Here is a 56939-nt window from a genome sequence, read left to right on the forward strand (position 1 = left end):
AGGAGCGGGCCATCGCCGAGAACGAGCTCCAGAACAAGATCGAGCTGGCCCGCCGCGAGCAGCAGCTCGTGGAGCAGAAGGGCGCCAACGACCGGCGCCGCGCCGAGCTCACCGCCGCCGCCGAACTCGCCTCGGCCCAAGGCGAAGCGGAGAAGGCCCGCACCCTCGCCGCGGCCCAGGCCGACCGGGTCCGCGAGGTCGGCGCCGCCGAAGCCGACGCCGAGGCCGCCCGCATGGCGATCTACCGCGACCTGCCCACCGGCGTCCTCCACGCCCTCGCGATGCGCGACCTCGCCGGGCAGCTCCCCGCGATCGGCCAGCTGACCGTCACGCCCGACCTGCTCACCGGCGCCATCGCCCGGCTCGCGGACGGTCGGCAGTGAGCGCCACGCTCGCGCCGCGCGTGGTCGTCGTCAGCCGCCGCAGCGAACTCGACGAGCTCCTGGCCCGCCACGGCACCCGCGCCGCCGCCGACCACTTCCTGCGCCAGCGCGGCCGCGACCTCCAGGAGGCCACCGCCCGCCACGAGGCCCTGCAAACCGCGCTCACCACAGTGGACGCGGCGGTCCCGGCCGACTGGCGGCGCGGCCGCGTCGACCGCGACGACCTGCCGCGGTTCCTGTTCGCGCCCGAGGACATCGTGGTCGCGGTCGGCCAGGACGGCCTCGTCGCGAACGTCGCGAAGTACCTGTCCGGCCAGCCCGTGATCGGCGTCGACCCCGAGCCGGGACGCAACCGCGGCGTCCTCGTCCAGTTCCGGGCCGCGTCGGTCGCCAAGGCGCTCCAGGCGGTCGCCGCCGGGACGGCGGCGTCCCGCAGGCTCACGATGGTCGCCGCCCGGCTCGACGACGGCCAGCAGCTCGCGGGCCTCAACGAGGTCTACGCCGGGCACGCCGCCCACCAGTCCGCGCGCTACCGCCTCGTGGACGCGGCGGGGCGCGGCGAGCGCCAGTCCTCCTCGGGCGTGCTCGTCGGGACCGGCACCGGCGCCACCGGCTGGACTGCTTCCGTTGCGGCCGAACGGGACCGGCGCGAGATCCTGCCCGGCCCGGAGGCGCCGTCCCTGTCCTGGTTCGTGCGGGAGGCGTGGCCCTCGCCCGCCACCGGCACCGCGCTCACCGCGGGCGTCCTGGGCACGGGGGAGGAGCTGCGGCTCGTGTGCGAGAGCGAGCGGCTCGTGGTCTTCGCCGACGGCGTCGAGTCCGACCACCTCACCGTGGCCTGGGGCCAGCAGATCACGATCGGCCTCGCCGACCGCCGCCTGCACCTGGTCGTGCCCGGATAGCGACGGGATCGTCGCATCAGGTTACGGCCCAGTGGATTCGGACGCTACCGTATGCCGATGAACCGATTCGAAGGCAAAGTCGCCGTCATCACCGGTGGAGCGAAGGGGATCGGGGCGGCCTGCGCGGCGCGCCTCGCGGCCGAAGGCGCGGCGGTCTACGTCGCCGACGTGGACGAGGAGGCGGGGGAGCGGATCGCCCGCGAGACGAGCGGGGTCCGCTTCCACCGCGCCGACGCCTCCAGCGCCGCCGACTGGACCGCCCTGCACGACAAGGTGATCAGCGCCCACGGCCGCCTCGACGTGCTCGTCTCGAACGCCTTCGCGAGCGTCAACGGAGCGCCCCACGAGCTGTCCGAGCCGGACTGGGACCGCACGCACGACGTCACCCTCAAGGCCGCCTACCTCGGCGTCAAAGCCTGCATCGGGCCGCTGCGGGAGGCCCGCGGCGCGGTCGTGGCGGTCTCCTCGGTCCACGCCCACCGGTCGCTCAAGGGCTACACCGCCTACGCCGCGGCCAAAGGCGGGCTCAACGCCCTCGTCAGGCAGCTCGCCGTCGAGTACGCCCCGCACGTCAGGTGCAACTCGGTCTCGCCCGGCCCGATCCGCACCACCCACTGGGCCGACACTTCGGAGGAGGACATCGTCCGGGCCGGCGACGCGACGCTCGTCGGCCGGGTCGGCCGCGCCGACGAGGTCGCCACCGCCGTCGCCTACCTCGCCTCCGACGAGGCCGGCTACATCACCGGCGTCGACCTGCCCGTCGACGGCGGCTGGCTCACCCTCAAGCACGCGCTCTGACCCGGCGGACGGGACCGCCATCCAAGGCGGTCCCGTTCCGGTCCGCGCGTTGACATCGATCAGTTAGTTAGTTAACCTGACTATTTATGACGGCCCTTCATGTCCGTCGCTGATCGAGAGGACCTTGATGAAGATCGCCGTGGTCGGTGGCGGATCCACCTACACCCCCGAGCTCGCCGAAGGCTTCGGCGCCAACGCCGTCGCGCTCGGCATCGACGAAGTGGCGCTGGTGGACCCGGCCGCGGACAAGCTGGAGGTCATCGGCCCGCTGGTGCGGCGCATCATGCGCCGGCACGGGTCCGGCGCGAAGGTCGAGTGGACGACCGACCTCGACCGCGGCGTCGAGGGCGCCGCGATCGTGCTGCTCCAGCTGCGCGTCGGCGGTCAGCGGGCCCGGATCGAGGACGAGGCGTTCCCGCTCGAATGCGGCTGCGTCGGCCAGGAGACCACCGGCGCGGGCGGCCTCGCGAAGGCCCTGCGCACCATCCCCGTCGCGCTCGGGATCGCCGACCGCGTCCGCGAACTCGCCGCCCCCGGCGCGTGGATCGTCGACTTCACCAACCCCGTCGGCATGGTCACCCGCGCGCTCCTCGACGCGGGCCACCGCGCGATCGGCCTGTGCAACGTCGCGATCGGCTTCCAGCGCCGCTTCGCCGGGCTCCTCGGCCGCGCCCCCGAGGACGTCGTCCTCGACCACGTCGGCCTCAACCACCTCACCTGGGAGACCGGCGTCCGCGTCGACGGCCGCGACGTCCTCCCCGGCCTCCTCGACGAGCACCGAGACGAGATCGCCGACGAAGTGGACCTCCCGGCCGCGGTCTTCGCCGACGGTCGCGTGCCCTCCTACTACCTGCACTACTTCTACGCCCACGACACGGAAGTGGAGCGGCTGCGCACCGCCCCCTCGCGCGGGCGGGAGGTCGCCCGCATCGAGGCCGAACTCTGGAAGATCTACGAGGACGACACCCTCGACCGCAAGCCCGACCTGCTCTCGCAGCGCGGCGGCGCCTACTACTCCGAGGCCGCCGTGGCGCTCATGCGCTCGCTGCTCACCCGGGACGGCGGCGTCCACGCGGTGAACGTCCGCAACCGCGGATTCCTGCCGTACCTGCCCGACGAGGCCGTCATCGAGGTCTCGGCCCGCGTCGGCGCCGACATCGCGCCCGTCGACGCGGCCCCGCTCGGGCCGCGCCAGCGCGGCCTCGTCGCGGCCGTCGCCGCCTACGAGGAACTGGGCGTCCAGGCCGCGGTCCGCGGCGGCGAGCGCCGCGTCTACGAAGCGCTGCTCGCGCACCCCCTCGTCGGCCAGCACGACCTCGCGGAGGGCCTGACGGCCCGCCTCATCGCCACCGGGCGGGACCACCTCCCTTGGGCCTGAACGCGGACCGCGCCTTCATCGCGGTGGACGGCGGGAACTCCAAGACCGACGCGGTCGCCGCGACCGCAGACGGCCGCGTCCACGCCTACGTGCGCACCGGCACCTCCTCGCCGCACCGGCTCGGCTACCGGGAGGCTGTGGACCTGCTGGGCAAGCTCATCGACACCGTCCGCGCCGAAGCCCGGTGGGGGAGTGAAGTACCGCTCGCGCGGGTCGACGCCCTCCTTGCGGGCGTGGACCTCCCGGTAGAGGTCGAGCGGCTGAACGCCGACGCCCGCTCGCGCGGCTGGGCCGACGAGGTGGTGCTCGACAACGACGTGTTCGCGCTGCTGCGGGCCGGGACGAGCGACCGGAACGCCGTCGCCGTCATCTGCGGGGCGGGCATGAACAGCGTGGGGCGCAACGCGTCCGACGAGTGGTCGCGGTTCCCGGCGCTCGGGCCGACCACGGGCGACTGGGGCGGCGGCGAGGACCTCGGGGACGCCGTGCTCTTCCACGCCGCCCGCGCCGAGGACGGCCGCGGCCCCGCCACGGCCCTGTGCGCGGCCGTGCGCGCGCACTTCGGGACCGGCACCGCCGAGGACGCCGCGATCGGCCTGCACTTCGGCCGCTTTCCCCGGGACATGGTCCACGGGCTCGTACCGCGCCTGTTCGCGGCCGCCGACGCCGGGGACGCCGTCGCAGAGTCCGTCGTGGAGCGCCAGGCGGCCGAGATCACCGCGATGGTCCGCGTCGCGGCCCGCAGGCTCGGACTCGGCAAGGGGCCGTTCACGATCGTGGGCGGCGGCGGGGTCCTCGCGGCCGCGCCCGCGGCTCTGCACCGGCACTTGGCGCCGATCCTGGAGGCGGAGTTCCCGCTCGCGTCCTACACCGGCCTCGACCGCCCGCCGGTGCTCGGCGCCGCGTGGACCGCGCTCGACGCGCTCACCGGCGCGACCGACACCGCGGCCCACCGCAGGCTCGCCGCCGGCATCGCCGCGATGGAGCCCGTCCGCGTCGCCTACTGAGCCTCCGGGAGGGCCGCGTCGAGCACGCGGCCCTTCAGGTCGGCGTACGCCAGGTCCAGGACCCCGATCGCGACGGCGTCGCCGTACACCGCCGACGGCAGGATCCGCTCGGCCAGCGAGGCGTTCGCGCGCCGCACCGACTCCACGAAGGTCTCGCCGCCCGCCCGCGCGATCTCGCCGCCGAGGACCAGGCTCGGCGGGTCGAACAGGCACGTGAGCAGGTGCAGCGCCCCGGCGACCCGCTTGGCGTAGGCGTCCATGAACGCCTGGGCGCCCACCTTGACGGCCGCGGTCATGACCGAGGCGGCGTCGGCGCCCGCGACGCCGTGCTCGCGGCCCAGGGCGAGGACGGCGGGGGCGCCGATCCAGTCCTGGTAGGTCGGGTCGTCGGGGCCGGTCCGGTCGGGGAAGACGGGCACGTACCCGAGTTCGCCCGCGGCGCCGCGGGCGCCGACGACGAGGCCGTGCGCCAGGTCGATCCCGGTGCCGATGCCCTCGCGGCCCAGCCACAGCAGGACCAGGCCGCCGGAGACGGCCGGGTTGCGGCGCTCGGCGACGGTGGCGGCGTTGACGTCGTTGTGGATCGTCACCGGGCAGTCCATGAACGACTCCAGGGACGCGCCGAGCCGCACGTCGGGGGCGCCGGGGAGGTCGGCGTACCCGATGGTGTCGGTGACGGCGTCGTAGGCGCCGGGGACGGCGAGGTGGACGACGGCGACGCGGTCCAGGGCGATCCCCGCGTCGTCGGCGGTGCGGCGCAGCATGCGCTGGACCGCGGTGTCGACGGGGACCTCGTTGAAGTCGAAGGTGCGGGTCGACGAGGTCCGTTCGCGCCCTTTGAGGTCGCGGATCGCGACGGTGACGCCGTCGGGCTCGTGGAGGGTCGCGGCCGCGGCGAACGCGTGGTCGGCGTTCACGGAGTACACCTCGGCCCGGGGCCCGACCTGCCTGGCGGTGGTGCGCCCCTGGGTGACCGCGAGCCCGGACTCGGCCAGCCGCAGCATCACCTGCGAGGCCGTGGGCTTGGCCAGGCCGGTGAGCTTGCGCAGCTCCACGCGGGTGAGCGTGTCGTTCTCAAGCAGGTGGTAGAGCGCGGCGCGCTCGTTGATGGTGCGCAGCAGGTGGGAGGAGCCGGAGGGGACGGGCGGGTCCGTGTTCGTTCGCATGGGCGTCCTTCGTCGCTGATGGCCGGCCGCGGGAAGTTCTGTTCGCGTCGATGTTGACCCCGGGGCCCGCTGAGTATACTATCGGCGCTTATAAGTTAGTAACCTTATCTAACTATTAAGCTCGATGCACCCCCGAGACTCCTCACCGTCACCCCGAGCAAGGGACACCGCCATGACGCACCGCCCCGGCCGCCCGAGCCGCCGCACCGTCCTCCAGACCTCCGCCGCCCTCGGCGCGGCCGCCGCCCTCGCCGCCTGCACCGGGACCGGCGGCGGCGACGCCCGCGCGACCACCCTCTACACCGCCGGGCTCCAGGACGGCGCCCCCACCAACTTCAACCCCCTCGGCTGGACCGCCTCCTGGCCCGTCGGCAACTACGCCGTCCACCTCTACGAGACGCTCTTCAACTTCAACCTCCTCACCGGCGAGTCCGAACCGCTCCTCGCCTCCGGCATCGCCTGGGACGGCGACACCGGCGCCGTGACCCTCCACGAGGGCACGACCTGGCACGACGGCAAGCCGCTCACCAGCGCCGACGTGATCGCCACCTTCGGCCTCGCCGACCGCAACGAGGGCATCGCCTACGGCGACATCTGGTCCTACGTGGACGCCATCGAGGCGCCCGACGACCGCACCGTCGTGTTCACCCTCAACGCCGAACGCCCCCAGCGCCTCCGGCTCATGGACCTGCTCTGCTTCACGTACATCCTCCCCGCGCACGTGTGGGCCGAGGTCCCCGACGCCGAGCTCACCGAGCACCCCAACACCGAGCCCGTCGGCTCCGGCCCCTACACCCTCGACTCCTACTCCCACCAGGACGTCACCCTCGCCCTCCACCCCGACTACTGGGGCGCCGAGATCCACGGCAGACCCGTCCCGCAGCAGGTCGTCCACGCGATCTACGAAGGCAACGACGCCGCCAACCTGTCCTTCCAGAACGGCGACATCGACCTCTCCGCGTACTTCCTGCCCCGCGTCAACGAGCTCTGGGAGGACCGCGGCCTGCCCGTCAAGACCTGGCAGAGCGACGCCCCCTACCACCTGCCCGGCTCCATCCCGATGCTCATCATCAACACCACGACCGGCCCCCTCGCCGACGCCCGCGTCCGCCGCGCGCTCGCCCACGCCATCGACTACGCCAAGATCGCCGAGTCCGCCATGGCCGGGATGAGCGACCCCGCACAGGCCAGCGTCATCCTCCCCGAAGGCGCCGAGAGCGTCCACTTCAACGCCGAGGCCGCCGCCGCGGGCTGGTCCTACGACCCCGACGAGGCCGCCCGCATCCTCGAACAGGAGGTCGGCGCGGCCAAAGGAGACGACGGGATCTACGTCCTCCCCGACGGGACCCGCCTCGGCCCGTTCAAGGCCGCCACCCCGCAGGGCTGGACCGACTGGAACGCCGCCCTCGACATCGTCGCCACCACCGCCACCGCCGCCGGGATCGACGTCGCCACCGAGTTCAGCGACTTCACCGAGGTCAACGACAACCTCGGCAACGGCGCCTTCGACATGGTCCTGTGGTACGTCTCCGACGTCGCCCCCTCCAGCCCCTGGTCGCGCATCCGCGACCTCATCGACGACCGCGACGTCCCGCCCGTCGGCGAGATGGCCTTCTGGAACTTCGGGCGCTTCCACCACGACGCCGTCCCCGCGCTCCTCGACGAGGCCGCCACCGCCGCCGACGCCGCGGCCGCCACCGCCGCCTATACCCAGCTCGACGACATCATCCGCGCCGAGGCCCCCGCCATCCCGCTCATGTACCGCCCCTTGGAGTTCTACCAGTTCAGCGAGAAGAACTGGACCGGCTTCCCCACGAAGGACGACCCGTACTGCGCGCCCATGCAGGGCATGACCGGCATCCAGATCCTCTCCAAGATCAAGCCCGCCGAGTCCTAGGACATGACCCTCCTCCGCCACATCCTCGCCAAGCTGGGCTGGTACGCCGCGGCCTTCGCCGCGGCGCTGGCGCTCAACTTCTTCCTGCCGCGCCTGCTCCCCGGCAACCCCGTCGACACGCTCATCGGCCAGGCCCTGCGCGGCCACGCCTCCTCCGAGACCAAGCAGCGCGTCTACGAGACCTACATCGCCGAGTTCGGGCTCGACCAGAACCTGTGGACGCAGTTCCTCACGTACATCGGGAAGACCGTGCAAGGGGACTTCGGGACCTCGTTCAGCCGCTACCCGGCCGACGTGGCCGCGATGGTCGCCGACGCCCTGCCGTGGACCATCGCACTCCAGCTCCCCGCGGTCCTCCTCGGCTGGCTCATCGGCAACCTCGTCGGCGCCGTCGCCGCCTACCGGCGCGGCGGCTTCGACCGGAGCGTCTACCTCTCCAGCCTGTTCCTCACCGCCGCGCCCTACTACTGCCTCGCGGTCCTGCTGCTCTACGGCCTCGCCGTGGCGCTCCCGCTGTTCCCCGCCGGCGGCGGCTGGTCCTTCGGCCTCAAGCCCGAGTGGACCGGCCTGTTCGCGGCCGACGCGGTCTCGCACTGGTTCCTGCCGTTCCTGTCCCTGCTGCTGGTGTTCATCGGCGGGCAGGCCATCGGCATGCGGTCCATGGCCGTGTACGAAGTGGACGCCGACTACGTGCGGTTCGCCGAGAGCTTCGGCCTCGCCGACCGCAAGATCATCGGCTACATCTTCCGCAACGGGATGCTCCCGCAGGTCACCGGCCTCGCGCTCGCCATCGGCACGCTCGTCGGCGGCGCGCTCCTCACCGAGATCGTGTTCTCCTACCCGGGGATCGGAACGCTCCTGTACGAAGCGATCCTCAACAAGGACTACCCGGTCATCCAGGCCGTGACGCTCCTCGTCCTCGTCGTCGTGCTCGTCGCGAACTTCCTCGTCGACGTCCTCTACGGCCTCATCGACCCGCGCATCCGCGCCGCTGAAAGGGGCGAACGGTGAAGGCGCTCAAGGCACTCCCGCCGCGGTTCCACGCCGCCGCCGCGGTCTTCCTGCTCATCGCCGCCGCCGGCCTCATCGGGCCCCTCGCGGCCCCGGCCGGGCCCGGCGACCTCCTCGGCCCGTCCTTCCAGCCGCCCGGCGCCGACTTCCTCCTCGGCACCGACCACCTCGGCCGGTCCGTGGGGATCCAGCTCGTCCACGGCATCCGCACGTCCCTCTACATCGGGCTCCTCGCGGGGATCGCCGGGACCGTCCTCGGCGTCCTCATCGGCACCCTCGCGGGATACCGCGGCGGCCTCGCCGACGAGATCCTCATGGGGCTCACCAACATCATGATCACCGTCCCCGCGATCATCGTGCTCCTGCTGCTCTCCATCAGCCTCGACACCCGCTCGGTCACCGTCATGGGCGCCTGCATCGGCGCGGTCTCCTGGCCCTGGACCGCCCGCGCCGTCCGCTCCCAGATCGCCAGCCTCCGGCAGCGCGAACACGTCGACATCGCGCGCCTCTCCGGCTCGCGCACCTGGCGGATCATCGCCGTCGAGCTCCTGCCGTACATGATGTCCTACATCGTCATGGCCTTCGTCATCCAGCTCTACGGCGCGATCCTCGCCGAAGCGGCCCTGAGCCTCCTCGGCCTCGGCCCCTCCGGCACCGCCTCCCTCGGCGTCATGCTCCACTGGGCCATCGCCTGGGAGTCCATCCGCGGCGGCCAGTGGTGGGTCTTCCTCACCCCCACCGTGTTCATCACCGCGATCACCTTCTCCCTCCTGCTCGTCCAGTCCAGCCTCGACACGGTCTTCAACCCGCGGCTGCGCGCCGGAAAGGCGGCCCGATGACCCTCGCGAGCCTCACCAACCTCACCGCCCACTACGACGCCGGCGAAGGGAGGTTCCACGCCCTCGACGACGTCGGCCTCGACGTCGAGTCGGGCCGGATCCTCGGCGTCGTCGGCGAATCCGGGTGCGGCAAGTCCACGATGGCCTCCGTGCTCTCCCTCAACCCCGCCCCGTCCCTGCGCGTCACCTCCGGGACCCTCGCCGTCGGCGGGAAGGACGTCGACCTCACCGACCCCGCCTCCCACCGGCCCCTGCGCGGCGGCACCGTCGCCCTCCTGCCGCAGGGCGCCCTCAACGCCCTCAACCCGACCCGCCGCGTCGGGGCCCTCGCACACGACATCCTCGCCGCGGGGGACCGGCGCATCAAGCGCTCGGAATCGCTGCGGCGCACCGCCGCCCGCCTCGAAGCCCTCGAACTCCCGCCGCGCGTCCTGCGCGCCTACCCGCACCAGCTCTCCGGCGGGATGCGCCAGCGGGTCGTGACCGCGCTGGCGACGCTGCGGAACCCGCGGCTGCTCGTCGCCGACGAGCCGTCGTCGGCGCTCGACGTGTCCTCGCAGCGGCTCCTGGTGGACCTGTTGCGGCGCCTGGTATCCGACGGCCTCGTGGAGGGCATCGTGTTCATCACCCACGACGTGGCGCTCCTGTCGGAGCTGGCCGACCGGATCGCCGTCATGTACGCGGGCCGCGTCGTGGAGGAGGCCCCCGCGCGGGACCTCGTGGCGTCGCCGCGCCACCCGTACTCGCAGGCGCTGCTCGCGTCGGTCCTGGTGCCCGAGCCGGGGACGCGGGGCCGGCGCCTCGCGGGGATCCCCGGTTCGCCGCCGGACCTGCGGGCGCCGATCGCGGGCTGCCCGTTCGCGCCCCGCTGCGAGCACGCCATGGACAAGTGCACCGCCGAGCGTCCGCCGCGGCTCGTGACCGGGCCGCGCGACGACTCCTGCTGGCGCAATGCCGAATCGGAGGAGGCGGTCGATGCCGCATGACGAGCTGCTGCGCACCGAGGGCCTGGCGAAGGTCTTCGGGCGCGGGAAGGACGAGGTCCGGGCCGTCGACGGCGTGGACCTGCGCCTCGCCGCGGGCGAGGTCACGGCCCTGGTGGGTCAGAGCGGCTCGGGGAAGAGCACGCTCGGGCGGCTGCTGCTGTGCCTGACGGACCCGAGCGCGGGCCGGGTCGTCTTCGACGACCGGGACGTGACGGCGGTGCGCGGCGCCGGGCGCCGCGACTACTGGCGCGAGGTCCAGGCGGTGTTCCAGGACCCGTTCGCGGCGTTCCACCAGTACCGGCGGGTGGAGGCGACGCTCGCGACCGCGTTGCAGCTCTTGCCCTCCGGGACCGACGGCCGGTCGCTCATGGAGGCGTCGCTCGCCTCGGTGGGCCTCGACGCGGCCGAGACGCTCGCGAAGCGCCCGCACGAGCTGTCGGGCGGCCAGCGCCAGCGGGTCATGCTGGCGCGGGCGCTCATGCTGCGCCCGCGGCTGCTCATCGCCGACGAGGCGACGTCCATGCTGGACGCGTCGGTCCGCGTCACGGTCCTCAACCTCCTCGCGGACCTGCGCGACGAGCGGGGGATGACGGTGCTGTTCGTGACGCACGACCTGGGGCCGGCGTACTACCTGGCGGACCGGATCGCGGTGATGCACCGCGGCCGTATCGTGGAGGCGGGCCCGGCCGAGCGGATCGTGGCGGAGCCCGAGCACCCGTACACGCGGTCGCTGCTGGCGGACGTGCCGAAGCTGCACCGGGGCGCTTAGCGCGCGGGGCCGCGAAACCGACAATATTGGTCGAAGTCAATCTATTGACTCGAAATCGCGGTCCCCGTAAGCTCATCAATAGATAGTAATACTGCCTAACTATTGAGGAGGAGTCCATGGCGCTCCCACCCCGCCGCAAGCGGCTGCTCGGCCTGCTCGCGGCCCTCGCCGCCGTCGCGGTCATCACCCCGCTCGGCATCGGCGCGGCCTCCGGCGACGACCACGACGACCCGGCCGCGGACCCCGGCACCGAGGCCGTCGCCGGCCCTGCCGCCGAGCACGGGCAGCTGTCCGTGTGCGGCACGACCCTGTGCGACGCGTCCGGGAACCCGGTCCAGCTGCGCGGCATGAGCACCCACGGCCTCCAGTGGTACTCGCAGTGCCTCAACGACGCGTCCCTGGACGCCCTCGCCTACGACTGGGAGGCCGACATCGTGCGCCTCTCGATGTACATCCAGGAGGACGGGTACGAGACCGACCCCGCGGGCTTCACCGCCCGCATGCACGAGCTGATCGACGAGGTCACCGCCCGCGGGCAGTACGTCATCGTCGACTGGCACATGCTCGACCCCGGCGATCCGAACTACAACCTGGAGCGCGCCGAGACGTTCTTCGCCGAGATCGCGCGCGAGCACGGCGACCAGGACAACATCTTCTACGAGGTCGCCAACGAGCCCAACGGGGTCGCGTGGTCGGCGATCAAGTCCTACCACGAGTCGATCATCCCGGTGATCCGCCAGTACGACGACGACGCCGTGATCATCCTCGGCACCCCCGACTGGTCCTCGCTGGGCCTGTCCGGCGACGGCGGCCCGCAGGACGTCATCGACGACCAGGTGGACGCCGAGAACGTCATGTACACGTTCCACTTCTACGCCGCCTCGCACGACGACTACTACCTCGACGGGCTCGCCGGCGCGGCCGACGAGATCCCGGTGTTCGTGACCGAATTCGGCACCCAGGAGTACACCGGGGACGGCCCGAACGACTTCGCGATGACCCAGCGGTACCTGGACCTCATGGCGGACAAGGGGATCAGCTGGGTCAACTGGAACTACTCCGACGACGAGCGCTCCGGCGCCGCGTTCGAGCCCGGCACCTGCCCCGGCGGGCCCTTCACCGGGGACTCCGGGAACCTCAAGGAGGCGGGCGCCTGGATCCGGGACCGGATCAGGGAGGGCTGACCGCACGCCCGGTCCACCGGGGGAGTCGAGGCCGTCGAATATATCGACGGACTTGACTCCCTCAATTTGTTACCGGTACCATTCAAGCGCGATGTGATCGCTCACAGGGGATCTCGCCGCAGTCCCGGGCGCGGACCCCCACTCCTCACGTCCCGAAAGGCACCCTCACATGACCGCACGCCGGACCGTCCTCACCGCAGGACTCGCCGCCGCCTTCGCCGCCGCGCTCCCCGCCTCCTCGGCGCACGCGCAGACGTACGGCGCCTACGCGATGGCCTACTTCAAGGAGTCGCCGAACTCCACCGACGACTCCTACGCGCTCCACCTCGCCGTCAGCACCGACGGCCTGAACTGGACGCCCCTGAACCAGAACCAGCCCGTCGCCGTCCCCACCGCCGGGATGCAGGGCCTGCGCGACCCGTTCCTCCTCCGCAAGCAGGACGGCACCTTCACCGTCCTCGCCACCGACCTCAAAGGCCGCGTGTTCAACCTGAACAACCAGTACATCCACGTCTGGGACTCGGCGGACCTGCGCAGCTTCACCGGCTACCGCCGCGTCAAGCTCCACAGCCTCGCCACCCACTCGTGGGCGCCGACCGCGTTCTGGGACCCCGCGCGCGGCCAGTACGGCGTCGTCTACTCCGCGAACAACGGCACGCGCGACGTGCTTCTCGTCAACTACACCACCGACTTCGTGAACATGGGCGCCGCGCAGGTCTACTTCGACCCCGGATTCAACGTCCTCGACGGCGACGTCCTGCGCCACGGCGGCGCGTTCTACCTCGCGTACAAGAACCTCGCCGACGGCAACCTCTACGTCTCCCGGTCCGCCACGGGCGCGCCGAACTCGTACACGACCCTCACCGGCGGACTCCGGCAGGGCTCGGCGATCGAGGCGCCGATCCTCGTGGCCGCCAACACCGGAAGCGCCTTCTGGCTGTGGGGCGACTCCTTCTCGCCCTCCAACGCCGTGTTCTACGCCTGGCAGTCGGGCGACATCGCGGGCAACTCCTGGACCGCTCTCGACCAGCGGAACTACACCGCGCCCATGAGCTCCAAGCACGCCGGGATCGTCCCGATCACCGCCGCCGAGCGCACCGCGCTCCTGTCCCGCTGGGGCGCACCGAACTGGAACCGCCTCAAGTCCTACAACTTCCCCGACCGCTACGTGCGCCACGCGAGCAACGTCGGCCGCATCGACCCGTTCCCGATGGAGCCGCCCGCAGACCAGCAGTGGCGTCTCGTCCCCGGCCTCGCCGACGCCGCGGGCGTCTCCTTCGAGTCCGTGAACTACCCCGGCCGCTACCTGCGCCACGCCGACTACGCGATCCAGCTCGCCGCGAGGGACGGCTCCGCGCTGTTCGACCAGGACGCGACCTTCCACCGCACCGCCGGGCTCGCCGACGGCGCCTGGGCCTCGTTCCGGTCCCACAACTTCCCCGACCGGTACCTGCGCCACTCCGGGTACGTGCTGCGCATCGACCCGCTCTCCTCCGGCTCGGCGCTCGCCGACCGCCGGGACGCCACCTTCCAAGTGACCTATTAGGAGGCGATCGGCATGTCCCGCACGCGGCGCCTCCCGGCGCTCCTCCTCACCCTGCTGGCCCTCCTCGCCTCCCTCACCGTCGCCGTCCCCGCCGCGCAGGCCCAGACCGCGACGTTCACCAACCCGCTCAACAGCTCCGGACCCGACCCCTGGATGACCTACTACCAGGGGAACTACTACCTCATGACGACCCCGTGGAACGGCCCGATCACCATGCGCCGGGCCGCCACCGTCGAAGGGCTCAAGCACGCCGCGGCCGTCCCGGTCTACAACGACTTCCCGGCCGGGCGGGACAAGAACGTGTGGGCCCCCGAGTTCCACCTCATCAACGGACCCAACGGCCCCCGCTGGTACCTCTACTACTCCGCGGGCGCGGGCGGCATCGAGGACCAGCGCGTCCACGTCGCCGAGAGCGCCGGGACCGACCCGATGGGGCCCTACACCTACAAGGGCATGATCTTCGGGGCGCAGAACTGGTGGGGGATCGACGGCAGCGTCGTCACCATCGGCTCCCAGCGGTACTTCCTGTGGTCCGGGGTGCCGGGCCAGTGGACCGGCAGCGACCCGAGCATCTACATCGCGGCCATGACGAGTCCGTGGACGCTCTCGACGCAGCGGACCGCCATCTCGACCCCGCAACTGAGCTGGGAGACGCAGGGCACGCCGATGAACGAGGGTCCGGTGGCGCTGCAGCACAACGGCCGCACGTTCGTCGTCTACTCCGCCAGCGCCTGCCAGGGCCCCGACTACAAGCTGGGGCTCCTGGAGCTGACCGGCACCAACCCGCTCAGCGCCTCGGCCTGGACCAAAAAATCCCAGCCGGTGTTCCAGCGCAGCGACGCGAACGGCGTCTACGGGCCCGGCCACAACGGGTTCTTCACCTCGCCCGACGGCACGGAGCACTGGATCGTCTACCACGCGAACACCTCCGCGTCCCAGGGCTGCGGCGGCACCCGGACCACCCGCATCCAGGAGTTCTCCTGGAACGCCGACGGGACGCCGAACCTCGGCACCCCCGTCTCCGTGAGCACCGTGCTGCCCGTGCCCTCCGGCGAGACCGTGGGCGCCTACAACCGGCTCCAGTCGTACAACTTCCCGACCAGATACGTGCGGCACGCCGACTTCGACGTCAGGATCGACCCGTCCGTCTCCCCGGCGCAGGACGGCCAGTTCCGCCTCGTCACCGGCCTCGCCGGGACCGCCACGGTCTCCTTCGAGTCGGTGAACTACCCCGGCTACTACCTGCGGCACAGCTCATACGACCTGGTCCTGGCCCCGAACGACGGGACCGCCCAGTTCGCCGCCGACGCGACGTTCCGCCGCACCGCGGGCCTCGCCGACGCGTCCGCGGCGTCGTTCCAGTCCTACAACTTCCCCGACCGCTACCTCCGCCACTACGACTACCTGCTGCGGATCGACCCGATCACCACGGCGACCGCACGGGCCGACGCCACGTTCCGCATCACGTCCTGAAAAACGCGTTGACAGGACCCGGCCGCGGTTCCTACCGTGGTCGGGTCCGCACCAGGGCGGACGTCGACCGGGCCTCAGGCCCTAGAGGGACGTGTCCATGACCCGCATCGAGCCGAGCGCGCCTCGCTGCTCCGCTTAGCCACCGAGGCCGCTCGGCCTGCTCTTGCTGTCTTTTCTGTTCTTCCCAGCAAGGAGCTCCGGGTGTCCAACACCGCCAATACCCTCAAGATCCACACCTTCACCTGCGCTTGGTGCGGCCTGACCGCCACCAAGACCGCGAGCGACGGCTCGCTGCGCAACCACTGCCCGTCCTGCCTGCACTCGCAGCACGTCTCCGACCACGTCGAAGGCGGCCCGAGCGAGTGCGAGGGCCGGATGAGCCCGATCGCCATCGCGGTGCTCCGCACCGGCGACTGGATGCTCATCCACCGGTGCGTGCGCTGCGACGAGCTCACCTCGAACCCGGTGTGCGCCGACGACAACCAGCTCATCCTCATGCGCATGGCGGTCCGCCCGCTCGCGCAGCCGCCGTTCCCGCTCGAAGCGCTCGGCAGTCTGTAGGGGTGTGAGCGACCATGCCTCGACGAACCCGACCGCGCGGGCACGACGACCGCCGGAGCCAGCGCCGCAAGGACGTCCTGCACGAGGCCGGCGGCCACCGTGCGAACGACTTCCGCTGCGTGGGCTGCCGACTCGACGTCTCACTGCACGCGCCGGGGACCGCGCACCGCAACCACTGCCCGCAGTGCCTCGCCAGCCTCCACGTGGACCGCCGCATCCCCGGCGACCGCGCCTCGGAGTGCCGGGGCCGCATGGAGGCGGTCGCGGTCTTCACGCGCCCTGACGGCGAGTGGATGATCGTGCACCAGTGCCTCTCGTGCGGGGAGCTGAGCTCGAACCGCATCGCGGGCGACGACAACGCGGTGGCCTTGGTGCGCTTGGCACTGCGGCCGCTGCACGACACCGACAGGGCCAGCCGGACCCTGATCAACCTCTAGCAGTCGGGGCGCCGGCTCCGGTCGGCGCCCCGCTATTCGTAACCGAGTTCCCGCATGGCCGCGGCGTTGTCCGGCTGCGCCCAGAACAGGTCATGCAGGTCCTGCGGGAGCTCGCTCTCGTGCGTTCCCGTCGCGCCCGAGCGGAAGAACGCCGGATCGTGCGCCTGGAGCTCCGCGAACGACGGGATCTCAGCGCCTGCGGCCGGCACCAGCTCGGGGGCGGCCGCGCCGACCGCCTTGCGCACCACCGCGACCGGGTCGGCGATGAGCTCCTCGAAGCGCACCCAGACCGGCGCCGGGGCCGTCGAGCGCCGCCAGGACAGCACGTTCTGCCCCCAGCCGCCCGTGCCGCCGCTCGTGCGCGTGATGATCGCGCGGGCCTCGGCTTCGAAGTCCCCGCCGTCCTTCGTGTTCAGGCGCGCCCACGAGACCGCGCTGTCGCGGCCGTCCCGCACCAGGCAGATCGCGCGGTCCTCCGCAGCGATCACGTCGTCGGTGCGCCGGCGGTGGGTCTTGACGATGTGGACCTCCGGCGAGGCGCGCATCTCCTCGAACGAGGCGGGGCGCTCCCGCGCGTCCATCAGCTCGGGGCCGATCTGCGCGGCCACGCCGTCCACGTCGTAGACGACGTAGGTCGGCACCCGGTAGATCCGTTGCAGCGCAATGCGGAAGAACGTGTTGCCCGAACGCGGGTACGAGGAGAGCCAGACGATCACCGCCAGACCCTATCCGCCCTCGCCGGGCCGGATGAGGCCGTGGTCGAACGCGAAGACCGCCGCGTGGATGCGGTCGCGCAGCCCCAGTTTCGCGAGGACCCGCTTGACGTGGGTCTTGACGGTGGCCTCGCCGACGAACAGCGCGGCCGCGATCTCGGCGTTCGAGCGGCCGCGGCCGAGCAGGAGCAGCACCTCCGTCTCGCGCTCGGTGAGCCGGTCCAGGCGCCGCCGCACCTCCGGGGCCGGCTCGACCGGCGCGTTCCGCGCGAACTCGGCGAGCAGGCGCCGCGTCACGGACGGCCCGAGCAGCGCCTCGCCCGCCGCGAGCGTGCGCACGCCCGCGATGAGCGTCTCGGGCGGGCTGCGCTTGAGCAGGAACCCGCTCGCCCCGGCGCGCACCGCCGCGAACACGTACTCGTCCAGCTCGAACGTCGTCAGCACCAGCACCTTCGGCGGATCATCAAGGGCCGCATGGATCTCGCGGGTCGCGGCGATGCCGTCCAGGACGGGCATGCGCACGTCCATGAGTACCACGTCCGGCGTCGAGTGCAGCGCCTGCCGCACGGCCTCGCGGCCGTCGGCGGCCTCGCCGACCACGGCCACGTCCTCCTGGGTCTGGAGCATCATCCGCAGGCCGACGCGCATCAGCTCGTCGTCGTCGGCGATCACCACGCGGATCATGCGGCCTCCTCCGTGAGCGGCAGCCGGGCGCGGTTGCGCCAGCCGCCCGAATCCAGCGGCCCCGACTCCCACGCGCCGCCCAGCGCCGCGACCCGCTCCCGCATCCCCGCCAGCCCGCGGCCCTGCCGCGACGACTGCGCGACGGTGCCGGACCCATTGTCGCGCACCGACACCTGCACCCAGTCCGCGCCGCGCTCGACCTCCACGACCGCGTGCGCGGGCCGGGCGTGGCGGATCACATTCGTCAGCGACTCCTGGACCACCCGCCGCACCGCCGCCGCGGCCTCGGACCCCAGACCCGCCAGCGCCTCGCCGGGGACGCGCAGCTCCGCGGTCACCTCCGCAGGGAGCGACGCCAGCAGCGCGCGCAGCGACTCCTCCAGGTCCTGATCCGCCGCGTCCGCCTCATCGGCCAGCAGCCCCAAGATCCCGTCCAGGTCGCGCATCGCCTCCCGCCCGACCCGCTCGATACTGCCCAGCACCGCGGTGATCTCCTCCCGGTCCCCGGCCAGCGCGAACCGGGCCGCGCCCGCGTGCGCGACCATCACCGTCACCGCGTGCCCGACCGCGTCGTGCAGCTCCCGCGCCATCCGCGTGCGCTCGGCCGCCCGCGCCTGCCGCACCCGCTCCGCTGCGGCTTCCCGCTCCCGCTCGATCTCGCTGCGCCGCATGGCCTCCTGCACCTCCCACCGGACCCGCCCGGCCCGGCCGACCACGACGGCGACCGCGTGCGCCACCAGCGCGGGCACGAACGCGTCCGCCACCGGGACCAGCACCACCAGGACCACGGCCACCGGAACACACGAAGATTCAATCGCGAACCGCAGCGGCCGGCTCCGCAGCACCAGCGTCAGCGCCATGGCCGTCGCCAGCGACGCGTTCGTCACCGGCAGGCCCGCCAGCGCCACGGCCGCGGTGGCCGCCGACGCCGCACACATCGCCGTCGCCGGGGCGAAGCGCCGGCCCGCGATGGCCGCGAACCACACGACCGCGGCCGCGCGTTCGAGGAGCGGCCCGTCCGCCACGGACGCCACATGGTCCGACGGGCCGATCGAGATGACCGCCGAGAGGTAGGCCACCGCCAGGTCGATGAGGATCCACAGGGGACCGCGGTCGACCCGCCGGTCAGGGCTCCAGCGTCGCAGGTTCACGCCGTCCACGGTACCGGCGCGGGGCCCCGCCGCCGTCCGCCCGCGGGGCGACCCCGCGTCCCCCTCGGAGGGGACGACATCGCTCCGCCGCAGGTGACGCGCACCAGGACCGCCCGCCCATAGCGTCGAAGCCATGAACCAAGCAACGTCCCACCGCCCCTGGCGGATCGCCGCCGCCGTCGTCCTCATCGGACTCGGCCTCGTGCTCGCCCCGTCCCTCGCCGTCCTCGCCTTCCTCGCGGGCGCCACCCTCACCGCCTCCATGCCGCTGCTCACCGCCGCCGCACTGATCGTCCTCGCCGCCGTCGCCTGGACCCTCACCTGGACCGCCGGACGCCTCGCGTTCCCGGCCCGCCGCCGCCTCACCGCCGCCGTCCTCGCGCTGGCCCTCACCGCCGCCGCCGGGGCCGCCGCGGCCACGACCCTGTTCCGCCCCTTGGACATCGACCTGCCCGCCGGGACGCCCGCGGGGGAGTACTGGGACCTGCCGACTGGCTCGCGCATCGCGTACGACCACGTGCCCGCCGCGGGCGAGGCCCGCAACCAGACCGTGGTGCGCCTCCACGGCGGCCCCGGCACGCCCGGCGACGGCCCCGACGACCTCGACCGCGCCCTCGCCGCATCCGGCTTCGACGTCTACGTCTACGACCAGGCCGGCTCCGGCCGCTCCGAACGCCTCGACCCCGCCGACTACACCGTCGCCCGCCAGGTCGCCGACCTCGAAGCGATCCGCGGCGAGATCGGCGCCGACCGGCTCGTCCTCATCGGCGGCTCCTGGGGCGGCACCCTCGCCGCCGCCTACGCCGCCGCGCACCCCGACCACGTGGACCGCCTCGTCTTCACCTCGCCCGGCGCGCTGTGGGCCCCCGAATGGGAGGGCCAGGACGAGGGCGACCTGTGGGACCGGCTCACCCCCGAGCAGAACCGCGAGATGACCGAGTTCGAATCCTCCGGCGGCGTGCGCCTCCTGACCTGGTCGCTCCTCATGGAGGACAACCCCGCCGCCGCCCGCGCGCTCATCCCCGACGCCGAGATCGACGCGGTCTTCGCGCGCCTGCTGTCGATCGTCGGCTCCGCCACCAGCTGCGAGCCCGGCGGCGCGATCGACATCCCCGACGCCGTCCCCGGCTTCTACGCCAACCAGCTCATCGCCGCCGACCAGCTCCGCACCCCCGACCCGCGCCCGGCCCTCGCCGGCCTCGACGCCCCTGCACTGGTCCTGCGGGGCGAATGCGACTACAAGCGCTGGGAGATCACCCGCGAGTACCGCGACGCCATCCCCGGCGCCGAACTCGTCTACTTCGAAGGCGCGGGCCACTCGATCGAAACCGACCGCCCCGACCTCTACATCGACACCGTCACCGCGTTCCTCACGGGAGCGGAACTGCCGCTCCCGGCCTACACCGGCGACGCCGACCCCGCCGCATGAGGACAGGCGGACCCGGCCGGGAAGCCCGGCCGGGTCCGCCGCTCCCTACTGGACGCCCCAGTCCTCCAGGACGTCGTCGATGGCGCCGTTGAAGTCCGCCACCTCGGCGTACACGCCCGGCTGTCCCGCCACGGCGCACTCGTAGCCCCAGCTGACGATGCCGGCGAGGACGAGTTCGCCGTCCCGGTCGGCCATGAGGGGGCCGCCGGAGTCGCCGTCGCACGAGTCGACGCCGCCGTTCTCCAGGTCGCCCGCGCAGAGCATCGTCTGCGCGTCGACCTCGCCGGGGTAGGCGGCCTGGCAGTCGGCGTCGGTCACGAACGGGACCTCGACCCACTGGGCCGCGGTCGGGTACGTGTCGTCGCCGAGGTTGCCCCAGCCCGCGGTCTCCAGCACGTCGTAGACCTCGGGGTCGGCGGCGAGGCCGATCGGCTCGACGTCGAGCTCCTCCTCGAGCAGCAGGAGCGCCCAGTCGTTCGCGAACTCGACTGGCTCGTTCCAGTCGTGCGCGAGGTGGATCTCCGCCACGTCGGCCTCGTCGAGGTCCGGCGATTCGAGGTCGACGGAACCGGCGAGGACGGTGATGTCCACGGCGTTCTTCTCCTCGACGCAGTGCGCCGCGGTCAGGACCACGTTCGGCGCGATGACCGAGCCGCCGCAGAAGTGCTCCGCGGCGGGCTCGCCAGGCAGCTCGTCGCCGATGCTGACGAGCCACGGGTACTGGCCCTCGGACGCGGGCCCGCCGCCGACGATCTGCGCCTCGAAGCCGCCTTCGGGCGACTCGACGGCGTTGGCGGCGATGCCGCCCCAGACCAGCGCGACGGCGCCGAGGCCCGCGGCGGCGCCGACGCCCGCCCGGACCAGGTGCTTCCTCTTGAACTCCACGGTGAACCTTTCGGGGTGGATGCGAGGGTCGGGCCGAATGGCCCGCCTCGCAGGAAAATATCCGGATCGTCCCGGGACCCCTCCCGGCCGGATTCGCGCGTCGGCGAGAATCGCCCGATGAGCGAACAGGTCCACACCCGCACCGGCCTCGCCGCCGACCTCCGCCGGATCGGCCTCGCCGACGGCGACGCCGTCATGGCCCACGCGGCGTTCAAGCAGGTCGGCACCGTCCTCGGCGGCCCCGACACCCTCGTGGACGCGATCCTCGACGCCGTGGGCCCCAAGGGGACCCTGCTGTCCTACCAGGACTGGGAGCCCGGCGTCGAGGTGTGGGACGACGACGGGCGCGTCCTCGACGAGTACCGCGACCACGTGCCGCCCTACGACCCGGCGACCGCCCGCCCCGCGCGGTACATCGGGCTCCTCGCCGCCACGGTCGGCTCCCGCCGCGGCGTGCGCCGCAGCCGCAACCCCGGCGCGGCCGTCGCCGCGCTCGGCGCCCGCGCCGAGGAGTTCACCGCCGACCACCCGTACGACTACGGCTACGGCGAGGGCTCCCCGTTCGCGCGCCTCGTCGCCGCGGGCGGGAAGGTGCTCATGCTCGGCGCGCCCCTCGACACCATGACGCTGCTGCACCACGCCGAGCATCTCGCCGACCTGCCCGGCAAGCGCCGCATCAGGATCGAGTACCCGCTCGCCACGGCCCACGGCACCGAGTGGCGCACCGTCGAGGAGTACGACACGGGCGACCCGGTCGTGACCGGGCCGCCCGAGGACTACTTCAAGGACATCGTGGAGGACTTCCTCGCCACGGGGCAAGGGACCCGTGGCACCGTCGGCGGGGCCGCCAGCGTCCTCGTGGACGCGGCCGCGATCGTGCCGTTCGCCGTCGCCTGGATGGAGGAGCGGTACGGGGCCTAGAACTCCAGCGGGCCCAGCGACGGCTCCGCGACGAACCGCAGCACCGCTTCGGGTGCGCCGTCGAGTTCGAGGAGCACCGCCTCGTTGCGGCCCGGCCGCAGCACCGGGCCGGGCACGTACAGGGTCCGCTGCGGGCCGCGGGACCAGTAGCGGCCCAGGCAGAACCCGTTGATCCAGGCGATGCCCTTGCCGAGGGCCGAGGTGTCGAGGAACCGGTCCGCGGTCTCGTCCACGGCGAACTCGGCGTGCGCGAACCGCAAACCCGGGACGGCCGGGGCCGCCTCGCCCGCGCCCGCCGCCAGAACGAGCAGGTCCGCCTCGCCGATCGCGCGGGTCGTCCAGTCCGACAACGGCTTCCCGCCGAGGCTCACGCCGCCGACGAGGCCCTTGTCCTCGCCGAGGCGCGGCCCGTAGTTGACGCGGCCCTGGTTCTCCACCAGCAGCCGCAGCGACTCGCGGACCGGCGGGATCGCCAGCGCCCGCTGGTGCAGCTCGCGGGACAGCACCCCCACGGTGACACCGTCGACCACGACGTGGACGCGGTCGCGCACCTCGCCGACGACGAGGACGCCCGCGTCGGCGGCGAACCGCTTCTCGTGCAGGAGGAACGCCGCGTCGTGGCGGGCCTGCGCGAACGACGGGACCTCAGTGGACTCGATGGAGTCGAGCGCTTCGGCCGCGGCCAGGATCGGGGCGCCGACGAGGAGCGGGGCCTCGCCGGTCGGCGCGGGCGCGGCTTCGTCCGGAACCTCTTGGGGCAGTTCGGTGTAGCGGCCGATGACCTCGCGGAACGCCCAGTACTTCGCGGTGGGGCGGCCCGCCTCGTCCAGGGGCGCGTCGTAGTCGTAGCTGGTGGTGATGGGCATGTACGTGCCCTTGTCGTTGGCGCCGCTGGTGAGCCCGAAGTTGGTGCCGCCGTGGAACATGTACAGGTTCACCGAGGCGCCGCGGCCCAGGAGCACGTCGAGGTCGGCGGCGGCGTCGGCGGCCGTCGTGGTGTGGTGGTGGGTGCCCCAGGAGTCGAACCAGCCGTCCCAGTACTCCGAGGACATGAGCGGCCCGGTCGGCTGGTGCGCGCGCAGGGTGTCGAGGCGCTCGTCGGAGCGGGACCCGAAGGACGCGGTCATGTGCAGGCCCGGCAGGGACCCGCGCTTGAGCATCCACGGCTGCGGCTGGTCCACTGTGGTCAGCGGGACGGTGATCCCGTTGTCGCGGAACATGCCCGTGAGGGTCTCCAGGTACGCCGTGTCGTCGCCGTAGGCGCCGTACTCGTTCTCGACCTGCATGAGGATCACGGGCCCGCCCGCGTCGATCTGGAGCGGGGCCACGATCGCGCACACGCGCCGCAGGTACTCCTCGATCGCGGCGAGGAACTTCGGCTCGCCGCGGCGCACGCCGACTTCGGGGTCGGCGAACAGCCAGGCAGGGAGGCCGCCGTTGTCGAACTCGGCGCAGATGTAGGGGCCGGGCCGCACGATCGCGTGCATGCCCTCGGCGGCGACCGCTTCGAGGAAGCGGCGCAGGTCGAGGCGCCCCTCCTCGGTCCAGGAGCCGGGCTCGACGGCGTGGAGGCTCCACGGCACGTACGTCTCGACGGTGTTCAGGCCCATGAGGCGGGCCTTGCGGATGCGGTCGGTCCAGTGGTCGGGGTGGACCCGGAAGTAGTGGACCGCGCCCGAGAGCACGCGGCGGGGCTCGCCGTCGAGCAGGAAGTCGTGCTCGCCGATCGCGAAGCGGCTCATGGGCGGGTCCCTCTCTCGGAGTATTTACAGCCATCGGAAAAAGTACTCGCATCTCTCGGGCCCGCCGTCGGCCGGTCCCGCGCGCGGTGAGGTAGCCCCCTTCCATGGGCCCGCCGGGCCGGGCGCCGTTCGCATAGGATTGGCGCACTACGCGTGGGAAGGGCGGGCATGTCGACGTTTCGAGGGGCGCGGCAGCCGACCATCAAAGAGGTCGCGAGCCGCGCCGGGGTGAGTCCGATGACCGTCTCGCGCACGCTCGCCGGGGGCCGGAACGTGCGGCCCGACGTGCAGGAGCGCGTCATGGAGGCCGTCAAGGAGCTCGGCTACTACCGCAACGAGAACGCCCGGAGCCTGCGCCCGGGCCAGCCGAGCGGGCTCGTCGGCGTCGCCATCACCAACCTCGCGAACCCCTACTACGGCAACTTCGCGCTGGGCGTCGAGGAGGTCGCCGCCGAGCACGGGCGGCGCATCCTCCTGGGGAACACCGGCGAGGACGACGCGCGCGAGCGCCAGCTCGTCTCCGACTTCATCGGCCGCCAGGTGGACGGCCTCATCCTGGTCCCGACCAGCGGCGACGCCGAGCACCTGCGGCCCGAGCGGCTCGGGGACGTGCCGCTGGTGCTCGCCTCCCGGCGCGTGCCGGGCCTCGACGTCGACACGGTCCTCCTCGACGACGTCGGCGGCGCCTACCGCGGCACGCTCTCGCTCCTCGACGCCGGGCACACCCGCATCGGGTTCCTCGGGAACCGCAGCTCGGTGTTCACCGGCGAGCGCCGCTACCGCGGCTACGAGCGGGCGATGCTGGAGCGCGGCGTGCCGATCGACCCGCGGATCGTCTTCCGCGACCAGCAGGACGTGGCCGCGGCGACCCGCGCCGCCAAGGCCATGTTCGACGCCGCCGACCCGCCCACGGCGGTCTTCAGCGCCAACAACCGGAACACGATCGGCGCGATCCGCGAGATCGGCCGCCGCATCCGCGACGGCGAGCCGCTGCACCCGGCGGTCGTCAGCTTCGACGACTTCGAGCTCTCCGAGCTCATGCCCGTGCCCGTCACGGTGATCGACCACGACGCGCGCCTGCTCGGCCGCGAGGCCGCCACGCTGCTGTTCTCCCGCCTCGACGGCACCGCCGAGGACGGCCCGAGGACCGTGGAACTGCCCGTCTCGATCGAATTCCCCTGATCTCCCCGCGCGTCACACCCGCCACATCCGACCGGGTTGCACATCGCCGCGCTATGTTGGTAACGTTACCAACCGCGGGGCCGTCGCAAGGCCCCTGACACGAGCTGACGAGGAGGCGGGCGATGGAGCTCTGCATCGACTTCGGCGGTTCCGAGATCAAACTCGGCGCCGTCGACAACGGTGCCCCCGTCCGCACCGCCGTCGTCCCGGTCGGCGACGGGGACCTCGAAGCGGCCGCTGCCGCCGCGAGGGACCTCGTCGAAGGACTCTCCCCGGGAGCGGTCGGCATCGCGGTCCCCGGAGTGGTGGACCGCGCCGCCGGCCGCATGGTCAAAGCCCACGACAAGCACCCGCGGCTCGACGGCCTCGACCTGGTCGCCTGGGCCCGCGACGCGTTCGGGCTCCCCGCGGTCGTCGAGAACGACGCCCGCGCCGCGCTCGTCGGCGAGACCGCCACCGGCTCCGCCGCAGGTGCGCGCGACGCGGTCCTCATGACCCTCGGCACCGGCATCGGCACCGCCGCGATCATGGACGGCGTGCTCCTGCGCGGCGCCCACGACCACGCGGGCATCCTCGGCGGCCACCTCACCCTCGACCTCGACGCCGGACTCTGCAACTGCGGCAACGTCGGGTGCGCCGAGTCCATCGCCGGGGCCTGGGCCATCCGCCGCGACCTCGCCGCCCGCGGCGACGCCGTCGCCGACGTCCGCGAGATGTTCGCCGCCGCCGCAGCGGGCGACGCCGCGGCCGCCGCCGTCCGCGACCGCGCGATCCGGGCCTGGGGCGCCACCGCCGTCTCCCTGTGCCACGCCTACGACCCCGACGTGGTGATCCTGTCCGGCGGGATCATGCGCGCCGGCGAGGCCGTCGCCGCCCCCGTCGCGGCCTACGTGCGCGAGCACCTCTGGACCAGCTCGCACCGCCCGGCCTTCACCGTCCCCGACCGACCCGACCTCTCGGTGCTGCGCGGACTCGCCGTCCTCGCCGCCGGAACCCATTCCTGAAGGAGCGCACGTGCCTACCGCCAGCCCGTCCGAGACCGTCGGACGCTACGACAAGCAGCCGACCGTGCCGCTGCCGGCCGACGCCCGCGTCCTCACCGGCGCGGACGGCTGGGCCGCCGCCGCCGAGGTCGCGACCGCGCGCGCCGCCGGGCGCGCCCCGCTGCTCGCCGTCGACGCGTACCCGGGCGCGGACCTCCCGCTCATCAAAGACGCCATCGCCGCGGCCCTCCCGGACTGGACCGTCGTCGACGTCGAGGACGCCGCCGCCCTCCCCATCGAGGTCATCGACGACCGGATCGCCGACAACCTCACCGACGACCGCGTCTTCGGCGTCCTCTCCCACGCCAACGTGACCGCGTTCTACGACACCGAGCGGCTCGACAAGCTCGCCGTCGAAGCCGACGGCGACGACCGGCCCCTGGTGCTCGTCGGCTGGGGCGCCGACCTCGTCGCCCGCCGCACCGGAGCCCCCTACGCGCTCGTCCTCGCCGACATGGCCCGCTGGGAGATCCAGCTGCGCCAGCGCGAAGGCGCCACCAACTGGCGCGCCCAGAACCCCGCCGAGGACCGCCTCCGCAAGTACAAGCGAGGCTTCTTCGTCGAATGGCGCGCCGCCGACCGCCACAAGCGCACCATGTTCGACCGCGTCGACTTCGTCCTGGACGCCAACGCCATCGGCGCCGCCCACGCCGACCCCCGCCCTGCCGGGATGGTCACCGGCGACGCGTTCCGCGCCGCCGTCGCGGGCGCCGCGCAGCGGCCCTTCCGCGTCGTCCCCTTCTTCGACCCCGGCGTGTGGGGCGGCCAGTGGATGAAGGAGAAGCTCGACCTCGACCCGTCCCAGCCGAACTACGCCTGGTGCTTCGACTGCGTCCCCGAGGAGAACTCCCTGCTCCTCGAAGACGCCGACGGCGCGGTCGTCGAGATCCCGTCCCTCGACCTCGTGTTCACCCAGCCGAAGGCCCTCCTGGGGGAGCGGACCTACGCGCGCTTCGGCGCCGAGTTCCCCATCCGCTTCGACTTCCTCGACACCATGGGCGGCGGCAACCTCTCCCTCCAGGTCCACCCCCTCACCGACTACATCCAGCAGACCTTCGGGATGCACTACACGCAGGACGAGTCGTACTACCTGCTCGACGCGGGCGACGACGCCGTCGTCTACCTCGGCGTCAAGGACGGCGTCGACCGCGACGCGATGCTGGAGGACCTGCGCGCCGCCGAAACGGGCGAGCGCCCGTTCGAAGCCGAGAAGTACGTCAACGCCTTCCCCGCGAAGAAGCACGACCACTTCCTCATCCCCGCGGGCACCATCCACTCCTCCGGCGCGAACTCGATGGTCCTCGAAATCTCCGCGACCCCGTTCATCTTCACCTTCAAGCTCTGGGACTGGGGCCGCGTCGGCCTCGACGGCATCCCCCGCCCCGTCCACCTCGACCACGGCGAGCGCAACCTCGTCTGGGAACGCGACACCGCCTGGACCGAGTCGAACCTCGTCAATCAGGGCGAGCTCATCGCCCGCATCGGCGACACCGTCGAGGAGCGCACCGGCCTCCACGAGCTGGAGTTCATCGAGGTCCGCCGCCACTGGTTCTCCGACGAGGTCCTGCACGACACCGAGGGCACCGTCAACGTCCTCAACCTCGTCGAAGGCGACGAAGTCGAAGTCGCCTCGCCCACCGGGGCGTTCGCGCCCTACACCGTCCACTACGCCGAGACCTTCATCGTCCCGGCCGCCGTGGGCCCGTACCTCATCCGGCGGTCGGCGCGTTCGCGCAGCGACCGGTTCGGAACCGTGAAAGCCTCGGTCCGCGGCACCCGCACCGGCGAGGCGTAGCCCGTTCACCCCTTGAGAACAAAGGAGTTCACCATGAGATCCAAGCGGATCCCTCTCACCATCGCGGCGGCCGCCGCGGCGAGCCTCGTGCTCGCCTCCTGCGGCGGCGGCGCGGACGACGACGGCGCCACCACCGGCACCCTCGACTTCTACACCAACAAGGCCGCGTGGGAGCCCGACTTCGACGAGCTCAACGCCACCAGCGAATCCGGCGCCGACATCACCCTGAACACCACCGGGTACTCCGACGCCGACCAGTACGACGCGTTCATCAAGCAGTCGTTCCGCACCGACAAGAGCCCCGGCCTGTTCACCTGGCAGACCGGCCCCTCGCTCACCGAGCTCGTCGACGAGGGCCTCATCGCCCAGACCACCGACATCTGGACCAAGGCCGTCGACGAGGGCTGGGTCTCCGAGGACCTGCGCGACTCGTACACCTTCGACGGCGAGCAGTACTGCGTGCCCATGAACATCGCCTACTGGGTCATGTACTACAACAAGAACATCTTCGAAGAGCAGGGCCTCGAAGAGCCCACCACCTGGGCCGAACTCGACGCCATCGCCTCGCAGCTCTCGGACGCCGGGATCACCCCGTACTACCAGACCAGCACGCTGTTCACGTTCCAGTGGTTCCAGCAGCTCGTCGCGGGCACCGACCCCGAGCTCTACAACGGACTCGCCACCGGCGAGGTCAAGTACACCGACCCCGAGATCGTCGACATCATGAACACCTGGCTCGACCAGGAGGAGGCCGGCTGGTTCTCCGACGCCGGCTCCACCGTCGACCCGGCCGTCGGCCTCAAGCAGGGCGACTTCGCGATGATCAACTTCGGGTCCTTCTTCAACGGCTCCCTCGACGGCGCCGGCATGGTCTCCGGCGAGGACTACGACATGTTCGTGATCCCCGCGGTCAACGGCGACCTGGAGAAGACCCCCGTCGCCGTCGAGTCCGGCCCGCTCTGCGTCGCCGAGAACTCCTCGCAGAAGACCCTCGGCCTCACCTACTCCGAGTGGTGGATGTCGCCCGACGCGCAGACCGCCTGGAGCGAGGCCCGCGGCGACGTCGCGTTCAACCCGCAGGCCACCGTCGCCGACCCGATGCTCGAAGACCTCGGCACCACCGTCTCCGGCGACGGCTACGAACTCTACGACCGCTACTACGAGGCCACGCCCACGCCGATCCTCACCGTCGCGCTCGAACAGTTCGGCGCCTTCATCGCCAACCCGTCCGACCCGCTCCCGTACCTGGAGGCCATCCAGGCCGAGGCCGACGACTACTGGGCAGACCAGGGATAGCACCTCGATGACGACCGACAAGACCCTCAGCCCGCAGGCCCTGCGCCAGCGCGACCAGTACCGCTGGTCGGCCCTCGGGTTCATCGCCCCGGGCGTGCTCCTCGTGGCGGTGCTCCTGTACCTGCCGCTGCTGTGGACGACCTTCCTCAGCCTCACCGAGTACAACGGCCTGGGCGACCCCGAATGGATCGGCGTCGAGAACTACGTCGAGATGTTCGACGACCCCGAATTCCTCGGCTCCGTGCTCAACACGCTGCTGTGGGTCGGCGGGACGCTCCTCGTCCCGGTGGGCATCGGGCTGGGGGTCGCCCTGCTCACCTGGAACCTCAAGGGCGGCACCTGGCTGCGCCTGCCGTTCCTCATCCCGTACGCGCTCTCGGGGATCGGCGTCGGCGTCATCTGGTCGTTCATCCTGTCCGGCGGCGGCGCCCTCGACCAGGCGCTGGCCGCCTTCGGGGTCGACGACACGCCGCGCTGGCTCGTCGACGCCCCGCTCAACACGGTCGTGATGATCCTCGCGACCGCGTGGCAGGGCGTCGGCGTGAACGCCCTGCTGTTCACGATCGGCCTCCAGTCGATCCCGCGCGAGCCGCTCGAAGCGGCGCGCATGGACGGCGCGAACGGGATGCGGCTGTTCCGGTCCATCCTGTGGCCGATGCTGCGGCCGCTCACCGCGGTCGTCGTGGGCCTGTCGATCGTCGCGTCGCTGAAGACCTTCGACATCGTGCAGGGCATGACGAAGGGCGGTCCGGGCCGCGACTCCGAGACGCTCGCGCTGACGATGTACAAGGAGACCTTCGTGAACAGCGACTACGGCCTGGGCTCGGCGATCGCCGTGTTCCTCACCGTGGTCACCCTCATCGCGTCCATCCTCTACCTGCGCCAGCAGCTGTCCAGCAAGCACGGGGTCTGAGCAATGTCACGAGTCGTCCGCACCGCCGTCCTCGCCGTCCTCGGCCTGTTCTGGCTGCTCCCGGTCTACCTGCTGCTGGTCAACGCCGCGAAGTCCCCGGAGGCGTTCACGACCAAGGAGTCGTGGCTGCCCACGGACTTCTCCCTGTTCGGGAACATCGCCGAGGCCATGCGGCTCTCCGGCCTCGCCGAGAGCGCCGCGAGCACGCTCCTGTACGCGGTGGTCTCGCCCGCGATCGCCGTCCTCGTCGGCGCGGCCGCCGGGTTCGCGATCGTCGCGCTGCGCCTCAAGCACGGGTTCGCGTGGTTCGTCGCGATCTTCGGCGGCACCGTGTTCCCCCTCCAGATGATCCTGCTGCCGCTGTTCGACGCGTACTCGCGGACCGGCCTGTTCGATACCCAGACGGGTATGATCGCGGTGTACACGGCGATCTCGATCCCGTTCTCGGCGTTCGTGATGCGCAACTTCTTCAGCGGCATCGCGCACAACGTGTTCGAGGCGGCCGTCATCGACGGGGCCTCGACCTGGCGGATCTTCGCCCGCGTCTACCTGCCGATGGCGTCGAGCGCCCTCGTGGCGATCTTCATCCTCCAGGCCACGTTCATCTGGAACGACTTCCTGCTGGGCCTCGTGCTCAGCCAGTCGGACACGGTGCGGCCCATCGTGACCAGCCTCGCGGGCATGCAGAGCACGTACGGCGGGGCGCAGATGTCCACGGTGCTCGCGGGCGGCCTGCTCGTCTCGCTGCCCACGGTGGTCCTGTTCCTCTTCACGCAGAAGTTCTTCGCCCGCGGCCTCGCGCTCGGGCAGTACTAGGAGCCTCCATGCGCCACATACCCACAGTGGACGACCTCGCCGCCGACCCGGTGACGCACCACTACGACGACATGATCGCCCCCAGCGGCCTGACGAACCTCCTCGGCACCGTCCGCGTCGACCACGACCTCACCGCGGTCTCGGCCGTCACGTTCCCGCCGGTCTCCCAGGGCCTCACCAGGACCGCCGCCTCCTTCGTGGACGGACGCCTGGTGGAGTCCTACGGCGCCCCCATCACCCACGAGTGGCGCCCCGACCGGGTCCGCCGCTCCGTGTCCCTCCCGGGCCTGGACCTGACCACTGTCACGGTCTGCGCCCCGGGGGAGACCGGGATCGCGATCGACGTGCGCGCCACGAACACCGGCGACGCGCCGCGCACGGTCGCCGTCACGCTCTCGCTCGCCGCGGGCGCCGCCCGCTCCGCCGACGCCTGGCTCGACGCCGTGGCCCCCGAGGAGCGCAACCGCGCCGCCGCCGAGACCTCCCGCCTGGTCTTCCGCAACGGCGCGGGCACCGCCTGGAGCGTCCAGGGCGTCGACGCCGACGCCGAGGTCCGCCTCTCCGGGATCGCCCCCGCCGCAGGCGAACACGAGGTCGGCATCGGCGGCATCGAACGCGGCGGCGAGATCACCGTCCGCCTCGACCTCGCCCCCGGCGGGACCGGCCGCTTCGGGTACGTCCACACCGTCGGCGCCACCGAGACCGAAGCGGCCGAGGCGTTCGCGCGCATCGCCGCCGACGTCCCCGGCTCCGTCGCGGACGCCGAGACCTACTGGGACCACCAGCTCGCCGCCGCCTTCACCCCCGGCAACGACGAGTTCTCCGGCCACCTCCCGGTCCTGGAGACCACCTCCGAGCCGCTGCGGCGCCTCTACTGGTGGGGCGTGCTCGGCACGATCTGGTTCCGCCGCGACTTCAAGGACAACGTCCTCGGCCGCAGCTACGACACCCTCATGCCCAACTACTGGGCGACGACCACGTTCATCTGGGACTACTCCCTCTCCTCGATCACCCACGCGCTCCTCGACCCCGCGGTCATGCGCCGCCAGGTCGAGCACTGGATCGCCTCCGACATCCACACCCACTTCGGGACCTCCTCGCTCACCGGCGGGCCCGTCGGGCGCTGGTACTCCGTCAACGACTACGCGATGACCCGCCTCGTCCACGACTACCTCCGCTTCACCGGCGACACCGCGCTCCTGGACGCCGCACCGGGCGGGCGCACGGTCGCCGAGCACCTCCACGACTGGGCCCACGCCTGGCAGGGCCTGCGCGGCGCCTCGCCGCTCGCCGACTACGGCGAGATCGACAACCTCCTCGAATGCGTCAGCTCCTACACCCACGAGGTCGCGAGCCTGAACGCCGCCAACGTCTGGAACCTCCGCACCCTCGCCGAGATCCTCACGGCCCGAGGCGATGCCGACGGGGCCGCGGCCCTCCGCGAAGAGGCCGCCGCACTTGTCAAGGAAGTCGCCGACCTCTACGTCCCCGGCAGCGGCCACTTCGCCGCCCGCCAGCCCGACGGCACCCGCGTGCCGGTCCGCCACGTCTACGACTTCTCCGTCGTCGGCACCACCATCGCCGCAGACCTCGACGACCAGGTCCGCCGCGAGATGGTCGACTTCTTCCAGCGCGAGCTGCGCACCGAGGTCTGGCTCCGGTCACTGTCCCCTTGGGACTCCGACGCGAGCTTCAGTCCCCGCCCCGACCACCAGTGGAACGGCGCCTACCCGGCGTGGCCCGCCGACGCCGCCCGTTCGCTCGTGGCCCTGGGCGAACCGCAGGCCGCCATCGACTGGATCCCCGGGCTCGCGCGCTCCGCGAACCAGGGCCCGCCCGGACAGGCGCACTTCACCGAAGAGGCGATGCCCGCGGTCAACGGCGGCGCCCGCAAGGCCCCGCCGCAGCTCCCGTACATCATCGACTGGGCCTGCTCCTCGGCCGGATCGTATGTGGCCCTGGTGATCGAGTCGTTCTTCGGCGTCGACCCGGCCGTCGGCTCGACCGACCTCGACACCTCGCGGGCGTGCATCGCCGACCTCGACCCGGACGCGGTCCTGCGCGGCCTGCGCATCGGGGACCGGCTCGTGGACGTCCGCGCCGACGGCAGGGTCATCGACGCATGACCTTGCAGCGCATCGCGATCACCCCGGCGATGGTGCGCGGCGCCGTGGAGCTGGAGGAGACCGGCCGCGGCCTCCTCCCGCACCGGCTCCCGCGCTGGGCCCGCCGCCAGATCCCCGACCGGTTCATGGTCCAGACCAGCGCGGAGAGCGCGGGCGTGCGCCTCGCCCTCCGCACCGCCGCCGACGTGATCGAACTCGACGTGCAGGCCCGCCGCATCGCCGACGACGCCGAAGCGCCCATGCCGCCGAGCGTCTACGAACTCACCGAGCGCGGCGCGGTCGTCGCCACCGCCGCCGTCCCGGTCGGCTCCCGCTTCGTCTTCACCTTCGACCGCCCCTACGGCGAGGTCGCCCCCGGCCCCGACGCCACGGCCCGCTTCACAGGGCTCGGCACGGGAACCGAACGCGACCTCGAACTCTGGCTCCCGTACTACGACGCCGTCGAGCTCCTCGAACTCCGCGCCGACGCCCCCGTTGCGGCGCAACCGGATTCGGGCGCGCTCCGCTGGGTCCACCACGGCTCCAGCATCAGCCACGGCTACCGCGCCGACACCACCACGGGCACCTGGCCCGCGGTCGCCGCGCTCCGCGCGGGCGCCTACCTCACCAACCTCGCGTTCAGCGGGAACGCGATGCTCGACCCGTTCACCGCCCGGACCCTCCGCGACACCCCCGCCGACCTCATCACCCTGAAGATCGGCATCAACCTCGTCAACGGCGACGTGATGCGCATGCGCGCGTTCCGGCCCGCCGTGGACGGCTTCCTCGACACGATCCGCGAAGGCCATCCCGCGACCCCGATCGTCCTGGTCTCCCCGATCTGGTGCGCGCCAGTGGAGACCGCGGCCGGGCCCACGATCCAGGACCCCGACCGCGCCGAGGAGTGGTCGATCGCCGGAGGCACCGAAGCGGACGTGCTCACCGGCCACCTGTCCCTCCAGGCGATCCGCGCCGAACTCGCGGCCATCGTGGACCGGCGCCAGGACGACGACCACCGCCTCCACTACCTCGACGGCCTGTCGCTCTACGGCGAAACCGACGCCGCCGCCATGCCGCTCCCCGACAACCTCCACCCCGGACCCGACGTGCAGCGGCTCATCGGCGAGCGCTTCGCCGACCGCGTGCTCATCGAGTTCACCCCCGAACTGCAAAGGAGCAGTACATGACCAACCGACCGACAACCGTGGCCGCCGCGGTCCTCACCGGGCTCGCCGTCGCCGCGGTCCCGACCGCCGCGCAGGCCGCGACCGCCTGCGCGACCACCGCTTCCGCCAGCGTCAACGAGGAGCTCACGGAGCTGTTCGGCACCTACGGCGACACCGCCGGTCGCTGGACCGGCGCCGACTCCGCCTACAGCGTCCCGCTGCCCGACGGCTCGACCGCGTGGCTGTACTCCGACACGTTCATGGGCGAGGTGAACGACGACCTGTCCCGGCCGCTCGACTCGCCGTTCCTGCACAACTCGATCATCGTCGACGACGGCGGGGACCTCACCACCGTCACCGGCGGCACCGAGGCCGCGCCGGAGTCCCTCGTGAAGGTCCCCGGCGGCGACGAGACGCAGAACTGGTACTGGTTCGGCGACGGCACGGTCGAAGGCGACACCCTCCAGGTGATGCTCCTCGAATTCGTCAAGACCGGCACCGGCGTCTTCGACTTCGCATTCGCGGGCAACGCCGTCGCGAGCTTCGACACGGCCGACATGAGCCTCACCGCGATCACCGACCTCCCCGAGTCCGACGTCAACTGGGGCTCGGCGATCTACGAGGACGGCGGCTACACATACGTGTTCGGCGTCGAGGACAACCAGGCGCAGAAGTACGCCCACCTCGCCCGCGTCCCCTCCGGCGACCTGACCACTGCGCCGTGGGAGTACTACGCGGACGGGACCTGGTCCACCGACCCGACCGGTTCCTCCCGCATCCTCGAAGGCGTCTCCAACGAGTTCAGCGTGAGCATGTTCCAAGGCAAGTTCACGCTCGTCACCGGCGACGCGACGCAGCCGCTGAGCGCCGACATCGTCATGTACCGCGCCGACGACCTCGCGGGCCCGTACACCGGCAAGACCGTCCTGTACTCCACCCCCGAGACCGGCGGGAACGTCTTCACCTACAACGCGAAGGCCCACCCGCAGCTCGGCGACCGCGACACCCTGCTGGTCACCTACAACGTGAACAGCTTCGAGGGCGACGACCTCTACGCGGACGCCCACCTGTACCGCCCCCGCTACATCGACGTCGACCTGGTGATCCCGGGCCGGCGGCGATAAGCAGACGGGCCGCCCGGCACACCCCCGGGCGGCCCCGTCCCCTTCCCGAGCCCGATTCGCGCATTCCGCCGCACCGGCCCTCTGTCCGGAGTAGACAGGAGCGAAAAGGGACGGCCCGCCGCGCGCGAGGCCGCTGGGGTGAGGAGACGGCCATGGCCGACGACGACGGCAGGCTCGCCTGGGCGACCGCGGGCGCGGTGGCGGCCGGCGCGCTGATGATCACCGTGGGCCTGTTCCAGGTCTTCGAGGGCATCGCCGCGGTCGCGCACGACGAGCTCTTCCTCGGCCTCAAGGACTACACGTTCGCGATCGACACGACCGGCTGGGGCTGGATCCACATCGTGCTCGGCGCGCTCGTTGGCCTCGCCGGGATCTTCGTGCTCGCGGGCCGCTCGTGGGCGTACGGCGTGGGCATCGGCCTCGCCGCGGTCTCGGCGCTGAACCAGTTCTTCTTCCTGCCGTACTACCCGCTGTGGGCGCTGCTCATCATCGCGTTCAACGTCTTCGTGATCTGGGCCCTCGCAGTGGTCCTCGCCGAGGTCAACTCCGGGCCCTGATTACGCTCTTCTCATGACCGAGCGACGGGCCGCGCCCACCAGCCATGACGTGGCCCGGCTCGCGGGCGTCTCGCAGAGCACCGTCTCCTATGTGATGACCGGGAAGCGCTCGATCTCGCCCGAGACCCGCGAACGGGTCCTCGCCGCGATCGAGCAGCTCACGTACCAGCCGAACGCCGGGGCCCGCGCGCTGCGCGGCCAGCGCACGCAGGTCATCGCCCTCATGGTCCGCCTCGGCGAGCACGCCGACCCGCGCGACACCGTCCCGTACATCGACGCGGTCGTGGCGGCCGCGCGCGAAAGGGACCACGACGTGGTCCTGGTGACCGGCGACGAAGGTCCGGCGGCGCTGACCCGCATGGCCGGGCGGCGCAACTGCGACGCGTTCGTGCTCATGGACATCCGCGCCGACGACGACCGGATCGCCACCGCAGCGGCCCTGGAGCAGCCGGTGGTCCTCATCGGCACGCCCGCCGACCGGGCCGGGCTCGACGCCGTCGACTACGACGTGCCGCGCGCGGCGGCGATGCTCGTCGACGAGCTCGCCGACACCGGCCACCGGCACGCGGTGCTCCTCGGAGAGAGCGCCCTGCCGGGGGAGTACTGGTTCGTCAGCGCCTTCCACGACGCGTGCCGCGCGCGGGCGGCTGAACGCGGCCTTGACTTCGCGGTGGTCGACCCGCCGCGGCCCGGCTGGGCCGGGGTCGAGGCGGCCGCGCCGCGGCTCCTCGCGGACCGCGGCGACCGGCTCGGCCTCATCGCCCGCACCCCGCAGGCCACTGAGCGGCTGCTCCTGCTGGCCCGCTTCCACGGGCTGCGCCCCGGCGAGGACGTGTCCGTGGTGGGCCTGTGCCCGGACGCCGCGGCCGAGGCGCTCGACCCGCCCGCGACGAGCGTGTCGACGCAGGCCCGCGAGGTCTCGCGCAAGGCCGTCGAGCTGCTGTTCGCCCGCATCGACGGCACCGCGGCGGATTCGGCCCTGCATCTGGTGGCCCCGGGCGAGCTGCGGCGGCGGGGGAGCACCGCGGTCTTCGAGTGACGCCGTCGGCGTCGACCGGCCTCGACTGCTATCGTCGATACGTATCGATAACCCGATCGAAAGGCCGCCCCCGTGCCCGCTGACTTCCCCCTCCGCCTCGACTTCGGCGGCGGCCACGCCGACCTCGACCCCGCCACGGGCGCCCCGCTCCAGTTCACCGACGGCGCCGACCCGGCCCGCCGCTTCCTCCTCGACCCCGCCGACGCGCCCTGGCACTCGATCGAACACCAATGGGGCTCAGGGCATCTGACCACCGACCGCGGCGGCTACCGCTGGCACTCGCCCGCGACGTCGACCGCCGTCGAAGGCGGCTTCGAGTCGGAGCACCCGCTCGCCGAGGGCCTGCGCGTCACCGTGCGGCGCTGGACCGACGGCGACCGGCTCCGCGAGCGCTACACCGTCGCCAACGACGGCCCCGAGCCGCTCGCGATCACCGGCCTCGGCATCCAGACCCCCTTCGGCGACGTCTACGGCGCCGCCCGGGACGCCCTCGACCGCGCCGTCCACGCCCACCTGTTCACCGGCGGGACCTGGGCGTGGGCCCTCGCGCAGCCCATGTCGGGCACCGGTCGCAGCCTCGGCCTCATCGTGCGCGAGGGCGCCGTCCGCGCCTACTCGATCGAGTCGCGCAACCCCGCCTCGTACTCGAACATCCGCGGCCACATCGCGCTCCTCGCCACCGACCGCGCCCGCAACCCCGCGGCCTTCGGCGGCCAGCCCGAACTCGCGGTCGCCCCCGGCGGCTCCCTCGCCCTCGAATGGGAACTCGGCTGGTACGACACGATCGCCGACTTCCTCGCCGCCACCGACGCACCCGCCCGCTTCTCCTCCTGCACCGCGCAGACCGGCGAGGCGATCACCGTCGAAGCCGACGAGGTCGCCAGCCCCGACGCCACAGTCGTGCAGACGGGTGAGCGCCGCTGGACCGTCACCGCCGACCGCCACGGCCCCGCCACCGTCGACATCGGCGGCGCCCGCACGGAGGTCTTCTTCCACGACGACCTCGAAACCGTCGTGCGCCGCCGCGTCGACTACATCGCGCGCCACCAGATCGCGCGCGAACGCCCCGGCCTCCTCGCGCACGCCTTCGTCCCGGTCGACGTGCGCACCAAGACCACCCACTCCACCAACGCCTGGCAGGACTGGACCGACGGCTCCGAACGGGTCGCCATGCCGCTGCTTCTCCAGCTCGCGGCCCTCCGCGGCTGGGCCGACCCGACCGAGGTCGGGCCGCTCCTCGACGGCTGGGCCGAGTTCGCCGCCCGCCACCTCCTCGACGCCGACGCCACCCCGACCCGCGGCAGCCAGGTCGGCCGGGTGCCGCGCCTGTACGACGCGCCGTGGCTCGCCCGGTTCTTCCTCGACCGCCACCGCCTCACCGGCGACCCCGCCGCGCTCGACCTCGCCGCGTGCATCATCGAACGCAACTTCGCCCTCGGCGGCACCGCGCACCTGTCGATCACCCTGTCCGAGACCACCGTCGCCATCGCGGAAGCCCTCGGCGACACCCCGCGCGCCGCCGCCCTGCGCGAGGGCCTCATCGCGAGCGCCCGCCACTTCACCGGCCTCGGCCGGAACCTCCCGGCCCACGAGGTCAACTACGAGCAGTCCATCGTCGCCCCGCTCGTCGACCTCCTCACGGCCGCATACGGACTCACCGGCGAATCCGAATTCCTCGACGCGGCCGCCGAGCGCCTCCCGTGGCTCCTCGCCTTCGGCGGCCCGCAGCCCCACGCCCGCCTCCACGGCGTCGCGATCCGCCACTGGGACGGCTACTGGTTCGGCATCGAGCGCCTCTGGGGCGACGTCTTCCCCCACCACTGGAGCGCCCTCACCGCCGCCACTCTCCGCCGCCTCCCCGCGTCCCTGCGCACCGCCGACACCGACCGCCTCGCCGCCGCGATTGAAGGCGCCAACATGGCGAACCAGTTCGCCGACGGCTCCGCGACCTGCGCGTTCGTCATGCCCTCAACAGTCGACGGCCGCGCCGCCCACCTGGACGACCCCCTCGCCAACGACCAGGACTGGCACCTGGTGCTCCGGCTCCGCACGCTTGATGAGACGTGACGTCTCGAAAACCTGAACGATTTCCTAGACGCTGCGTCTCGGCAACGGTAGTCTGGGGTCCATGACCAACGCGACCCGGACCGCGAGCGGCCGCAAGCGCAACGAAGAGGCGCGGCTCGCGATCCTCACCGCCGCTTACGAACTCACGGCCGAAGCGGGCTACCCCGACCTCACGGTCGAGGGGATCGCCGCCCGCGCCGGAGCGGGCAAGCAGACCGTGTACCGCTGGTGGCCGACCAAGGCCGACATCCTGCTGGAAGCCTTGGCGCTCAAAGCGGACCTCAAGGTGTCGACCGCCGACCAGGGCTCGTTCCGGGCCGAGCTGGACACGTTCCTGCGCGACTCCGCGACCCTGCTGGCGTTCCCCGGCGTCGTCCCCGTGCTCCGGTCGCTCATGGCCGAGGCCCAGCGCGACGCCGACTTCCGCCGCCGCTTCCAGGACGGCTTCCTGACCAGGCGCCGGGCCGCGCTGGAGACCATCGTCGACCGGGCCGCGGCCCGCGGCGACAAGCCCCCGCACCTGACGGCCGACCTCGCCGCCGACGTGGTGTTCGGGATCGTCTGGTACCGGGTCCTCGCCACCGAACGCCTCCTCGAAGACGAGGACGTCACCGCGATCCGACGACTGCTGACCGACCGCTCAGGCAAGGAGTAGGACATGACCGCTCGCACCATCGTGCTCACCGGCGCCACCGACGGACTGGGCCGCGCGCTCGCCGCCGAACTCGCCCGCAACTCCGCGAACACCCTCATCCTCCACGGACGCAGCCGGTCCCGCCTCGACGACCTCACCGCCGACCTCGCCGACGCCCCCGCGACCATCCGCACCGTCCGGGCCGACCTCGCCGACCTCGCGCAGGTCCACCGCCTCGCCGACGACATCGAGGGCCTGACCGACCGCGTCTCGGTCCTGGTCAACAACGCCGGGGTCGGCGGTGGCGAACCCGACGGCAACGACCGGCGCCTCAGCGCCGACGGCTACGAACTGCGCTTCGCCGTCAACCACCTCGCCGCGTTCGCACTGACGCAGCGCCTGCTGCCCCTGCTCGACCGCGGCGCCCCGGCGCGGATCGTCAACGTCGCCTCCATCGGCCAGGCCCCCATCGACTTCGACGACCCGTTCATCGAGCACGACTACTCCGGCGTGCGCGCCTACGGCCAGTCGAAACTCGCGATGATCACCACCGGCTTCGTCCTCGCCGAACGCCTGGACCCGCAGCGCGTCACCGTCAACAGCCTGCACCCGGCCACCTTCATGCCGACCAAGATGGTCCTCCAGTCGGTCGGCCACAGCATCGACTCCCTGGAGACCGGCATCCACGCGACCCTGCGCCTCATCGACAGCCCCGACCTCGACGGCGTCACCGGGCAGTTCTTCGACCGCACCAAACCCGCGCGGGCGCACGCCGACGCCTACGACCCGAGCGTCAAACAGCGCCTGTGGGACCTGAGCACCGAGCTCACCGAGAAGCCCCGAGGCTAGGCGTTCTCCTTGCGCCGCACCAGCTCCTCGATCCAGATCGGCGCGTACGGGGACGTGCAGTTCGGGGGCGTCGGGTAGTCCTTGAGGACTTCCAGGCGCTCGCCGATCGCGATCGCCCGCGCCCGGTGCCTGGCGTGGTCGATGCCGATCTGGGCGAGGCAGTGGTTCATGGCCCACTGCAACCGGTCCGGCGCGTCCTTCATCTCCGCTTCGATCACGTCGAGCAGGCCCGGCAGGTCGAGGCCGTCGGGTCGCTTCGCGACCCGCTCGGTGGTGAGCGCCCAGCCCGCGCTGGCGACGACGGGGTCCGGGTCGTCCAGCCAGGCGAGGCGCAGCTCCTCGGCGTGCGGGCTCTTCTTGACGACGTAGTTGACGAGCCAGTCGTGGACCTTCGGGCCGTTGGCCTCGCGCAGCATCGCGTCGAGCTCGTCGCGGCCGAACGCCTTCGGGCGGCAGACGAGCAGCGCGAGGAGCCGGGCGGCGGTGTCGCCGGTGGCCCACAGGTCCACGGCCAGGTCCTGCTGGGTCTTGAGCCGCTTGGCGACGGCGCGGAGCTTCGTCAGGTTGACGCCGTGGTCGTCGCCGTGCTTGGCGTTGACGGCCCGCGCCTTCGGTTCGTCGAGCGCGGCCAGTTCGGCCATGACCTCGGATGTCGTCGCGTCCATGGCCCGATCCTATGGCGCGAGGACGGCCATGGCCGCGTTGTGGCCGGGGATCCCGCTCACCCCGCCGCCGCGCACCGCGCCCGCCCCGCAGAGCAGGACGTTCGCGTGCGCGGTCTCGACGCCCCACCGCCCCTGCTCGGCGCCGGTCCGGAAGGGCCAGGACAGGTCGCGGTGGAAGATGTTCCCGCCCGGGAGCCGCAGGTCCGCTTCGAGGTCGACGGGGGTCTTCGCCTCGATGCACGGCTCGCCGTTCGCGTCCTCGGCGAGGCAGTCGGCGAGCGGCTCGGCCAGGTACGCGTCGAGCTGCGCGACGGTGGCCTCCAGGAGTGCGGCCTTCGCCTCCTTGTTCGCACTGTCGTTGTCGGCACTGCCGCGGAACAGGCGCGCGGGCGCGTGCAGGCCGAACAGCGTCAGCGTCTGGAACCCCTGCTCCACCAGGTCCGCGCCGAGGATCGACGGGTCGGAGAGCGAATGGCAGTAGATCTCCGAAGGCGGCCGCGACGGCAGCGACCCGGCCGCGGCCTGCACGTACGCCGCTTCGAGCTCGTCGAACGACTCCGCGACGTGGAACGTGCCCGCGAACGCCTCGCGCGGATCGGTGTCGGCGTCCCGCAGCCGCGGCAGCCGCTTGAGCAGCATGTTCACCTTCAACTGCGCGCCTTCGGCGGGCTCGGGCGCCGGGTCGCCGAGGAGCGCGGCCAACGCCTCGGGGGAGGCGTTGACGAGCACGTGCCGCGCCTCCACGGTCCCGGTGCCTTCGGCGGTCGTGAACGCCACTTCGGCGCGGGCGCCGTCGGTCGCGATCGCGGTCGCCTCGTGGCCGGTGCGGATCTCCGCGCCCGCCGCCCGCGCCGCCGCGGCGAGCTCGTCGGTGAACGCGCCCATGCCGCCGACGGGGACGTCCCAGTCGCCCGTGCCGCCGCCGATGACGTGGTACAGGAACGTGCGGTTCTGCCGCAGGTCCTGCGCCCACGCGGAGGTGAACGTGCCGATGAGGCCGTCGGTGAGGACCACGCCGCGCACGAGGTCGTCGCGGAACGCGTCCTGGATCGTCTCGCCGAGGGGCGCCTCGAAGAACATGCGCCAGATCCGGTCGTCGCCGATGCGCCGGCGCAGTTCGGTTTCGGAGACGAGGGGTTCGGTGAGCGTGGGGAATACCCGCTCGGCCACTTTGGCCGCGTCGGCGTAGAACGCCTGCCACGCCTCGTATTCGGCGTCGGAGCCGGTGAGGTGCTTGAACGAGTCGCGGTTGCGGGCGGCGTCCCTGGTGACGAGCAGGCCGGTGTCGCGGCCGCCGCGCACCGCGGGCGTGTAGGAGGAGACGTGGCGCTTGCGCACCTGGAACCGCAGGCCGAGGTCGTCGACGATCTTGCGCGGCAGGAGGCTCACGAGGTAGGAGTAGCGCGAGAGGCGCGCGTCGACGCCGGGGAACGCGGGGGCGGAGATCGCGGCGCCTCCGGTGCGGCCCAGGCGTTCCAGGACGAGGACGCGCTTTCCGGCGCGGGCGAGGTAGGCCGCGGAGACGAGGCCGTTGTGGCCGCCGCCGACGATGACGGCGTCGTAGGACCGGTGCTGAGGCATGTCCCTTCCTAGCACGGTTTCCGTTGCAGCGGTTCCGGGAACTTTGTATCCGCATCATGTCCCCCTATAGTGGGACGTACCGACGCGAAAAGGGGGTAAGTCAATGGGCTTGCTGGACAAGTTCAACGAGCTGAAGGACATGGTGACCGGCGCGGTCGAGGAGGCCAAGGGGCAGGCCGGGGAGATGGCGGGCGACGCGACCGGCGAAGCGGGCGCGGCGTTCGAGGAGTACGTCCCGGACGCGGCGCAGCAGGCCGGTGAGGCCGCCCAAGGGGCGGGCGACGCCGCGCAGGACGCCCAGGACCAGGCGCAGGGCGCCGTCGAGGACTTCCGCAACGAGCACGGACTCTAAAGCGCCCGTAGCGGAGTGAGACAGGGAGCGGTGCCCCGGCCTCGGCCGGGGCACCGCTTCATCCTTTGAGGCCGGTGTGGGCGAGGCCCTCGACGAACTGGCGCTGGGCCACCACGAAGACGATGAGCACCGGCAGCGCCGAGAGCGTCGCCGCGGACAGTTGCACGTCCCACATGGGGCCGCCGTAGGCGTCGGTGAACTGCGTGAGCGCCTGCGGGAGCGTGAACTTCTCGGGTGTCGACAGGAACACGACGGGCTCCAGGTACAGGTTCCAGCTGTGCAGGAACGAGAAGATCGCGACCGCGCCGAGCGCCGGGCGCGACAGCGGCAGCGCGATCCGCCAGTACAGGCCGAGGCGCCCGAGGCCGTCCATGCGCCCGGCCTCCTCGATCTCGCCGGGCAGCGCGATGAAGAACTGCCGCATGATGAGCGTGGCGAGGACGCTCGGCGCGCCGAAGATCGGCACGAGGATCAGCGGCCAGTGCGTGTCGACCATGCCGAGCCCGTTGAACAGCTGGAACAGCGGGACGATGGTGACCTCGCTGGGAATGAGCAGGCCCACGAGGACCACCAGGAACAGCGGGTTGTGGCCGGGGAAGCGGATGCGCGCGAACGCGTACCCGGCGAGCGACGACACCGTGAGCGTCCCGATCGTGACGACCGCCGCGATGTACATGCTGTTCCAGTACTGGGCGGCGAACGGCGCGAACTCGAAGACGCGGGCGTACGCCGACAGGCTCGGGTCCGCGGGCAGCAGCGTCGGCGGGAACGCGAAGATCTCGTTGGCGGACTTGAGGCTCGACGTGACCATCCACCAGGTGGGGAACACGAACGGGACGGCGAGCACGCACAGCAGCGCGTAGAGGACGAGCTTCGCGCGCCGCGAGGGTCCGGTCCTCAGTCGTTCAGTCCTCATGGACGACCCACTTCCTGCGCATCTGCCACTGGATCACGGTGAGCACCAGGACGATCGCGAACAGCAGGACCGAGAGGGTCGCGCCGTAGCCGAAGTCGTGGAACTGGAAGGCGTTCTGGTACAGGTAGTAGACGAGCACCGTGGTGGAGGTGCCCGGTCCGCCGCTGGTGAGCACGTCGATCTGGGCGAACACCTGGAGCGAGCCGACGACGGTGATGATCGAGGTGAGCAGGATCGTCGGGCTGATCATCGGCATCGTGATGCGCCGGAACCGGGTCCACGCGCCCGCGCCGTCGATCGTGGACGCCTCGTACAGCTCCTTCGGCACGCCCTGGAGCGCGGCGAGGAACAGGACCATGTTGAGCCCCACGTTCTTCAGCACCTGCACGACCACGACCGAGACCATCGCGGTGGTCTCGCCGCGCAGCCAGTTCGGGCCCTCGGCGCCGAACACGGACAGCAGGCCGTTGACGCCGCCGTCGTCCTGGAGCAGGAACCGCCACACGATCGTCCACGCCACCAAGGTGACCGCGACCGGGGAGAAGAAGATCGTGCGGAACACGATCGTGCCCGCCAGCTTCTGGTTGAGCAGGATCGCGAGCACCAGCGCGAGGCTCAGGTTGAGCGCGACCAGGCCGACCGAGAACGCGGCGGTCGCGCCGAGGACGCCCGGCAGCGCCGGGTCCTGCGCGAGGCGCTCGTAGTTCTCGCCGCCGGTCCACGTGAAGCCCCCGGCGAGCACGTTCCAGTCGTGGAAGCTGTACCAGAACATCAGGCCCAGCGGCAGCAGCACGAACAGGAGCGTCCCGGCCAGCTGCGGGGCGGTGAACAGGAATCCGGCAAGGTGGTCGCGGCGCCGCGCCGTCCACCATCCGGGCCGGCCCGGCCGGGACTGCTCCCGGCCGGGCGGCGCGTCGGTCTTCACCGCGGTCATTGCGCCAGCAGCGGGTCGATGGCGGTGCACAGCTCCGCGAGGACGCCCGCGACGTCCGCGTCGGCGGTCCACAGCGGGTCGAGCGCGGCGCGCACGGCCTGGTCGAGCTGGGCCTGGCCGGTGTGGCTGGGCTTGACGACGCCGCTGTCGATCCGGTCGATGACCACGGCCTGGAGCTGCTCGGGGGTGAGCAGCGGGTTGGCCTGGCCGAGGACCTCGGCGGTCAGCTGCGACTCGCGCGGCGGCGGGAAGTACTGGGCGAGCTTCACGGAGTTCTCCGGGTTCGTCATGTACGCGAGGAAGTCGGCGGCCTCCTCGGGGTGCGGCGCGACGGTGAGGACGCCGAGGCCGCCCTGCCCGATCACGGAGTACTCGCCCGCGGGCCCGGCCGGGAGCGGCACGAGGTCCCACCCGAACTCGGCCTCCGCGAGGAGCCCGGCGCGGGAGATCTGCGTGACGGTCATGGCCGCCTCGCCCGCGAAGAAGTCCGCGGTGGTGCCCGGTCCGGGCATGGCCTCCTGCTCGAACACGGCGTCGTGCATGAACGTGAGCGCCTCGGTCATCTCCGGGTCGTCGAAGCCGCAGTCGGCGCCGTCGGCGCTCCAGGCCTGGGCGCCCCAGCCGGTCCACAGCGTCGAGAGGTTGTCCCAGCCGGAGTAGTCGAAGTCGCGGATGACGAGCCCGTCCGTGCCGGTGGCGGCGTGGACGGCCGCCCCGGCCTCGATCACGCGCTCCCAGGTCCACTCGCCGTTCGCGATGAGCTCGGCGGCGGTGGGCTGCCCGGCCTCGGCGAGGAGGTCGTTGTTGACGAAGACGCCGAACGGCGAGGTCGAGAACGGGTACGCGTACAGCTCGTCGTCCTCGCGCCACAGCTCCGTGGCCGCGGGGATCAGGTCGTCGTACTCGTATCCTTCGGTGCCCGAGAGGGTCTCGCTCAGTGGCACGAGGGCGCCGCTGGAGACGAAGTCGGGCGCGGAGTTCTCCAGGATCCACGCCAGGTCGGGGGCGTTGTCCCCGGCGATCTGCGTGGTCAGCGTGCTCGTGTACCCCTCGAACGGGAGCGGGTCGAACTCGATCGCCTCCACATCGGGGTGGTCGGCGATGTAGGCGTCGGCGATCTCGTTGAGCATTGCGAGGTGGTCCTCGCTCGCGGACCACGTGGTCATGCGCAGCGTGACCGGCCCGTCGTCGCCTCCGCCTCCGCAGGCGGCGAGGACGAGCGGCGCCGCCGCCGCGGCGGCGAGCAGTAGGCGTCCGTGCTTCATAAGGGGTTCTTCCTTTCCGTTGACGGCATTGTCATCAGGGGTTTCGCAGTAGTGAGGTCAGTAAGGGGCGATGTCGGGCCAGCGCAGTTCGAAGCCCTGCGCGGTGAGCCGGTCCTGGAACTCGGCGAGCAGCGCCGGGTCGGCCCCGACGGCGCGCGGCGGCAGGCCGCGCTCGAAGCTGAAGGCCGCGAGGGCCCCGGCGGCCTCGCCGATGTTCCATTCGACCGGGTGCAGCCGGTAGCAGCCGTTGGTGATGTGGGTCGTGCCGAGGTTCTTCCCGGCGGGGAGGAGGTTGTCGACCCGCACCGGCAGGAGTGCGCCGAGCGGGATCTCGAACGGGCAGGAGGCGACGTCGATGTAGTTGTCGCCCCCGGTGGAGGGGTGGAGGTCGATGCGGTACATGCCGATCCCGACACTGTCGTGATAGGACACCGCGCCCTTGTCGCCGCGCACCGCCGCCGACAGGTCCTGCTCGACCACGGTGTACTCGGCCTTGATGCGCCGCGACTCGCGGTGGTAGGGTGCCTGGGCGAGGCCGTCGGCCGAGCCGGTCACGTCCCCGCGCAGCCGCAGCCCCGGCCAGCCCGCGCCGCCGTCGGCGCGCGGCGCCTCGGTCTGGAGCCAGTACAGGACGGACCTGGAGAGGTCCCTCGCGCGCTCCAGATGCACTGCGGCGTCGGGGTTGTCGATGATCGGGGCCAGGAAGTAGTCGATCATCGGCCAGTTCACGAGCGTGATGTCGCTGGCGTACGCGCCGGGCGTGAAGTTCCGGCGGGCGGCGATCCGGCGGAACGTCCACAGGTTCATGTCGCCGCCGCCGAGCCGCTGGTCGCCGACGACGGACAGGGGGTCGTCGTCGGGATTGGGCTCGAACGTGCGCTCCGCGGGTTCGAGGGTGCGCGGGTGCGGGGCCCGGAACCCCAGCAGGTTCCCGCCCCAGAAGTCGGTGCGGAAGCCCCGCCAGAAGTCGTAGTCCTCCGGCCTGTCGATGGTGTGGTCCCCGTCGACGTGGTCCACCGCGAAGCACACCGACACGGCCTGCATGTTGTCCGGCTGCGCCTCGTCGGGCGCGCTCGGCTCCCCGGTGTCCTTCCCCGACTCGAACCCGGTGACGTACTCGGTGCCGGTGAGCGGCAGCAGCTCCCCGGTCTCGGTGGCGTCCAGCACGAACGGCGCGGCCACGGTGAGCCGCTCGCCGGTGTCCCGATGAGCGAGCTCGACGGCCTCCACCCTGTCGCCGTCCACGGCCGCCGCCACGGGCCGGTACGGCTGGAGGAGCCGCAGCGCCCCCGAGCCGATGTAGGGCGCGAGCATCGACTCCAGGACCGCCACGGCGACGCGGGGCTCGTGGCACAGGCGGCTGACGTGCCCGCCGCCCGGGTTCAGGTCCCGCTTCGCGCGGGCCGCCTCCGTGAGCGGGTAGTGGCGCCGGTAGTACTCCCTGATCCCGTCCCGCAGCCGCCGGTACGAGGCGGTGACGCCGAACTGCTCCACCCAGGACGACTCGTCCGGGGGCACGGCCTGGCTCGTCAGCTGCCCGCCGATCCAGTCGTACTCCTCGGTGAGGATGACGCGCCGCCCGGCGCGCAGCGCGGCCAGCGCGGCGGCGACGCCGCCGAGACCACCGCCCACGACGAGGATGTCGGCCTGGAGTTCGTTCGCCTGCTTCAAGAGTGGTTCCTTCCGGTGGGGGCCGGCGCGAGGGTCGCGCCGTCGTGCAGTTCGCACGGGAGCAGCCGCTGCACGTTCTCCTCGGTGCCGCCGAGCAGCCCGAGGAACACGTCGAGGGCCTGGCGGCCCATCTCGCGGCGGGGGATGGTGAAGCCGGTGACGTCGAGGTCGATCGACACCGGCCGGGTCGGGTCGCCGAGCGCCACCACGGACAGGTCGCCCGGGACGTCCAGCCCGCGGCCCGCGGCCCACGCGGTGACGGCCGGGACGTCGGCGGGCTCTTCGAGGAACACCGCGGTCACGCCTTCGTCCACGGCCGCGTCGAGCTTCTCGCCCGCGGCCGCGGGGATGCGGCCGTACGCGACCCCGGCCTTCGCCGCCGCCGCGCGGAACCCGCGCAGCCGGTCCGCATAGGACTCCGGGCCCTCGCCGCGGCCCACGTACGCGATCTTCCTGTGCCCCAGCTCGGCCGCGCGCGCCACGAGCGCCGCCGTCGCGGCCGGGTAGTCGGCGCCCACGTACGGCACCGGCCCGCCCGCGTCGTCCCGGCGACCCACCGACACGAACGGGATCCCTTCGGCCACAAGCCGTTCCAGGTCCCCCCGGTCGACCTCCTGCCCGAGCAGCACGCACCCGTCGGCGAGCCTGATCCGGCTCCCTTCGGCGAACATGCGGCGCCGGCCCCCGTCCACGGGCGCGCTGGTGAGCAGCAGCAGGTCGCAGCCGAGCCGCTCGGCCTGCTCCTCCAGGCCCAGCAGGAACGGGTGGAAGAAGTCCCTTGCGCCCGAAGGGAACACCGGCTCGTACGTGAACACGCCGATGATCCGGTTGTAGTGGTCGGCGAGGCGCCGCGCGATCGGGTCGGCCACGTAGCCGGTCTCGCGGATCGCGTCGAGCACGCGCTGGCGGGTGTCGGCGGCGATCCTGACGCCGCCGTCGAGGCGGTTGTTGAGCACCAGTGAGACGGTGGCCTGGCTGACGCCGGAGAGGCGGGCGATGTCGCGCTGCGTCACGCGGCGGCGGGGTCCGGTCACGGCGGGGCCTTTCTCGACGGGCATATAATGCGTATAACCACAGGTGCGTGTGATCATGTTGCACGCCGATTTTGGGACCGTCAAGATGATAATACGTATTATCATCTTGACTGCCGTTCACCGCAGAACGGACACTCGTCCTCCAGAGGCCCGCCGCGGTGCCCCTGCACCGCCCGAGCGCGGCGCGACCGCGCGGGCCGGACAGGAGTGCGTCATGGGTTCCGAACCGCGACCCGCCTTCGGGCGCCGCGGCCTGCTGCTGGGGGCCGCCGCCCTCGGCACGACCGCGGCGATCGGCGCCGCCGCCCCCGCCGCGGCCGCCGTCCCCGGCTTCCCGACCTTCACCCGCCTCGGTGCGGCGCTGGACAAGTCCGCGCTGAGCTACGCGCCCGCGCGCAAGGAGATCATCTTCCCGTCGATCAGGCACGTCGCCGGGAAGGTCGCCAACCCCCTGGGCAACTGGTACATGTACTACGCGCCGCACGACGACCCGGGCGGCATCTGCCTCGCCTACGCCGACTCCCTCGCCGGGCCCTGGAAGGAGTACTCGGCCAACCCGATCATCGACCGGAACTGGAACGGGCACTTCTCGGTCCCGCACGTCTCCAGCCCGCACGCGCACTGGAACGCCGCCGACGGGAAGATGTACCTGTACTTCCACGGCGACAACCGCACCACCCGCGTCGCCACCTCCACCGACGGCCGCTCGTTCACCTACGTCGGCACGGTCCTGCACACCTCGATGCTCCCGTCGAACGTCACCGAGGCGTCCTACGCGCGGGTCTTCCCGCACCCGACCCAGTCGGGCGTGTTCATCATGCTGTTCATGGGGAACCAGTCCGGGACCCGCAAGATCTTCATCGGCTGGTCGCACTCGCTGACCTCGGGCTGGCAGTTCAAGCAGCAGCCGCTCATCTCTCCCGGAGCGGGGGAGGAGGGGCAGATCTCGGGCGCCCACTACTGGGGCCGCAACGGCGGCGGCCACGTCGTCTACCACGGCGGCGACGGCCGCATCCGCGTCGCCTACGTGGGCACCGGCTTCGACCGCGAGGAGCACCTCGGCGTCCTGTACACCGAGCCGCAGGCCACCCGCGCGGCCGCCCCGAGCTTCGCCGAAGAGGGCGGGCGCCTCTACATGTTCTACGAGGCCGGGGCCCGCGGGAACACGAACATCGCCATCGCCCGCACCTGACCGGTCCCCTGACCGCCGCCCCGCCGGGCGTCCCCGCACCGGACGCCCGGCGGGTAGGTTTGCCGGAGCAACGGCGACACGAAGGGGGACCCATGGGACAGGACCTGGGCGCGATCGGCTTCACCACCAACGACGGCGCGGCGGCGACGCTCGCCGACCACCTCGGCGAGGTGGTCCTGGTCGTCAACACCGCCTCGAAATGCGGCCTCACCCCGCAGTACGAGGGACTCCAGGCCGCGTACGAGGAGTACCGCGACCGCGGCTTCACCGTGGTCGGCTTCCCCGCGAACGACTTCATGGGCCAGGAGCCCGGCACCGACGAGGAGATCGCCGAGTTCTGCTCGGTCAACTACGCGGTCACGTTCCCGCTCATGGCGAAGATCAGCGTCGCGGGCGAGACCCGCCACCCGCTCTACACCGAGCTCATCGCCCGCCGCCCCGTGATCGAGGGCAACACCGACGCCGACCCCGAGATCCAGTGGAACTTCGAGAAGTTCCTCCTCGGCCGCGACGGCGAGGTCGCCGCCCGCTTCGCCCCCACGGTCACCCCCGACGACCCGGCCCTCCGCAAGGCCATCGAGACCGAACTCCAGCGCTAGCCGCCCATCGGTCGACCTCGGCCGCTCGTTCGAGCAAGGGGCGGCCGTCTTCCGACCGGACCTCGGGCCAGGTCGCACGGCCCGCCGTTCGGTCGGCGGCGCTTCGCCTCAGGGGCGGGCCACCAGGCCCGCCTCGTAGGCGAGGATCGCGGCCTGGACCCGGTTGCGGAGGCCGAGCCGGGTGAAGATCGCGGTCATGTGGCCCTTGACCGTGCCCTCAGACATATAGAGCCGCTTGCCGATCTCGTGGTTGGACAAGCCCTCGCCGAGCAGTCCGAGCACCTCCTGCTCCCGCGGGGTCAGGCCCGCGATCCGCTCCTTCGCCGGGGTCGGCCGGGCGAAGCCCGCCGCGCCCATCTTCGCGATGACCCGGTGGGCGATCCTGGGGGAGAGGTACGCCGCGCCGTCGGCGACGGCCTTGATCCCGAAGATCAGCTCCCGGGGGTCGGCCGCCTTGAGCATGAACCCGCTCGCGCCCTCCCCGAGCGCGCGCATCACGTAGTCGTCCTCGTCGAACGTGGTCAGCATGACCACCGCGGTTCCCGCTGCGACGCTGCGGATCTCGGTCGCCGCCGAGAGCCCGTCGAGCCGCGGCATGCGGATGTCGAGGACCGCCACGTCGGGCCGGTGCGCCCGGACCATCTCGACGGCCTCGGCGCCGTCACCGGCCTCCGCGACCACCTCGATCCCCGGGTCGCTCGCCAGGATCGCGGCGACCCCGGCCCGGATCATGGCCTCGTCGTCGGCCAGCAGCACTCTGATCATCGATTCCCCTCCAACGGGATCCGGGCCTCGACGGCGAACCCGCCGCCGCGCCGCCCCGCACTGAACGACCCGCCCAGCAGCCGCACCCGCCCGGCCAGCGCCGCCAGCCCCGAGCCCCCGGGCTCCAGCCGCGGCGCCGCCGCGCCGCCCGAGTCCGACACCCGCACGAGCACCTCCGCGACCTCCCGCTCAACCAGCACCGCGACCGCCGCACCCGGAGCGTGCTTGGCGGCGTTGGTCAACGCCTCCTGCACGATCCGGTACACGGCCCGGTCCACGAGCGGCCCGAACGCCTCGGCGCCGCCTTCGAGCCGCACCTCAAGTCCGGCTTCAGCCGACCGCGCCACGAGGTCCCGCACCGGCTCGTCGACCGGGGCGACCGGCGCGGCCTCTTCTCGCAGCATGCCCAGGGACTGCCGGAGCCGGTCGGTGGCCTCGACCGCGTTGGCGCGCAGCGCGGCCGCGGCCTCCCGCCCGGCTTCGGACAGGTCCGGCGACAGTTCCAGGGCCCCGGCCCGCAGGGCGATGAGCGCGAGGTCGTGGCCGACCGAGTCGTGCAGGTCGGCGGCGATCCGGGCCCGCTCCAGGGCCTGGGCCCGCTCGGCCACGAGGTCGCGCTCGTGTTCGAGCCGCGCGGCCCGCTCCCGCTCGGCTTCGAGCAGTTCGACCTGCTGGCGGCGGTACCGGCCGCCGAACCACGGCAGCATCACGAACGCCCCCAGGACCAGGAACGCCGTGACGCCGTTGCCGCGGTCGACGATCATGACCGGCACCGTCAGCGCCGCGGCCGCGAGCAGCAGGGGCGCGCCGTACCGGAAGTCGAGGCGCCGCCCGTGCAGGTACGCGAGCAGGGCCAGCACCACGAAGACCGCCTGCCGCCATGCCGGGAGCTGCACGGTGTCGATCCCGTTCACCATCGCCGCGGCCGCGATGAGCGCCAGCCCTGCCCCGTACATCACGCCGCCGAGACTACCGACTTGAGCCGCACCGCCCGCGCGACCGCGACGGCGATCCCCGCCACGGCCGCGGCCAGGAGCGTCAGCGTGAGCGGCAGCGCGAAGTAGAACATCTGGTTCCACGGGATGGTGCGCCCACCCGAGATGAACGAGACGCCCGCCGGGAAGCCCGCGAACACGACCGCGGGGACGAGCACCGGCACCATCCGCAGCGCGGTCCGCCACGCCTTGCGCCCGGCCCGCTTCCCGGCCCAGCGGCGCGAGCGCACCACCCCGAGGACCCCGAGCCCGATCGCGGCCAGCGTCGCGAGCAGCAGCACCAGGTCGTAGACCTGCCCGCTGCTGGAAGGCTCCGCCGGGGTCCCGCCTTCGGTGATCGCGGCCAGGCCCTCCATGGCGCTCCAGGTGACGTCGCTGAGACCCGCGCCGGTGCTCATCACCGCGATCCCGTACCCGGTCTCGGGACTGATCCACTCGACCGCGTTGTAGGTCATGAGGTTCCCCGAGTGGGCCAGCGTCCCGTCGGACTCGACGCTCCAGCCCATCCCGTAGTCCTGGACGTCCGAGGCGGTGTGCATCGCGTCGAGCCCTGCGGCGCTGACGAGCTGCGTGCCCTCGCCGTTCTGGCTGATGAGCCACTTCCCCATGTCGGCGGCGCTGGTGATGATGCCGCCGCTGCCGGAGTCGTCGAGGAACCCGGGGGCCTCCTCGCGGGGGATCCAGACGCCGTACAGGGAGTTGTAGCCGAGGCCGGGCATGACGTCCTCGTCGCGGGTCGCGCTGTCCTCCATCCCGAGCGGCGTGAAGACCCGTTCGCGCATGAATTCGGCGAACGACTTCCCGGAGGCGACCTCGACGAGGCGGGCCGCGACGTTGAGGTTCGCGTTGCAGTAGGCCCAGTCGGTGCCAGGGTCGGCGGCGAGCGAGTCGTCGGCGAGGCGGGACACGTAGTCCTCCAAGGAGGCCGCGTCCTCAAGCTCGACGACGTCGATGCTCGTGTCACTGAACCCGGAGGTCTGGTCGAGGAGCTGGCGGACCGTCACCTCCCCGGCCCGCGGGTCGGCCATCTCGAATCCGGGGAGCTGGTCGGCGACGGGGGCGTCGAGGTCGATCGCGCCTTCCTCGACGAGGATCATGACGGCCATGGCGGTGAAGGACTTCGACACCGAGGCGACGCGCATCGGCGTGTGCTCGGTGACCGGGTCGCCGTTCGAGTCCTCCCCGTACCCGGCGGCGAAGACGGTCTCCCCGCCGCGCGTGACGACCGCGGACAGGCCCGGCACGTCGGTGGCCTCGACGAGGTCGGTCAGGTAGGCGTCGTACGCCTCTGGGTCGGGGGCGGTCTCGGCGTGCGCCGGGGAGGCCGGCGCGGCGGCCACTGCGGCGGCCGCGAATGCGGCGCCGATCAGCTTGAGGACCTTGGGTTTCACGTGGGTGGCTCCGTTCTGGACGAGTACCCGGTGAACGTTATTGCGGCCCTGACCTGCTGCCATCGGAAGAAAGTCCGGATCCGCCCCTGACGAAAGTCAGGGGTCGGCCGGTCACTCGCGGCCCGCCATGACAGCGTTTGCGAGGGATGTCCGCAATCGTCCCACCATGCAAGAACTCCTACCCCCCGGATGGGGTCGCTGGTATGGTCGAGCCATGCGAACCGCCGCACGACTCACCCGGCGGCGCGCCATCGACCAGATGGGCGCCGCGAGCGCCCTCTGTCGACCTCTGATGCGCTAGCCGGACGCGCGCTCAGCGCCGCCCGGCCGATCCCCGCCTCCCATGCGGACCCACCATTTCCGATCACGCGATGCCCGCACCCCGTCCCCACCGGACGGCCCCCGGGCCAGCCATCGACGAGGGAACACCGAGCCCATGCAGCACCGACCCGACCACGCGTTCAAGATGCGACACCCGTACCGCCGCAGGATCATCGCGGCCGCCGCCCTCGCATTGGCGGTCGCCGGACTCACCGCCGGCGTCGCCGACCACGCCACCGCCGCGACCCAGGACACCGCGGGCGACCACCTCGAACGACCGAGATAGCCGCCGGCTCACGAACCCGAGGCCTCCGTCTGGTGGGACGGGGGCCTTTCCTTGTGCACCGCGGCCGCGTCGCTCGGGTAGATTGGCAACGCAGGTTTACCGGTACACATCCAACGAGGGGCCCGATGCACGCCTTCCCGCTCACCCGAGTCACGCTGCTGGACGGCCCGTTCAAGCACGCCCTCCGCGCCGACCTCGCCTACGTCCTCGCCATGGACCCCGACCGCCTCCTCGCCCCGTTCCTGCGCGAAGCCGGGCTCGAACCCGCCGCCCCCAGCTACGGCAACTGGGAGGACTCCGGCCTCGACGGGCACATCGGCGGCCACTACCTCTCCGCGCTCGCCCTCCTCGCCGTCGCCACCGGCGAGCCCGAGCCCCGGGAGCGCCTGGACCGCATGGTCGCCGAACTCGCCCGCGCCCAGGACCACCTCGGCACCGGCTACGTCGGCGGCGTCCCCGGCGGCGCCGCGCTCTTCGAAGGGCTCCGCAACGGCGAAGGCGTGGGCACGCTCGGCTCCAGCGACCACTGGGTCCCCTGGTACAACCTGCACAAGACCTTCGCGGGCCTCATCGACGCCCACACCCTCCTCGGCCACGACAAGGCGCTCCACATCGTGCTGCGCCTCGCGGACTGGTGGCTCGACATCGCCGCCACCATCGGCGACGACGCGTTCGAGACCATGCTCGACACCGAGTTCGGCGGCATGAACGAGGCCTACGCCGACCTCGCCGCCATCACCGGCCGCACCGACTACGCCGACATGGCCCGCCGCTTCTCCCACCGCGCGATCCTGGACCCGCTCCTGGAGCGCCGCGACGACCTCACCGGCCGCCACGCCAACACCCAGATCCCCAAGGCCGTCGGCTACGCCGCCACCGCCGCCGTCACCGGTGACACCGACCTCGAAGCCGCCTCACGGTACTTCTGGCACCAGGTCGTCGAGCACCGCTCGGTCGCCCTGGGCGGCAACTCCGTCCGCGAGCACTTCCACGCCGCCGACGACTTCGCCGCCATGATCGAGGACCGCGAAGGCCCCGAGACCTGCAACACCTACAACATGCTCAAGCTGACCCGCCGCCTCGCCGCGGCGGGCCTCGAACCCGCCCACTTCGACTTCGCCGAGCGCGCCGTCTACAACCACCAGCTCGCCTCCCAGCACCCCGGCCACGGCGGCCTCGTCTACTTCACCTCCATGCGCCCGGGCCACTACCGCGTCTACTCCCAGCCGGAGACGAGCATGTGGTGCTGCGTCGGCACCGGCATCGAAGCCCAGGCCAAGTACGGCGAACTCGTCTTCGGCGAGCACGACGGCGCGCTGGCGGTCAACCTGTACCTCCCCGCGCGGCTCGACGCGCCCGAGTTCGGCGGCCGCGTCCGCATCGAGACCGCCTTCCCCGCAGAGGAAGCCGTCACCGTCGTCCTCGACCTGGACGAGCCGCGCGCGTTCGCGCTCCGCCTGCGCGTGCCCGGCTGGTCCGACGGCCTCGCCGACCTCGCGGTCAACGGCAAAGCAGTGCAAGCCGAAACCGTCCCGGGCGCCGTCCTCATCGAGCGGACCTGGCAGCCCGGCGACACCGTCGCCTTCCGGCTCCCGCTGCGGCTCAGCGCCGAACGGCTCCCCGACGGCTCGCCCTGGCAGGCTTACTTCGCCGGTCCCGTGCTCCTCGCCGCCCGCAACGGCGACAGCCGCCTGGACGGCCTCCTCGCCGACGACTCCCGCATGGGCCACGTCGCCCACGGTCCGCTCATGAGCCTCGGCGACGTGCCGATCGTCCCCGACCTGCCCGCCGCCGACGTCCTCGAACCCGAAGGGCCGCTCCGCTACCGGCTCGCCACGGCCGACCCGGCCGGCACCGTGGAACTGGAGCCGTTCCTCGGGCTCCACGACGCCCGGTACACCGTCTACTGGCCCGTCGCCGAGCCCGCGCGGATCGCCGAGCGCCGCGCCGCCCTCGCCGCCGCCGACCGCGACTCCCTGGCGCTCGACCGCACCACGGTCGACAAGGTCGCGTTCGGCGAGCAGCAGCCCGAGAGCGACCACGCCTTCCGCGGCCGGGACACGCAGGTCCACACCACCGCCGACGGCCGCCGCTCCCGCTCGACCACCGCGTCGATGGCCGTCACCTTCAAGGACCCGCAGGCCCAGGCCCAAGGGCTCCGCATCGGCTTCCGCCTCGACGGCCCCGCCGCCGTCGCGATCCGCCTCGGCGGCGTCCTCGTCGCCGAAGAGCGCTGGGACGGCGGCGGCGAGGCCTTCGACCTCGACTACCCCGTCCCCCGCGAGCTCGCGGCCGAGCCGCGCCCAGCCGCGCTCGACCTCGAACTCGCCGCCCTCGACGGCCTCCCGACCCCCGCGGTCACCACGGCCCGCCTGACGCGCTGGGCCGCGCCTTAGCGCTCGTACTCGGCCGGGTCGTACACGGGCGCGGGCAGCGCGGCGGTGAGTTCGACGAGGTCCTCCAGGGAGAGGTCCTCGATCTCGCCCTGGAAGCCGGTGGTGAGCGTGACCGCCCATCCCGCGGG

The 56939-nt window shown here is 72.2% G+C and carries 53 protein-coding genes (2 of these 53 only partly in view); 36 read left to right on the forward strand and 17 right to left on the reverse strand.

What is annotated here, in order from left to right; all coding sequences use genetic code 11:
• The 5 genes from WA640_RS11525 to WA640_RS11545 form a co-directional block, all read left to right on the forward strand.
• On the forward strand, nt 1–383 hold the 3' portion of the coding sequence (locus tag WA640_RS11525) for an SPFH domain-containing protein (protein ID WP_106363642.1). Its footprint begins 619 nt before the window's first position; the window shows 383 of its 1002 coding nt (coding positions 620–1002); its start codon lies off the left edge, out of view; its stop codon occupies nt 381–383.
• Nucleotides 380–1285 carry a hypothetical protein gene (locus tag WA640_RS11530; RefSeq protein ID WP_335987789.1) on the forward strand — a complete coding sequence of 302 codons (906 nt, stop codon included), beginning with the start codon at nt 380–382 and terminating at the stop codon, nt 1283–1285. Before WA640_RS11525 ends, WA640_RS11530 begins: the two co-directional genes overlap by 4 nt.
• Before the next feature lie 57 nt (nt 1286–1342).
• Nucleotides 1343–2083, forward strand: coding sequence for an SDR family NAD(P)-dependent oxidoreductase (locus WA640_RS11535; RefSeq protein ID WP_335987790.1), 741 nt, complete (start codon nt 1343–1345; stop codon nt 2081–2083).
• A gap of 127 nt (nt 2084–2210) precedes the next feature.
• Nucleotides 2211–3461: a family 4 glycosyl hydrolase gene (locus WA640_RS11540; protein WP_335987791.1), complete on the forward strand. Its 1251-nt coding sequence runs from the start codon at nt 2211–2213 to the stop codon at nt 3459–3461.
• Nucleotides 3452–4468 carry an N-acetylglucosamine kinase gene (locus WA640_RS11545; protein ID WP_335987792.1) on the forward strand — a complete coding sequence of 339 codons (1017 nt, stop codon included), beginning with the start codon at nt 3452–3454 and terminating at the stop codon, nt 4466–4468. The genes WA640_RS11540 and WA640_RS11545 overlap by 10 nt, the downstream gene beginning before the upstream one ends.
• Here the strand turns inward: WA640_RS11545 and WA640_RS11550 are convergent.
• On the reverse strand, nt 4462–5634 hold the full coding sequence (locus WA640_RS11550) for an ROK family transcriptional regulator (protein ID WP_335987793.1): 1173 nt from the start codon (nt 5632–5634) through the stop codon (nt 4462–4464). The genes WA640_RS11545 and WA640_RS11550 overlap by 7 nt on opposite strands.
• Nucleotides 5635–5806: 172 nt before the next feature.
• Between WA640_RS11550 and WA640_RS11555 the strand changes: the two genes are divergently transcribed.
• The 10 genes from WA640_RS11555 (at nt 5807) to WA640_RS11600 (ending at nt 16337) form a co-directional block, all read left to right on the forward strand.
• Nucleotides 5807–7531, forward strand: a complete 1725-nt coding sequence (locus WA640_RS11555) for an ABC transporter substrate-binding protein (protein ID WP_335987794.1) — start codon at nt 5807–5809, stop codon at nt 7529–7531.
• 3 nt (nt 7532–7534) lie between these two features.
• A complete protein-coding gene (locus WA640_RS11560) occupies nt 7535–8542 on the forward strand; it encodes an ABC transporter permease (protein WP_335987796.1) in 1008 nt (335 codons plus the stop codon).
• Entirely contained in the window at nt 8539–9381 is an 843-nt protein-coding gene (locus tag WA640_RS11565; protein WP_335987798.1) for an ABC transporter permease, read from the forward strand. The genes WA640_RS11560 and WA640_RS11565 overlap by 4 nt, the downstream gene beginning before the upstream one ends.
• Entirely contained in the window at nt 9378–10367 is a 990-nt protein-coding gene (locus tag WA640_RS11570; protein WP_335987799.1) for an ABC transporter ATP-binding protein, read from the forward strand. The genes WA640_RS11565 and WA640_RS11570 overlap by 4 nt, the downstream gene beginning before the upstream one ends.
• Complete coding sequence (locus WA640_RS11575; protein ID WP_335987800.1) at nt 10357–11136, forward strand: ABC transporter ATP-binding protein; 780 nt, start codon at nt 10357–10359, stop codon at nt 11134–11136. Before WA640_RS11570 ends, WA640_RS11575 begins: the two co-directional genes overlap by 11 nt.
• 116 nt (nt 11137–11252) lie before the next feature.
• Nucleotides 11253–12320 (forward strand): glycoside hydrolase family 5 protein, encoded by a 1068-nt coding sequence (locus WA640_RS11580; protein ID WP_335987801.1) that lies wholly within the window; start codon nt 11253–11255, stop codon nt 12318–12320.
• A gap of 169 nt (nt 12321–12489) precedes the next feature.
• Entirely contained in the window at nt 12490–13866 is a 1377-nt protein-coding gene (locus WA640_RS11585) for a glycoside hydrolase family 43 protein (RefSeq protein ID WP_335987802.1), read from the forward strand.
• Between the two features lie 12 nt (nt 13867–13878).
• Nucleotides 13879–15339 carry a family 43 glycosylhydrolase gene (locus WA640_RS11590; protein WP_335987803.1) on the forward strand — a complete coding sequence of 487 codons (1461 nt, stop codon included), beginning with the start codon at nt 13879–13881 and terminating at the stop codon, nt 15337–15339.
• 201 nt (nt 15340–15540) lie between these two features.
• Nucleotides 15541–15900 carry an RNHCP domain-containing protein gene (locus WA640_RS11595; RefSeq protein WP_335987805.1) on the forward strand — a complete coding sequence of 120 codons (360 nt, stop codon included), beginning with the start codon at nt 15541–15543 and terminating at the stop codon, nt 15898–15900.
• 14 nt (nt 15901–15914) lie between these two features.
• Nucleotides 15915–16337 (forward strand): RNHCP domain-containing protein, encoded by a 423-nt coding sequence (locus WA640_RS11600; RefSeq protein ID WP_335987806.1) that lies wholly within the window; start codon nt 15915–15917, stop codon nt 16335–16337.
• A gap of 32 nt (nt 16338–16369) precedes the next feature.
• On the opposite strand, the gene WA640_RS11605 is transcribed toward WA640_RS11600, so the two are convergent.
• The 3 genes from WA640_RS11605 to WA640_RS11615 are packed head-to-tail and all read right to left on the reverse strand — an operon-like array spanning nt 16370 to nt 18885.
• Nucleotides 16370–17053: a sulfotransferase domain-containing protein gene (locus WA640_RS11605; protein ID WP_335987807.1), complete on the reverse strand. Its 684-nt coding sequence runs from the start codon at nt 17051–17053 to the stop codon at nt 16370–16372.
• A 9-nt stretch (nt 17054–17062) separates the two neighbouring features.
• The gene (locus WA640_RS11610) at nt 17063–17734 is read right to left on the reverse strand and encodes a response regulator (RefSeq protein ID WP_106363628.1); all 672 of its coding nucleotides are present in this window, start codon (nt 17732–17734) and stop codon (nt 17063–17065) included.
• Complete coding sequence (locus WA640_RS11615; protein WP_335987808.1) at nt 17731–18885, reverse strand: sensor histidine kinase; 1155 nt, start codon at nt 18883–18885, stop codon at nt 17731–17733. The genes WA640_RS11610 and WA640_RS11615 overlap by 4 nt, the downstream gene beginning before the upstream one ends.
• Nucleotides 18886–19018: 133 nt before the next feature.
• Here WA640_RS11615 and WA640_RS11620 point away from each other — a divergent pair, with 133 nt between their 5' ends.
• Complete coding sequence (locus WA640_RS11620) at nt 19019–20314, forward strand: alpha/beta fold hydrolase (RefSeq protein WP_335987810.1); 1296 nt, start codon at nt 19019–19021, stop codon at nt 20312–20314.
• A 45-nt stretch (nt 20315–20359) separates the two neighbouring features.
• Here WA640_RS11620 and WA640_RS11625 read toward each other — a convergent pair whose 3' ends face one another.
• Complete coding sequence (locus WA640_RS11625) at nt 20360–21199, reverse strand: serine protease (protein ID WP_335987811.1); 840 nt, start codon at nt 21197–21199, stop codon at nt 20360–20362.
• A gap of 117 nt (nt 21200–21316) precedes the next feature.
• On the opposite strand from WA640_RS11625, the gene aac(3) reads away from it, so the two are divergent.
• Nucleotides 21317–22120: an aminoglycoside 3-N-acetyltransferase gene (gene aac(3) / locus WA640_RS11630; protein WP_335987812.1), complete on the forward strand. Its 804-nt coding sequence runs from the start codon at nt 21317–21319 to the stop codon at nt 22118–22120.
• On the opposite strand, the gene WA640_RS11635 is transcribed toward aac(3), so the two are convergent.
• Nucleotides 22117–23862, reverse strand: a complete 1746-nt coding sequence (locus tag WA640_RS11635) for a glycoside hydrolase family 35 protein (protein ID WP_335987813.1) — start codon at nt 23860–23862, stop codon at nt 22117–22119. The two genes, aac(3) and WA640_RS11635, sit on opposite strands and share 4 nt — an antisense overlap.
• A gap of 168 nt (nt 23863–24030) precedes the next feature.
• On the opposite strand from WA640_RS11635, the gene WA640_RS11640 reads away from it, so the two are divergent.
• The 14 genes from WA640_RS11640 to WA640_RS11705 all read left to right on the forward strand — a co-directional run bounded on the left by WA640_RS11640 (nt 24031) and on the right by WA640_RS11705 (nt 40448).
• Nucleotides 24031–25044, forward strand: coding sequence for a LacI family DNA-binding transcriptional regulator (locus tag WA640_RS11640; RefSeq protein WP_335987814.1), 1014 nt, complete (start codon nt 24031–24033; stop codon nt 25042–25044).
• A gap of 122 nt (nt 25045–25166) precedes the next feature.
• Nucleotides 25167–26048 (forward strand): ROK family protein, encoded by an 882-nt coding sequence (locus tag WA640_RS11645; protein WP_335987815.1) that lies wholly within the window; start codon nt 25167–25169, stop codon nt 26046–26048.
• Nucleotides 26049–26058: 10 nt separating this feature from the next.
• Nucleotides 26059–27882, forward strand: a complete 1824-nt coding sequence (locus WA640_RS11650; RefSeq protein WP_335987816.1) for a class I mannose-6-phosphate isomerase — start codon at nt 26059–26061, stop codon at nt 27880–27882.
• A 33-nt stretch (nt 27883–27915) separates the two neighbouring features.
• The gene (locus WA640_RS11655; protein WP_106363620.1) at nt 27916–29178 is read left to right on the forward strand and encodes an ABC transporter substrate-binding protein; all 1263 of its coding nucleotides are present in this window, start codon (nt 27916–27918) and stop codon (nt 29176–29178) included.
• A gap of 7 nt (nt 29179–29185) precedes the next feature.
• Nucleotides 29186–30091, forward strand: a complete 906-nt coding sequence (locus WA640_RS11660) for a carbohydrate ABC transporter permease (RefSeq protein WP_335987817.1) — start codon at nt 29186–29188, stop codon at nt 30089–30091.
• Between the two features lie 3 nt (nt 30092–30094).
• Nucleotides 30095–30907: a carbohydrate ABC transporter permease gene (locus WA640_RS11665; RefSeq protein ID WP_335987818.1), complete on the forward strand. Its 813-nt coding sequence runs from the start codon at nt 30095–30097 to the stop codon at nt 30905–30907.
• Between the two features lie 8 nt (nt 30908–30915).
• Nucleotides 30916–33033, forward strand: a complete 2118-nt coding sequence (locus tag WA640_RS11670; protein ID WP_335987819.1) for a hypothetical protein — start codon at nt 30916–30918, stop codon at nt 33031–33033.
• On the forward strand, nt 33030–34199 hold the full coding sequence (locus tag WA640_RS11675; protein WP_335987820.1) for a GDSL-type esterase/lipase family protein: 1170 nt from the start codon (nt 33030–33032) through the stop codon (nt 34197–34199). Before WA640_RS11670 ends, WA640_RS11675 begins: the two co-directional genes overlap by 4 nt.
• Complete coding sequence (locus tag WA640_RS11680) at nt 34196–35302, forward strand: DUF4185 domain-containing protein (RefSeq protein WP_335987821.1); 1107 nt, start codon at nt 34196–34198, stop codon at nt 35300–35302. The genes WA640_RS11675 and WA640_RS11680 overlap by 4 nt, the downstream gene beginning before the upstream one ends.
• Before the next feature lie 152 nt (nt 35303–35454).
• A complete protein-coding gene (locus WA640_RS11685; RefSeq protein ID WP_106363614.1) occupies nt 35455–35859 on the forward strand; it encodes a DUF7144 family membrane protein in 405 nt (134 codons plus the stop codon).
• A gap of 13 nt (nt 35860–35872) precedes the next feature.
• Complete coding sequence (locus tag WA640_RS11690) at nt 35873–36898, forward strand: LacI family DNA-binding transcriptional regulator (RefSeq protein ID WP_335987822.1); 1026 nt, start codon at nt 35873–35875, stop codon at nt 36896–36898.
• Between the two features lie 72 nt (nt 36899–36970).
• The gene (locus tag WA640_RS11695; protein WP_335987823.1) at nt 36971–38965 is read left to right on the forward strand and encodes a hypothetical protein; all 1995 of its coding nucleotides are present in this window, start codon (nt 36971–36973) and stop codon (nt 38963–38965) included.
• 61 nt (nt 38966–39026) lie between these two features.
• Nucleotides 39027–39620, forward strand: a complete 594-nt coding sequence (locus WA640_RS11700) for a TetR/AcrR family transcriptional regulator (protein WP_335987824.1) — start codon at nt 39027–39029, stop codon at nt 39618–39620.
• 3 nt (nt 39621–39623) lie between these two features.
• Entirely contained in the window at nt 39624–40448 is an 825-nt protein-coding gene (locus WA640_RS11705; RefSeq protein ID WP_335987825.1) for an SDR family NAD(P)-dependent oxidoreductase, read from the forward strand.
• Here WA640_RS11705 and WA640_RS11710 read toward each other — a convergent pair.
• Together WA640_RS11710 and WA640_RS11715 are read right to left on the reverse strand one after the other, a co-directional pair.
• A complete protein-coding gene (locus WA640_RS11710) occupies nt 40445–41113 on the reverse strand; it encodes a DNA alkylation repair protein (RefSeq protein WP_335987827.1) in 669 nt (222 codons plus the stop codon). The two genes, WA640_RS11705 and WA640_RS11710, sit on opposite strands and share 4 nt — an antisense overlap.
• A gap of 9 nt (nt 41114–41122) precedes the next feature.
• Entirely contained in the window at nt 41123–42694 is a 1572-nt protein-coding gene (locus WA640_RS11715) for a phytoene desaturase family protein (RefSeq protein ID WP_335987828.1), read from the reverse strand.
• Nucleotides 42695–42797: 103 nt separating this feature from the next.
• On the opposite strand from WA640_RS11715, the gene WA640_RS11720 reads away from it, so the two are divergent.
• Nucleotides 42798–43046 (forward strand): hypothetical protein, encoded by a 249-nt coding sequence (locus WA640_RS11720; RefSeq protein ID WP_335987829.1) that lies wholly within the window; start codon nt 42798–42800, stop codon nt 43044–43046.
• A 58-nt stretch (nt 43047–43104) separates the two neighbouring features.
• Here the strand turns inward: WA640_RS11720 and WA640_RS11725 are convergent, their stop codons facing one another.
• The 5 genes from WA640_RS11725 to WA640_RS11745 are packed head-to-tail and all read right to left on the reverse strand — an operon-like array spanning nt 43105 to nt 48890.
• A complete protein-coding gene (locus tag WA640_RS11725) occupies nt 43105–43962 on the reverse strand; it encodes a carbohydrate ABC transporter permease (protein ID WP_335987830.1) in 858 nt (285 codons plus the stop codon).
• Nucleotides 43952–44896: a carbohydrate ABC transporter permease gene (locus WA640_RS11730; RefSeq protein ID WP_335987831.1), complete on the reverse strand. Its 945-nt coding sequence runs from the start codon at nt 44894–44896 to the stop codon at nt 43952–43954. Before WA640_RS11730 ends, WA640_RS11725 begins: the two co-directional genes overlap by 11 nt.
• Nucleotides 44893–46161, reverse strand: coding sequence for an ABC transporter substrate-binding protein (locus WA640_RS11735; RefSeq protein WP_335987832.1), 1269 nt, complete (start codon nt 46159–46161; stop codon nt 44893–44895). Before WA640_RS11735 ends, WA640_RS11730 begins: the two co-directional genes overlap by 4 nt.
• A gap of 57 nt (nt 46162–46218) precedes the next feature.
• Nucleotides 46219–47832, reverse strand: a complete 1614-nt coding sequence (locus tag WA640_RS11740) for an FAD-dependent oxidoreductase (RefSeq protein ID WP_335987833.1) — start codon at nt 47830–47832, stop codon at nt 46219–46221.
• The gene (locus WA640_RS11745; protein WP_335987834.1) at nt 47829–48890 is read right to left on the reverse strand and encodes a LacI family DNA-binding transcriptional regulator; all 1062 of its coding nucleotides are present in this window, start codon (nt 48888–48890) and stop codon (nt 47829–47831) included. Before WA640_RS11745 ends, WA640_RS11740 begins: the two co-directional genes overlap by 4 nt.
• A gap of 190 nt (nt 48891–49080) precedes the next feature.
• Between WA640_RS11745 and WA640_RS11750 the strand changes: the two genes are divergently transcribed.
• Both WA640_RS11750 and WA640_RS11755 read left to right on the forward strand, forming a co-directional pair.
• Nucleotides 49081–50058 carry a hypothetical protein gene (locus tag WA640_RS11750; RefSeq protein WP_335987835.1) on the forward strand — a complete coding sequence of 326 codons (978 nt, stop codon included), beginning with the start codon at nt 49081–49083 and terminating at the stop codon, nt 50056–50058.
• 92 nt (nt 50059–50150) lie between these two features.
• Nucleotides 50151–50657, forward strand: coding sequence for a glutathione peroxidase (locus tag WA640_RS11755; protein WP_335987837.1), 507 nt, complete (start codon nt 50151–50153; stop codon nt 50655–50657).
• Nucleotides 50658–50765: 108 nt separating this feature from the next.
• Here the strand turns inward: WA640_RS11755 and WA640_RS11760 are convergent, their stop codons facing one another.
• The 3 genes from WA640_RS11760 to WA640_RS11770 are packed head-to-tail and all read right to left on the reverse strand — an operon-like array spanning nt 50766 to nt 53808.
• Complete coding sequence (locus WA640_RS11760) at nt 50766–51422, reverse strand: response regulator transcription factor (RefSeq protein WP_335987838.1); 657 nt, start codon at nt 51420–51422, stop codon at nt 50766–50768.
• Nucleotides 51419–52378, reverse strand: a complete 960-nt coding sequence (locus WA640_RS11765; RefSeq protein WP_335988268.1) for a sensor histidine kinase — start codon at nt 52376–52378, stop codon at nt 51419–51421. Before WA640_RS11765 ends, WA640_RS11760 begins: the two co-directional genes overlap by 4 nt.
• Complete coding sequence (locus WA640_RS11770) at nt 52378–53808, reverse strand: serine hydrolase domain-containing protein (protein ID WP_335987839.1); 1431 nt, start codon at nt 53806–53808, stop codon at nt 52378–52380. Before WA640_RS11770 ends, WA640_RS11765 begins: the two co-directional genes overlap by 1 nt.
• 436 nt (nt 53809–54244) lie before the next feature.
• On the opposite strand from WA640_RS11770, the gene WA640_RS11775 reads away from it, so the two are divergent.
• The gene (locus WA640_RS11775) at nt 54245–54415 is read left to right on the forward strand and encodes a hypothetical protein (RefSeq protein ID WP_181245727.1); all 171 of its coding nucleotides are present in this window, start codon (nt 54245–54247) and stop codon (nt 54413–54415) included.
• A 125-nt stretch (nt 54416–54540) separates the two neighbouring features.
• Complete coding sequence (locus WA640_RS11780) at nt 54541–56811, forward strand: beta-L-arabinofuranosidase domain-containing protein (protein WP_335987840.1); 2271 nt, start codon at nt 54541–54543, stop codon at nt 56809–56811.
• On the opposite strand, the gene WA640_RS11785 is transcribed toward WA640_RS11780, so the two are convergent.
• Nucleotides 56808–56939, reverse strand: the 3' portion of a protein-coding gene (locus WA640_RS11785) for a hypothetical protein (protein ID WP_335987841.1). Its footprint extends 1350 nt past the window's final position; 132 of the gene's 1482 nt are visible here — the last part of the coding sequence; its start codon lies beyond the right edge, outside the window; it ends in the stop codon at nt 56808–56810. The two genes, WA640_RS11780 and WA640_RS11785, sit on opposite strands and share 4 nt — an antisense overlap.

Source organism: Glycomyces sp. MUSA5-2 (genome assembly GCF_037034145.1).
In the GTDB taxonomy this organism is placed as follows: Bacteria; Actinomycetota; Actinomycetes; order Mycobacteriales; family Micromonosporaceae; genus Glycomyces; species Glycomyces artemisiae.

Bases quoted from the DNA above. Each gene is read 5' to 3' on its own strand.
- WA640_RS11735 (WP_335987832.1), bottom strand. From the start codon at position 46,161: ATGAAGCACGGACGCCTACTGCTCGCCGCCGCGGCGGCGGCGCCGCTC.
- WA640_RS11540 (WP_335987791.1), top strand. From the start codon at position 2,211: ATGAAGATCGCCGTGGTCGGTGGCGGATCCACCTACACCCCCGAGCTC.
- WA640_RS11550 (WP_335987793.1), bottom strand. From the start codon at position 5,634: ATGCGAACGAACACGGACCCGCCCGTCCCCTCCGGCTCCTCCCACCTG.
- WA640_RS11660 (WP_335987817.1), top strand. From the start codon at position 29,186: ATGACGACCGACAAGACCCTCAGCCCGCAGGCCCTGCGCCAGCGCGAC.
- WA640_RS11680 (WP_335987821.1), top strand. From the start codon at position 34,196: ATGACCAACCGACCGACAACCGTGGCCGCCGCGGTCCTCACCGGGCTC.
- WA640_RS11715 (WP_335987828.1), bottom strand. From the start codon at position 42,694: ATGCCTCAGCACCGGTCCTACGACGCCGTCATCGTCGGCGGCGGCCAC.
- WA640_RS11555 (WP_335987794.1), top strand. From the start codon at position 5,807: ATGACGCACCGCCCCGGCCGCCCGAGCCGCCGCACCGTCCTCCAGACC.
- WA640_RS11570 (WP_335987799.1), top strand. From the start codon at position 9,378: ATGACCCTCGCGAGCCTCACCAACCTCACCGCCCACTACGACGCCGGC.
- WA640_RS11760 (WP_335987838.1), bottom strand. From the start codon at position 51,422: ATGATCAGAGTGCTGCTGGCCGACGACGAGGCCATGATCCGGGCCGGG.
- WA640_RS11585 (WP_335987802.1), top strand. From the start codon at position 12,490: ATGACCGCACGCCGGACCGTCCTCACCGCAGGACTCGCCGCCGCCTTC.
- WA640_RS11665 (WP_335987818.1), top strand. From the start codon at position 30,095: ATGTCACGAGTCGTCCGCACCGCCGTCCTCGCCGTCCTCGGCCTGTTC.
- WA640_RS11590 (WP_335987803.1), top strand. From the start codon at position 13,879: ATGTCCCGCACGCGGCGCCTCCCGGCGCTCCTCCTCACCCTGCTGGCC.
- WA640_RS11780 (WP_335987840.1), top strand. From the start codon at position 54,541: ATGCACGCCTTCCCGCTCACCCGAGTCACGCTGCTGGACGGCCCGTTC.
- WA640_RS11765 (WP_335988268.1), bottom strand. From the start codon at position 52,378: ATGTACGGGGCAGGGCTGGCGCTCATCGCGGCCGCGGCGATGGTGAAC.
- WA640_RS11655 (WP_106363620.1), top strand. From the start codon at position 27,916: ATGAGATCCAAGCGGATCCCTCTCACCATCGCGGCGGCCGCCGCGGCG.
- WA640_RS11710 (WP_335987827.1), bottom strand. From the start codon at position 41,113: ATGGACGCGACGACATCCGAGGTCATGGCCGAACTGGCCGCGCTCGAC.
- WA640_RS11675 (WP_335987820.1), top strand. From the start codon at position 33,030: ATGACCTTGCAGCGCATCGCGATCACCCCGGCGATGGTGCGCGGCGCC.
- WA640_RS11690 (WP_335987822.1), top strand. From the start codon at position 35,873: ATGACCGAGCGACGGGCCGCGCCCACCAGCCATGACGTGGCCCGGCTC.
- WA640_RS11705 (WP_335987825.1), top strand. From the start codon at position 39,624: ATGACCGCTCGCACCATCGTGCTCACCGGCGCCACCGACGGACTGGGC.
- WA640_RS11575 (WP_335987800.1), top strand. From the start codon at position 10,357: ATGCCGCATGACGAGCTGCTGCGCACCGAGGGCCTGGCGAAGGTCTTC.
- WA640_RS11580 (WP_335987801.1), top strand. From the start codon at position 11,253: ATGGCGCTCCCACCCCGCCGCAAGCGGCTGCTCGGCCTGCTCGCGGCC.
- WA640_RS11750 (WP_335987835.1), top strand. From the start codon at position 49,081: ATGGGTTCCGAACCGCGACCCGCCTTCGGGCGCCGCGGCCTGCTGCTG.
- WA640_RS11725 (WP_335987830.1), bottom strand. From the start codon at position 43,962: ATGAGGACTGAACGACTGAGGACCGGACCCTCGCGGCGCGCGAAGCTC.
- WA640_RS11745 (WP_335987834.1), bottom strand. From the start codon at position 48,890: ATGCCCGTCGAGAAAGGCCCCGCCGTGACCGGACCCCGCCGCCGCGTG.
- WA640_RS11610 (WP_106363628.1), bottom strand. From the start codon at position 17,734: ATGATCCGCGTGGTGATCGCCGACGACGACGAGCTGATGCGCGTCGGC.
- WA640_RS11775 (WP_181245727.1), top strand. From the start codon at position 54,245: ATGCAGCACCGACCCGACCACGCGTTCAAGATGCGACACCCGTACCGC.
- WA640_RS11720 (WP_335987829.1), top strand. From the start codon at position 42,798: ATGGGCTTGCTGGACAAGTTCAACGAGCTGAAGGACATGGTGACCGGC.
- WA640_RS11670 (WP_335987819.1), top strand. From the start codon at position 30,916: ATGCGCCACATACCCACAGTGGACGACCTCGCCGCCGACCCGGTGACG.
- WA640_RS11620 (WP_335987810.1), top strand. From the start codon at position 19,019: ATGAACCAAGCAACGTCCCACCGCCCCTGGCGGATCGCCGCCGCCGTC.
- WA640_RS11535 (WP_335987790.1), top strand. From the start codon at position 1,343: ATGAACCGATTCGAAGGCAAAGTCGCCGTCATCACCGGTGGAGCGAAG.
- WA640_RS11755 (WP_335987837.1), top strand. From the start codon at position 50,151: ATGGGACAGGACCTGGGCGCGATCGGCTTCACCACCAACGACGGCGCG.
- WA640_RS11635 (WP_335987813.1), bottom strand. From the start codon at position 23,862: ATGAGCCGCTTCGCGATCGGCGAGCACGACTTCCTGCTCGACGGCGAG.
- WA640_RS11700 (WP_335987824.1), top strand. From the start codon at position 39,027: ATGACCAACGCGACCCGGACCGCGAGCGGCCGCAAGCGCAACGAAGAG.
- WA640_RS11600 (WP_335987806.1), top strand. From the start codon at position 15,915: ATGCCTCGACGAACCCGACCGCGCGGGCACGACGACCGCCGGAGCCAG.
- WA640_RS11685 (WP_106363614.1), top strand. From the start codon at position 35,455: ATGGCCGACGACGACGGCAGGCTCGCCTGGGCGACCGCGGGCGCGGTG.
- WA640_RS11640 (WP_335987814.1), top strand. From the start codon at position 24,031: ATGTCGACGTTTCGAGGGGCGCGGCAGCCGACCATCAAAGAGGTCGCG.
- WA640_RS11730 (WP_335987831.1), bottom strand. From the start codon at position 44,896: ATGACCGCGGTGAAGACCGACGCGCCGCCCGGCCGGGAGCAGTCCCGG.
- WA640_RS11560 (WP_335987796.1), top strand. From the start codon at position 7,535: ATGACCCTCCTCCGCCACATCCTCGCCAAGCTGGGCTGGTACGCCGCG.
- WA640_RS11645 (WP_335987815.1), top strand. From the start codon at position 25,167: ATGGAGCTCTGCATCGACTTCGGCGGTTCCGAGATCAAACTCGGCGCC.